Below are 55,735 nucleotides of genomic sequence, written 5' to 3'. Positions count from 1 at the left end.
ACGGACGTTCTTGTCCGCGTAGACGTTGCCGGTGGCGAACCGGACGCTGCCGGTCGATCGGATCTCCATCAGCGTGGTGGTCTTGTCGACCGCCTTGACGGCGAGCGGCATCTCGGACGATCCGGCGGGCAGGGTGATGACGGCAGGGCCGGTGGCCGGGACTGCGCCAAGGTCGGCCGCGGAAAGGGTCAGCGCCGCCCCGGTCTTCCCGTTGACGGAGATGACGCCGCCCGGGTCGCCCTTGGGGCCCCGCAGGTTGCCGATCGCGTTGCCCCAGCCGGACTCGCCACGCTGCCACAGGTCGCCCGTGTCCGTGCGAAGCAGCATGTCGCCAGGTCTGGTGTCGGTACTGGGGGTCGAGGTGGTGTTGAGGTACCAGGCGGCACCGCGCACGTCGCCGGCCGACTTGGCCCATGCGCCCGCCGCCTTGGCCCAGTAGGTGACGCCCGTGGTGGTGACGCCGAGGAAGGTGCGAGTGTCGCTCTGGACGTAGGTGTCGCCGTCCGCTCCGAGGCCGGACGCGGGCACGGCCGTCCCGCTGTACGTCTTGCTTCCGGGGGCTCCGGTGTCGCCCTTGCTGCCCTGCGGGCCGGTCGCTCCGGTCGGACCGACTACGCCCTTGTCCTCTGGGGCGGGCCAGACGGTAAGTCCCATCAGGTCACCTCCACGCCGCTGATGTGCAGCAGGGCCTGTGCGGCGTTGCCCTGCACTTCGATCTTGTCGCCCGCGCCGAGTACCTGGCGGATGTCGAGGGCCAAGAGGCCGCCGGGTGCGATGCCGACGCTGGAGAGGAGCGGGACGCCGCCGAGGCGGACGGTGACGCTGGCGGCCGTCGCGGCCGGGTTGGTGGCGACCAGGTTGGTCACCACAGCGAGGCCGGAGGCCGGGACGGTGTAGACGGCGGTGAGGGCGGTCGGCAGGACCGCCCGGTAGAAGGCTTTCGGCGTGGTCGCCAACTAGAAAACTCCCATGAGGCTCATGACGGGGTCGGCGGCTCCGCGCGCTTCCGCTGTGCGTTCCAGGGCGGAGACGCGGCGGTCGGTGGTCTGTGCCCGCTGGGCGGAGGCGGCCTGCGGATCGAACGCGGTGAGGTCGCCGAGGAGCGCTCCGGCCCTAAAGCCCCCGTCACCCGCCTTCAGCACCATCCCGGTCACCGGGGCGGTCAGCTCTTGGCCGCCCGCGACGACGCTCACGCGGTCGCCGAGGCCCCAGTCGACGCCGAACTCCATGCTGGAGTCCTCGACCGGGACGGCCTGTACGGCGGTCGCGGTGAACCCGGAGTCCGCCAAGAGCTCGTTACCGGCCTGGGCCAGCTCGGCCGGGTCGTTGGTGTTGCGCTGGTCGACGAACCTCTCGATGCGCCGCCCCCAGTCGGCTTCCGCGCCGAGGGAGAGGGCGTTGTCGACGGGGACGAACTGACGGGCTTCCTGCTCGCCCTGGCCCGCGACGATGACGCGGGTAGCCCCGGGGGTGGAGACGGAGACCCGCTGGCCGGCGAGGGTGCCGGCCAGCACGTCGAGGCGGACCTCCCGCGTCCGGTCGGTGATGGCATACGTCTCGAAGACGAGCTGGCCACCGCGCTGCACGATGCGGAACCCGAGCCCGGCCACGGCTGCGATCCCGGTCAGCAGTTCGCCGAGGGTCGGGAAGCGGGCGGCCTTGGCGACGACCGGACCCCGGGCCTGGTTGGGCCCCAGGACCAGAACGGCCCTGCGCCTGGACGGAGGTGCGGCCGGGCCGCAGTTGGCGCCGACGTAGGCGTGCATCAGGGTTTCGGCGGGGCCAGTGCGCTCGTCGTGACCGACGCGCTGCGAGGTGACGTCGGGGTTCGAGGGCTCGGGCCAGGCGAGCATGTCGGAGAGGATCACGGAGTCGGAGACGCCTTCGAAGGCGATGCTTCCTCGGCGGTCCTCCGGGGTGGCCGCGTACTCGGAGGAGACGACCGGCCCGGACATCAGCACGTCCCTGGGGCCGGTGATGATCAGGCCGGAGCCGGGGGTGCGCAGGATGTCGGCGAGGGGGTGCTCCGAGGCCAGTACCAGTTTCCAGGTGCCGACGTTGTTGTGGGTGTCTTCCAGCTCCAGCGCGAGATCCTCGGGACGGATGAGGCCCTGGCGGACCAGGCTCTTGTCCCGGACCTCCACGGTGAGGTCGGTGAGCTTCAGGTCAGATCACCATCCATCGGCGAGGCCGCCACGAGCAGACGATCCGCGAAGCCGCGGTGGTGTCGAGGAAGCGCACGCTGGCGGTCGAGACTCCGGGCGGGACGGTCCAGAAGCGCGGCGCGCTGTCGAGGAGGGAGTAGCGGTTCGCGCCCTTGCCGTCGATGACCGTTCCGGCCCGGGTGTCCACAACGAGCTTCTCCGCTGCGGTCAGCGAGCCTGTCCAGCGCAGGGTCTCGCCGGTCGGGGAGGTGACTGTGAGATCCCGGCCGGGGCCGTAGATCTCCCAGACGGGATAGGCCGGCACGTCGCCGCCGTTGTCGAGCTGGATCGACCCGATCGCCTGGGACGCGGCCAGCGGCATGGACGAGATGGCGGACAGGAACGGCCGGGTTCCCGGATCGCCCACGACGCTCTGTGTCGAGACCGTGGACGCGGTGAAGTACGGGTCGGGGGCTCGGAAGCTGATCACGGTCTGTACGTCGGTGGCGCCGTCGAGGTCGAGTTCGCCGCCGCCGGTCCAGACGACCGGGGTGGACCAGCGCACCCCCTGTTCGTCGACCAGGGCGAGGGTGCAGTCCTCGGAGACGACGCGGGCCAGCCTGGAGATCAGGGAGCCCAGGTGCGCCCGGTTCTGCCCGACGATGTCGAGGGGTATGTCGAGGTCGCGGGGCAGGATGCGGCGTCCGCGGAAACGGGAACCGTCTCCGGCCCCCTCCAGCCACTGTGCGGCAACGGAGGGCAGACCGAAGCCGGTGGCTCCGGCTGTCGCCTGGTAGCCCACCCCTTCGTCTGCCACGCCGTTCAGGTCGAGCACGTCCCGCTCGCTTTCGAGAAGGAGGGCGGTCATTTACCACCCCACCATTCGTGCGCGGTGCGTCGCCGCGAAGAGTTCCTCTTCGGAGCTGAGCGAAGTCCCGCTGGCCGCGTAGTAGTTGAGAACCTTGGTCGTGCCCCCCGTCGGGGCGTTGCCGAGTCCGCCGGAGACGGCGACGGCGAGCGTGCGCGCCGCGCCGGAGTACTCCGAGACGCTGGGCCGCGCGGTGAGCGCGCGGACCGCCTTCGCGGCGCCGTCGCTGGTGAAGGCGCCAGCCGGGACGGCTTGGCCGAGAACCTCGTCGAGGCGGTCGCGCGCGGAGCCGAGCTCCTTGGCGCCCGCGTCCCACTGAGAGGCCAGCGAGCGCAGACCGTCGCGGTCCCGGCTGGCCCGGTCGCCAAGGAGCGATCCCGCGTCGGGGATGCTGGCGGTCAGGCCGGACAAGGAGCGGCGGACGGAGCCGTACTCCGATTCCAGGCCCTTGACGAATCCGCGGATGATCAGCTTGCCTGCGGGGGTCAGGAGGACCCGGTCCTTCTTCGGGGGGCCCTTCCAGTCCTTCAGCTTGTCCGTCAGGCTGCCGAGGGACTCCTTGACACCGCCGAACATGCTGGTGATGCCTCGGATGAGGCCCTTGATCAGTTCCTTGCCCGCGCTGACCAGGGTGGAGCCGAGGTCGGACAGGGCCTCCTTGGCTTTGCCGGGCAGTTCGCGTACGAACTTGATCGACTGCTCGACGCCGTCCTTGATGGCCTCCCACAGGGAGCGGGCTCCGGAGACGGCCTTCTCCTTGATCGAATTCCAGGCGTCGATGAAGAACTGCTTGATGGCGTTCCAGCCGCTCGACCAGGTGCCGCGCAGGCTCCGTAGCCCGTCGTCGATGTAGCTGCGGACGGCGGTCCAGGCTAGTCCGAGGCCGCCCTTGATGGCGTCCCAGATCCCGATGAAGAACGTCTTGATGACGCCCCAGCCCCCGGTCCAGAGGGCCTTGATGAGCGCCATGCCCTTCTTGAGGACACCGAAGATGCCGATGTTGATGACGATCTCGAAGAGACCGACGATCATGTCCCAGATCCCGCCGAAGATCTGCTTGATGCCCTGCCAGGCACGGTCCCAGTCGCCGGTGAAGATGCCAGCGAAGACCTCCCAGACGCCCATGATCACGTCGAGGACACCGGTGATCACGAGCACGATGCCGTCGAGCGCCATCGCCAGCGAGCCGATGATGAAGTCGGCGACGAACTTCAGCGCCGGTACGAGGACCGGCATGATGAAGTTGACGACCTGGATCAGCGCCTGGAGGAAGGGCTGAACGGCCTCACTGACTCGCTTGAAGGCGTCGACCAGCGGTGGCAGGCACGCGCTGACGATGTACTCGACCAGCGGGATCAGCGGCGTGATGACCGCCGAGACGAGCTGGAAAAGCAGCGAGACGACCGGGGTGACGGCCGTGACGATCGCGGAGAAGGCGCTCGCCAGCAGGGGCAGGATCGGGGCCAGGCCCTCGATCAGCGACGCGACCAGCGGGGCGACCGCCGTCATGATCGTCGTGAAGAGCTGGGCGACCGGCGGCAGGATCGCGGCCAGTGCCGAGAAGGCGACGCCGAGCGCCGCCCCGATGACCGGAACGAGCTGGGCGAGGATCGGCGCGAGCTGCTGGAGGACGCCGGTCAGGGCGCCGCCCAGCAGGGCGATGATCGGGATGACCGCCGGAGCCAAGGCGGTAAATGCCTGCGCCAGCGGGACGAGCGCGGCCGAGACGAGCGGGCCGAGCATCGACGCGAACGCGCCGACGACTGTCATCAGGGTGCCCAGCGCGGCGCCGATGGGCGCCATGGCCGGGGCCAGGCTCTGAACGGCGGCCTGGATGCCGTCGAACATGGCCGTGACGCCGTCTGTGACGGCGGGCTGCGCGAGCGCCGAGGCGACCGCCTCAAGGGCGGTGCCGATGATCGTGCCGACCTGCGGCAGAATCGTTTCTGCGAGCTGGCCGAGCTCGATGAAGAACTGCTTGACCGCCGGACCCGAGATCGTGGCGATCTGGTTCATCGCCTCGTGGGCGGCGACGAAGACGCCGGTCAGGCCCTCCTGGAACCCAGGAGAGTCCACCGTGGCGTGGATGCGCTCCAGCGTGCCGGCCAGCGTCCCGAGCGAGGAGCCGCCAGCGGCCTCGGCCGCTCGGGCGACACCCGCGAGGATGCCGCCCGTGTTGTAGAGAACGGAGCCGAGGTCTTGAAGGGCCTGGATGCCCTCGTCGATCTCGGCCTTGAGCCCGGCCTCGCCCTTCCTCTTGAGGAAGGAGTCGAACTGCTCGCTGATCTGGACGAACCAGCCAGCCAGCGCGGGCAGGTAGCTGGTGCCGACCTGGCCCAGCGTCGCGATGATCGACGCGAAGGTATCGGTGCCTGCGGTGGCGACCGCGATGGACCCGGACAGGTCCGCGAACATCTGGCCCAGCGCCGGGGAGAGCGCTGTGCCCAGGTTGGTCGCGAACGACCCGAAGAAGCCGCCGAGCTCGGTCGCGGTCTGTGCGACCCCATCACGAAAGCGGGGGAGGAGGTCGTCGACGACCGCCCGGATCGGCTCGGCCGCCTTCTTCCAGAAGTTCGCCGAGATCGTGTCCTGGAGGCCGCTGAGCGCGGCCTTGACCTCGGGGACGACCTTGTTGAAATCCTTGAAGGCCGCGATGGTGACGCCGAGGCCGACGACCATTCCGCCGAGAAGTCCCGGCAGGAGAAGAGACGTTGCCCCGATCTGCGCGAGAGAGGCGCTCAGCGCGGCCAGGTTGGAAGCCGCGGAAAGGCCCCACCCGGCGAGGCCGGCAATCGCCAGCGCGAGCGACCCGATGACCGGGACGGACTTGTCGAGGTTCTTCAGCGTCCGGCCGAGCCGCTCGAACATGGAGTTCAGCACGCGGGCACCGCTGAGCGCGGCCAGGGCGGTCGCGACGCGGGCCACCGCGCCATTGTCCAGCTCCGGGAGGATCGGGACCGTACGCGGACGCGTCAGCAACTGGAGCCGCGCGGCGAGCGCGGCGCCGGAGCCGTTGGCGATGTCCGGCTCGACCTTGACCTTGAGCGGCGACACGTCGTCGGCCCAGTCCTTGAGCTTCCGCTTCGCCTTGTCGGCCGACTGCTGGTCGAGCTCCAGCTCGATCTTGCCGGTGGCCTTCAGGTCAGAAACCGTGAACTTGACCCGCTGCGTGCTGGCACGCTGCTGGAGTTCGCGGGCGGCGTTGCGGACGGCGGTCGCCATGCCGTCGGTGCTGATGGTCGTGAAGAAGCGGATCTTCCGCGCGTCCATCTGCTTGTTTCGCCGGTTGATCTTGCGGAGCTCTTCGACGAACTCGCGCGAGGCGCCGGACATGTCGATCTTCGTCGACACCTTGAGGTTGTCGAGCTGCTGCTCGATGCGGTCGAGCTGGCGCTCTGCTTCCCGCTTGAAGTCGCGGGTGTCGGGGGACACCTTGACGGCGACGCGGCCGATGATCTGGCCCGCTGACAAGGGCTACCTCCGGGAGAACTGCTGGTAGAGCGCGGCGACCGTCACGGCGGGCCGGGTGCAGGCCTTCTGCGCTGCGGGCTTCGCCGAGGGGCGCGGGAACGGCGGAATCTTCGGGGCCTTGCCCTTGCCCCACTGGCCCGTGGCCCGGGTGTTCGCATTAATGGCGTCGAAGAGGTCGGCGGCCAGGTGGCGGTCCTGGCCCCAGCCGAAGTGCTGCCTGTCGCCGGACGCGAGGGCGACGGTCAGGGAGGTGTCGGGGAGCCTCTGCACCAAGGCGAGGACGAGAACGGGGGAGGGCCCGCGGCCTGCGATCACCTCGGCGAGATCGACGCCGTAGTGAAAACGCAGGTCCGCGTACAGGCCCTCCCCGTAGTCGTCGATCAGCCCTGCGAGGCCTAGGCTTCCCCCGCCTGCGTGCCCCGACCGTAAGCGTCGAAGATCTCGGCGAGCACGGCCAGGTCGCCGTTGATGGCGGTCAGCAGCTTCGTCGCCGCCTTGGGATGCTCGGCGACCAGGCGGATCGCCTCGGAGAGCAGCTCCTCCTGGTCGGCGTCCTCACCACCCATGCGGTCCTGAAGCTGGGTCAGTTCACTGCGCGCGGCCTTTGAGAGTCGCAGCGGGTTGAGCAGGCGAATCGTGTCGTCGTTGAGCTCGATGTCGGTCGAGCCGTAGCGGGCCTCAGCGGCGTCGCGGATCGCGTCGAGGGAGTAAGAAGCCATGGGGGTTGCGGACCTCCGGATTGAGAAGAGCAGGGGGAGGCGGACCAAGTGGTGAAGGGGCCCGGCGCGAGCGGGTCCGCGTGCGCTCGCGCCGGGAGAGGGGGGGCCCGTCAGGTGGCGGTGCCGTTCGCCCAAGCGGAGCCGCTCCAGAACGCCTTCGCGGAGTCGCCGAGCACGACGTGCTGGCCGGTCGTCCACTTCGTGGTGGGCGTGGCGATCACGCTGCCGAGCGCGGCCAGGTTGGCCGGGGCGACGGCCCCCGCAGGGGTGAAGAGGCCGGGGCTGCCCGCGCTCGCGCCAGTCGCGACGGTCCCGCCGAGAGGGGTGACCGCATAGGTCCACACGTTGCTGCCGTGGACCATCGGCTTCACGCCGAGGGGAAGTCCGGCGAGGCTTTCGGTGTCGGAAATCGCCATGTCGTCGGCCCGGTAGATCTCTGCCTTCGGCGCGTAGAAGGCGAAATGGTTTTCGCCGTCAATGAAGATGGCGAGGAATGCCGACTGGGTCGGCTTCGGGTCGGCCGGCACGCCCACAGAGCCGTCAGGCAAAAGCGGGGCGTTGGCGCCGAAGTAGAGCCGCAGTGCAGGGGTGTCAAACTGTTGCAGAGTGAACGTCATTGTTTCGGTACGGGCCGAATACTTCGTCCGCAGGCTCTTGTTCTGGAGCGTACCGATAGTGGTTGCCTCGCCGCCCTCGGAAGTAATTCCGAAGACGTCTTCAAGGCTGGTGTGGCCGACGTTCTGCCACGGAGAAGTTGGGACCAAAAGGTTGTCGGGGGCGGAAGTGCCAACCGGAGCAGTCAGGTAGTTGCCGGATCCGACGACAAGGGTGGAATCATCGTTGAGCGCCAAAAAGAAGCAGTTCCTTTTTCGGGCACAAAGAAGGCCCGAAACCTCCGGGAAGGGAGGGCGGACCTTTCTCTATGCCCAGTGGAGAAAGGCTTCTTCCAGGGGCATAAAAAAAGGCCCGAACCCCAGCAGGGGACGGGCCTTTCGGTGTGCTGTGGGTTTACGGGGAGGGGTAGGGGCGCGTCCGCGGCTTGCGAATCTGAATGTCGAAGATCGACTCGTATCGCCATACGCCCGTGGGTAGATCTGCATATTGCACGGGGCCGGTGGCCGTCGCCCAGTCGGAAGCCCGGCGGCCGGCCGAGTTCAGCTCGACCCGGGTGAGATGCCCGCGCCCGGGGATGACGACGTTGTTCAGCCATGCGTTTCGGAGGACCACCCGAACGGCTTCCGACAGGATTGCGGCGTCTTCGTCTCCATCAGGGTCTTCGGTGAAGGCATTGATGACGATTCGAGCGGAGTCCGTAAAGCGGGTGTCCCCGCTCCAGGCGCCGAACGTGGCGTCACGTCGAACGAGTACGAGGGGAAATCGCTGGTCGCGGTTGACCAATGACTGAACGCGTATGCCCGGCAAGCCCTGACGAAGTACGGCCAGGAGGAGATCCTCGACGGGCGAGAGTTCAGCTAGGGCTTTGATGTGATTGGGTATGCCGGCCACTTAGTCGAGTTTCACCTTTCCCTTCCTCTTCTTGGGAAGGTTCGAGGCAGTCGCGAGAATGTAGAGGCCGTCCATGGCGGGAAGCACGTCCAGATATTTCTTGCCATGCTTGTCCTTGCGGACGATGACCGACTCTTCGCGGCCGTACTCAATGGAGAGGGCGGCCTTCTGGCCTCGCTCGTCGGAAAGGACGACGTAGCGGTTGTTGTCGGCTATCTCGACGTCGATCTCGGCGTGGCCGTCAGCGCGGTGCTGCACGAGAATTTCCTCTGCCCTCACCGCGATTTCGAATGCTCTGCGGTCGAGTTCGGCCTGTACGCCGTCGTGGACGGCGATGAGTTTTCCGATCTTCCGGCCGTTGACGCTGGGATAAATCTGCGCCATCAGGGGCGCTCCCGAATGTCGATCGACCAGTGCCGGGTGCGGCGGTCGCCGTGGTGGTAGGCCGGGGGCGAGACGATGTCCCACTCCTTGCCCGCGTACTCCACCCGGGACCAGAGGTTGACGCCTTCGAGATGAGCGTCGACGACCATCCGAGTCACGTTGATCTGCTGCTGACCTGGGACCTCGGCGCGCGCGGATCGCTGGGGAATGAAGGCGGCTCGGACCTTCACCGGCCCCGTGGGGTCGGCCATGGTCACCGTGTTGCCGCGAGAGTCGGTGATCTCGACGGTCCTCCAGACCCGGGCCTGCTGGCCTCGTCTGCGCTGCATGCTCACCAGGGGCTCACCGCGTCGCCATAGAGGGGAAATGGGTCGCCGCCGTAGTCGACTGGCACGGTGCTCGCTCCACCGGGGCGGGGCGTTGTTCCCCAGGCGATGATCGGCGCACTGGTCAGGCCGGGCCTGCGGCCGGCTAGTTCGGCGAGGAGCCGGGTCTCCTCGCGAGTGAAGTAGACCGAGCCCGCGTCGCGCCCCACGTCCCCCCACGCGAGTGTCTCGTCCCCTGCGCGGCTCTGCGTGTACCCGTGAGGGTTGCGCACGTAGCGGGCTGCGGCCTTGAGGACGAGCGTCTTCACGAGACGGGGAGCGGTAGCCGTCGCCCAGTCGCGACCGTATTCGGCCGCAAGGTCCGAGGCGTCCTCCAGCGCGGAGGCTCCGATGCGGAGTTCGTCCTCGTCCAGTTCCCAATCCAGGCGGCCCTTGAGTTCGTCGAGCGTCGCGTATGCCACGCGTCGACCTCCTTTCAGGCAGGCCAAGCAGGGGCCGACACATGAAGTGCTCAGCCCCTGCCGGGCGTGGGATTAGGCGTTGGCCGGGTCGCTCTCAGGCTTGATGCCCGTCGGAGTCCAGACCCGCGCATCGGTAATGCCGGTGATCTTCGCAAGCTCGGAAGCCGCAGGCGGGTAGTCGCTCTTCCCGTCGAGGGAGAGTCGGATGCCGCGCACGAAGTGCTCCTGGGTGGAGATGATCTCCTTCTCGGCGGCGTCGTCCCATCCGACCAGGACGTCCGTTACGGCGCGGAATCCGTTGTACGTGTTCACGACCGAACGGTCCTGGAGGTACAGCGAGTCGTAGTCGCGAATCCAGCGCAGGGCGATGCCCTCGAAGCTTGTGGTCGCGCCGTACGGGACGCTCTGCGGAACGGATGGGGCGCCGGAGAGGAAGATGAACGCGGAGCTGGCGAAGGCGTACGCCGCGTCCGTAGGGATCGTCTGATCGACGACGATGCGGAACCCGAAGCGTTCGCCAAGGGAGGCGGTCCGGAGCGCGGACTCGGCCTCGGAGTCGCCGACGTTCTGTGCGAGGTTGAGCTTCTCGTCCGTCAGAAGAGCCGACTCGAAGTCGCTACCGACCAGGAGGTAACGGCCTTCCTTCGGCGCGTGGAGCTTGTTGAGTACCCGGCGTGCCTCAATCAGGGCGCCTCGGAGGTTCTGGCCGGCGTTGCCGATGGTGACGTTGTAGTTCTGGTTCGTCAGGGTCTTTACGGCGCGTCGCTGAAGTCCTCGCCCGACGGCTCGTACCTGGGGGCGGAGCAGCTTCGACCACTGGTCGATGTCAAAATCATTCTGCTCGTCGGTGAGCTTAACAGCCGAGTACGAGTTTCCGCCGAAGGTGACAGCGATCTTGCGTTCGCTGTACTCGTCGAACTGGATAGGCTGGCTGCGGTCGTTGCGGAAAGCGTAGTCGTGGAAGGGCAGGACGCCTTCGACCTTGACCGTGACGGTGTCGTTGTCGGCACCCTTGAACTGGTCGATGCCGGTCTTCTGGAAGAGGTTGGGAATGATGAGCTCTTGCTCAAGCATTCCGACCGCCGTGTTCGCGAGCTTCTGAGGCTTTACAACCTGGTGCTGAGCGGTGGGCAAGTTGGGCAACTCCGGGGGCATAAGGAAACCCCCGGCCAGACGGCATCGGGGGTTAGGGGAATCGTTTCAGCAATGCGTCAGATGCGGCGGGAGCGTCGCGCGAGAGCGCGGGGGTCCATCTCTCCGTCGTCTTCGTCGGACGGCGTCAGGCCGCCGCCGAGCTGCTCGGGCTGCTTGGGGGCGAGGAGGACCTGAAGGGTTTTGGCGTCCGCCTCCAGCTCTTCCACGGTGGTACCCCGCAGGCGGCTGGTCAGCTCCTCGGGCAGGTCGTACTTGCGGGCGACCTGTCCCACGGTGAGCGAGTGCTCCAGCTCGGAGTTCTTCGCCGTCACCTCGGCAAGGGCCGCCTCGAACTCCTCGGCGGTCTTGGCGTTGCCGAGCTTGGTCTCGGCGTCCCTGAGCCGGGTGCGGTAGGACGCGGCCTCGCCCCGGACCTTGGTGAGCTCCCGACGGGCCCAGTCGGGAAGGTCGTCCTCTGGGACGCCGGCTGCGCCTTCGGGCGGTGCGCCCTCAGCCGACTGTTCGTCTGTAGGGTCTGGGGTCTGCTCGGACAGGGGGTGCCTCCTGGGCTGCCTTGGGTGTTCGCCGAGCCTCCTGGGCTGCGGCTCGCTGCTTCTGGCGGATAAAGCGCCGCCAGGCGCTCACTGCGGATTTGCCAGTCAAGCCCTTGGTGACCTTGGGCCACAGGGCCTCGTACTGGCGATTCAGGGCGAAGAGGGCGGCAGAGCCGTACTGCTGGCGGCTGAAAATCGGTTCCGCGTAGCAGTGGCAGTGATCATGAAAGAGATCGCCGTCCTTGAACTGGGCCGTCAGCGCGTTCTTGTACGCCACGCCCCGGCTGATGAGCATCGCGCACCAGCCGCAGGGTGTGCCCGTGCGGGAGAGCCGGACGTAGCCGAGTGCGCGGCCATCACGGCGCATGTGATTCCAGGTCGTCGAGCGGCCACCGTTCATTGCGATCCGAGAAGCCGCGGCAGCCTGCTGGGCACCGGCCTGACGATGGGCCTCTGCCCGCTGCCGGTCTGCGACCCGTGCTGGCTGCTGGTCATCGACGGCGGAAGTGCGGCGCCGGAGGTTCTCCGTGCCCAGGGCCTCCAAGACGGTCTGAAGTTCCTTCTCCGCTTCCCTCTCGACCTGTTCCTCGTCTTCACGTAGCCGGTCGAGCTCCTCCACGAGGACCCGCTCCCACTCGTCGTCTTCCTCGGCAGGCGGCTCGCCCGCGTCAGGGGCAGACGTGACTTCCCCGGGCTCGCCGGTCGCGGTCTCGTCCGCCCCTGCGTTGGGGGGCTCGTAGGTGTCGGCCAGGCCCGCGAACTCACGGCGGAGATCGCCAAGCGTGACGTGTGCCGGCTCGGGGTGGTAGGGGTCAGCCACGGTCGTGCCCGTCTGAAGAGCGCGGGCCAGACGGTAGTACGCGCGGGCCAGATCGCGGGCCTGACGCCTGCGACCCATCACGAGCGTGATCGCCCGACGTAGCCAGCCGCCAACAGTCGCGGCCCGCTGCGCGGCCGGCACCTCGGCCCACAGAGCCAGGGCGTCGGCCGTGGTGGCGGCGCCGATCTGAGACAAGGCCACACTGTAGGCGAGGGAAACCTCTTCGGCCTCCGCCTGCTTCGATCGCGGCATCAGGCGGCTTCCGCGTAGGTTTCGCTCCGCGAATCCGAAGTGGCCCGGGTCAGGGCCGACGCGAGCTGGCCGACCGAATCCTCGTCTTCGGCCAGCTCCTCCCAGTCTTCGAACTCTGTCTGCGTGACACCAGGCACACGCCGCCAGAGTCCCTTTGCGGGGATGCCGAGCTGCTCGCGCAGTTTGCCGAGGGCGTCCGCCGCTTGTGCCAGGGAGCGTGATTCCATGTCGCGCCAGATGACCTCGCCCTGATAATCATCGGCACCGCCGTGACCTGCGAGTTCGGCTGCGAGCCGAAAGACGCGCTCCCAGCTTTCTCCGAATGCGGTTCGGAATTCGGCGATCTTCCTACTCAGGGAAGTTTCTGCTGCCAGGAGCGCTTCGGCGCTCAAGTTGGCTATCTGGCCCAGCAGATGATGAGGTGGTGTCTGGCTGACGGCGGCGAGGTGCCTTATGGACATATCCACGCTGTCGATGAATCCCCCGAGTGGGGTTTCGTCTAGGCTGCCAAATCTGACGTCAGGGTCCTCGGCAAAGAGGAAGCGCCTCGCATTGTGATTGATCGGAAGCGGGATCGGGTTTCCCTGTCCGTCGAGGACGGGATCTCCAGTCTCCGGATCACGCTGAATGGGAGGCGCCATCCCCGTGGCCGTGCGGACCTTAACGCTGGCATACGTCTGAGCGACGAGAAGATCGAAGATCGTTTGATTGATTCGATCCTGGAGGCAAATCATCGGCTCGATGACGCCGAGCGTCCGGCCCTCAAGGTCGACGAGGGCTGCGAAGCGGGTGACGGGGCACTCGCCAGCACCGTGCCGGCGGACGCGTGACATGGTGATGCCCTTGGCGTCCTCCAGGCTCTTGAAGCTGACCGCGAACTCTTCGCGCGCATCCCACATCCGAGCCCGGCCGGGAGCCTCGGGGGACGGCCAGGAGGTGACCGTCAGGGCCGCGTGCGGAGTGTCGTCGTTCGCCGGGTCCTCGAACAGGGCGGCCGTCTTCAGGGCGGAGAGCCCCTTCGTCCGGACCCGGCCCGCGGAATCCCTCTCCGTCACTGTGAAGCTGTGCCCGTACGTCAACGCGCCCCGGTAGACGGCTGCCTGCCGGGCGTCGAGCCGGGACCGCTGCCAGTGTGCCCACTCGTCCGAAGTGGTCTCGGCCTGGGCGGGGAGGCCGCCTGCGACCATCCCGGGCCGAAAGCCATCGACATACAAAGCCTGAGCGGGAGTTCCGACCAGCAGGGGCAGCCAGTTGGAGATGGACCGCTTCGCGAGCAGCCGGTACTCGTCATCCGCCATGGCCGGCATGTAGGGGTCGGCGTGGCGGCCGTGGAGGTAGTCGTCGATCCGCCGCAGGCGGTCGCCGTCGCGGTTGAGGATGGCGAGGAGCTGGCGCGCGAGCGCAACGGAGGAAGCCGGGACGGCCACGCGATCACCACCTAGTTACACTCTTGCGAATTGGTTAAAGGAAGAAGCCTCGGCCGGTCCTCTTGCGGATCTTCTTGCCTCGGGCGCGCAGGTCGACCAGGGCCTCGTGCGCGAGCATGAGGGCGGCGTAGGCGTCGACCTTCTTCGGGGACTCGCGTCCCTCCTTACCGAAGCTGATGCCGTAGTTGTTCGTTCGGCGCCGCGCGTTAAGTGCGTGACGGCGGAGTTTGCGGTCGCCGTCGTGGACGAGCTTGCGGTCGAAGATAGAGCGCATGAGGCGTTCGTGCGCCATGGTCGACGATTTGAGGGATGCTCGCATGTCCCAGCCGATCGCGTCCTTGCCGGGGGCCTTGACGGCCAGTCCCTCGCCATAGGCGTCGGACCACTCGCTGATGTAGCTCTCCCAGAGCGCTACGTCGGCGTAGAAGCCCTTCACGTCGAAGGCGCGGAAGGCGTCGTGAACGGCGCTGTCCACCTGGGCGCGCGGGACGGTCCAGTCGTCGCCGCGAGGCCCGTCGGGCTTCTCCCAGAGGCCGAGAACACAGGCGTACATGTCGCTGACGCGCAGTGCCACGAGGCAAGTTGAGTCGTCGCGGAGACCTCCATCGAACCCGATCACTATCTCGTCGCCAGGCTGAAGCACCTTCGAGTCGTCGCGTAGGACGTCCCACTCGGCCGGGCCGAACAGCGCGTCCTCGCTGGCGACGATCTGGTTGAGCCACATCCGCCGCGAGCGGCTGGGCGCGATCGTCGTGTCGAGGATCGACTGGAGAATGGTCTCGACCCGCAGCCAGGTGGCGTCACCGCGGATCTTCGGAAGGACGATACGGATCGCCTCGGGCGTCAGCGGTGTCGCCGGGTGCGCCTCGACCGAGTCGTACATGACGCCGATGTCGGCGGCTCTGCCCTCAAGGATTTTCTCGAATGCTTCGCGCATCTTCTCGGCCACGGAGTCTTCGCCCGGCATGAAGGCGTTGGTGATCGCGAGGTATCGGCTGTCCTTTTTGGTGGCGTTGCCGTCGATCGTTTCGTACATTCGGTCGCCCGAGTTGCCCTGCACCCAGTGGTGGGTTTCGTTCAGGACGGTGAAGGTGACCCGGCCGCCTTCGAGGGCGCGAAAGCTGCTGGTCACGGCTTCGAGGCGTTGCCGGCCGCCGTTGGCGCGGATCAGTTCCGCGCCAGCTTTGATGCCGTACGTCGAGATCAGCTTGTTCGAGATCAACGACGGCATCAGGGTCATGGTGTTGCGCGTCTGGTCGCGGCTGACGGCCGCAATCTGGACCCAGGCTTGGGGGTGCGGAATGCCGACCGGCTGGCCGTTGTCCCAGTGCGAGAAGCGCGAGGGGCCGACGAACTCAACGAGGGAGACCACCGCGAGCAGCGGGTCCTTGTCGGTAAGCCCCAACCCTTGAGGCGCTGGAGGACTCCCTTGCGGTAGGTGAAGCGGCCGTTCTCGTCGACCGCGTACCACCACAAGATGAAGCGAAGCTGCTCGCGCGTGAAGCGCCAGGGGCCGCCGTTCTCGGCGTTGAGGAACTCTGCGCACCAGCCCGAGATTTGCCATCCGAGCGTGTGCTCGGGCAGCTTCCAGGCGCCGTCAGGTTCCCTCTGCCAGGTGGGGCCGAGGAAGCTCGGTTCGAGAGCGTCGATCTCTTCTGCTGTGAGGGTTGGGATTGGTCTCACCTCCCCTCGGTGTTCGGTTTGCCCGGCGTGGGGCAGACCTCACTCGGCGAGTCCGAGATCCTGCCTGTAGTCGGCGATGGCGAGGACGGCCGCGGATTGCACCACGGGTTCCGGTTCGTGCAGTTCGATGCGTACTCGGCGCCGGTCTCCCTCGGCGACGAGCAGGCGCTCGAAGGCCGAGTAGATGGTCTGGAGCATCTGGCCGCTGCGCTTGCCGGCGTGCTTGTAGTACGAGAGGTCTTCGCAGAGGGAGTAGGCCAACGCCCAGTCGCTCGCTTGGTAGAAGTCGGCCTGCCCAGACTCCTTCAGGGAGTCCCAGAGTCGCTTGGCGATCGGGTGCCAGGTGCGGTCACCGTTCGGGATCTTGGTCGGTCGGGCCAGTCCGCGTGTAACGGGCTGTGCCTCACTGCCCTTGCGCTCGCGGGGGCGAGCAAGGTCTGCCTCGCGGTTGGGTACGGGACCAGGGATCTTGCTCACCTCCGGAAAGTCGTGGGCCCCTGAGGGGAGGGTCCTCAGGGGCCGGCGCGGCTCGACAGGTTCATGGCCTGGAGCTCTGCGCGGTCACAGCAGGCCGGGATGGCTCTCGGTCCTGCGGAATTTGCCGTCATGGCGCCTGCGGTTGGCCGCCTTGGCGACGGCTCCTTCGCGAGAGGACTTGACCCGGTGATGCCACCCGCAGAGTGATCTGAGGTTGGTCTCGCGATGGTCATCACCGGGCCGAAGGTGGTCTACGTCGGTGGCCGGTTCGGCGCAGCGCACGCCGTAGTGATCTCTGGCTGTGCAGCGATGACCGTCCCTGGCCAGGATGCGGCTCCGGATCTGCGGCCAGTTCGGCGGCAGGCGAAGTCTTCGATCAGACGTAGTCCAGGACATGAGCCTCCTGCGTCAGGTCTGAAGCAGCGGCGAACAGGAGCTGCCGCAGGTAGCCCCCGGCAGCGGGCAGCGGCGAAGGAGACTTCGAGGGGTGGGCGCCGGAGGCGCCCTCGGAGGGAAGCCCCAGGAGGCTTGCCCCTCTACTCATATATACGGAGGCAGCCGCCTGTTCTGGAACCGACCAGGACGTGACTGCCGACACACTCTTGCACTGCGAACGGCGTCCGTCGATGGATCAAGTCTTGCATTGGAGTCACACTCTGTCATACGGTGCGGAGCACAGAACGCAAACGACCCCGGTCAGTGCTGTAACACCGGCCGGGGTCTTCACCTAGAGAAGAGACCTCTAGATGCGAGTGCATCGTAACCGGCACGTCAGCGCCTTCGTGGTTGTACCGAACGCCGCCGCACGCCACCGCGGCTTGTCCCTCACCGCTCGGGGCCTGCTCGTCACGCTCCTGTCCCTGCCGGACGGAACACGGGCCACCATCGACACCATCACCAATCAGGTAGAGGAAGGCCGGCGGGCTGTCGCGAAGGCGTTCACCGCCCTGGAAACCGCCGGATACCTGCGGCGCGAGCGCGGCCAAGACCCCGAGACGGGACTCTGGGGCACCCAGTCTCATGTCTCCGATCTTCCGATCGACCGCATCCCGACGGCCGGTGAACCGGTCACTCGGATCGCCGGTGACTCCCCCAAGGGGATAAAGAACCGGGGAAAGAACCTCCTCCCCGACTCGGCGCCGCAGCAGACCGACGAGCAGCAGGCCGAGGAGGAGGAAGAAGTCTCCGACACGACCAACAACCCCACCCCGGCTGACGCCGAGGCTGGCCAGGCCGCCGCTGCGCTCGCCCACCTCGGCAGGATCGAACCCCGGCTCAAGCTGAGCACCACGGAAGTTCTCCGCCTGGCCCCGCTTGCCGCCGCCTGGCTCACCGAGGGCCACAACGCCGCGAAGATCACCGCCGCGCTGATGGCCCGCCTTCCTGAGCACGTCGACTCCGCCGCCGCGCTGATCTCCTACCGCCTTAAGAACCAGATGCCCGAGCGGCCGGCACCGAAGCCCAAGCCCGTTCCGGATAACCGCGACCGCTGCGAGGTCTGCCGGGCGCCCTTCCCGATCGGCCGCCACGGCGACGTATGCGCCACCTGCAAGGCAGAGCTCGAACGGGCCGCCGCGCTCCTGGCAGGAACCGTTCCTGCCAAGCCCGAGCCGACCCTCGACGACCTGACCACCGCCCGACAGGGCCGCGAGCGCTGCCGCGCCGCCGTGGCCGCGTGAGGAGCGAATCGATGGCCAGCATGCAGATGCCCTGGTACGCCAAGGCGGTCTTCGTCGCTGGCAGGCCGCTCGTCCTGGTGGCAGCTCTCGTCATGTCCGTACCTGGCGAAATCCGCATGGCGGAGATCGCGGGTTGGCACGGCTGGGTCACCTGGCTCATGCCGGTGTGCGTCTCCGCGTACGCCGCTTGCGCGGCCGTCATCGCCACCCAGCGCCACCTTGCCAAGGCGCCCGGTCGGGTCACTGCCACCATCGGCGCCGGGGTTGCGCTGGCGTTGGCACTGGCAGCTCAGGTGGTGGCCCACCTGATCGACTGCGAGTACATGACGACCTCCGCCCTGCTGGTGGCAGTCGTCTCCTCGGTGCCGCCACTGGTCGTGGCACACATGCTCCACATGGCGGCGATGCCGGCCGAGGAGCTGTCAGCACGTGACCGTGCGCGAGAGGCCGAACAGACCGCTGCCTACCTGGCGGCCGAATTGGCAGAGGCCCTCGACCTGGCAGGCCGCCAGCTCGTGTCGAAGGGCCACGGCATTGCCAATGAGTACGAGGAGCTGGCCGAAGTCGTTGGCGAGTTGGCTGCCGAGGCCGCCGAGATGGTCGACGAGATTGCAGAGGAGTTGGCAGAGGCAGCCGCGGAGCCGAAGTCCGAGCGGCAGCGGAGCCCGAGGAAGGCAGTTCCGCTCGCCGTCGTGAAGAACACGATCGCTGCGATGAAAGCCAGCGGCGAGAAGGTCACCGGGCCCACATTGGCCGAGAGACTCGGCTGCTCCGAACGCTCGGGATACCGGTATCTCGGCGAGGCTCAGGCCGCGTAAAGCGGCATTCTTCCGCACGGTTCGTGGCCCGTCTGCCCATGTGGCAGGCGGGCCCTTTGCCTCTGGGCGACCTTGGAACCGTGGCGGAATTCGAGCTGCTAAGACATGGCGGTCCGCGTGCGCGTACACCGGGGGTCACCCCCCACCCCCCGCCCGGACCCGGTCATTTGGCGACGCACGCCGTGCGCTACCCTCCGCGCGTCGCGTACGCACTCACCCCCCGCACCCCCCAAGGCAGACAGGCGCCCGGCTTAAGGGCACGGCAGGCAGGGCCCGGGGGAGTGCAGGAACGGGCCCTGATTGGGCCTCACAGGGCCACTCAGGGACTGCCGATGCGGTGCGGGAACAAGCTCTGACCTGGGGCTTTAAGCCTGGATTTGCAAGAGTGTCGCCAGGGCCGTAATGTTCTCCATGTCGCCACCAAGGAACGCCAGTCGCAAGGCAGGCCAACGAGGTGGGGGCAAGCACTCGGAGCGAATGCAAGAGTTGCGAATCAGGGCCCCGATCCACTAGGTTGGGACCCAACGCCAGACCGGGAAGTCGAGAACGGGCCGCATGAGCGGCGCCGCCGAGAGAACGGAATGGTGGATCGCAACCGAGCGAATGTAAGAGTTGCGAAACTAGGCCGAGGCCCGCTAGGGTTGGAGCCAACGCCAGACCGGCTCGCCGGAACGGCTCACACACTCCCCGCCTGCTGGCTTACATGCCGCTGTGCGGACAGCAGGACCACCGTCCCGACATCGCCGAGAGGCAGGCGTCGGGGGTGAAGGAAGGGCGACCCCGGCCCGGATGAAAGCGTGACCGTAGGTAGGGCATCCTGCCGCTTGATGGAAGCGTGATCGGACGGCATCGAGAACCCCTTCGGGTACAGCCACCCCAGGTGAAAGGAACGCTGCCCGTATCGACCTCTCAGGTCGGTTGGGCGCCGGTCTTCTCGGCTCAACTCGCTGTGCTGCCCCGTGGGATGCCCTGCGGTGCGGTGTTCAGGAGGTCGAATGATCGGTCGGCAGGAATGTAGTTGGGGCGCTAGGGCTCACCGTCCATCGGACGGCCGGAAACGGACCGCGAACCTCGAAAGTGAGGCAAGCGGACTGCGTGCTTCGAAAGTGAAGCGCGCGGAACGTGGATGGCAGAACGGTGGACGGTGAACGAGGTGCGAGTGAGCCTCACCCAAATCACTCGAAATGAACATCCGGCCTGCAAGGCCGAGCCTCCCGGTCGCCTTGGGCGTAGGTGCGAAGCCACCGGGGGGCGCTGACGCCGCCCTGATTGTAAGAGTGTAACTAACTTGGGGTGGCTGAGATCGCAGCGCAATCCGCACTGCGGTACGGAGCCGGGCACTTGCCCGGCCGACGTCGGGAGACAACGTGGCTGTGAACCTTCTCAAGGACTACCCGTTCGGCGACCTCTCCTTCTTCGAGATCGCCTGCAACCTGAGCGAGCGCAATTTCACCATCGCCTACGAGCTGGACGGCACCCGTCGCAAGCTGCGCGAAGCGTCGGACGCGTTCGAGCTCCTTCGCGAGGTGATCAACGACCTGACCACGGATCACGGCCTGGAGGTTGCGGAACTCGCCGGATTGCGAGACCACTACAAGGCCGAGGCTGGGCGGTGGGAGGGCCTCTACCAGGAGGCGGACCGCGAGGCTGGCCAGTTCCGCGGGAGCGTGCGTGATCAGCTTCTTGCCTCGTATCAGGCTGACGAGATCTCCAGGGAAGCAGCCAATGAGATCCTCGAAGCGCTGAAGCTTGCGCCGATCGTCGATGAGTACCGCGCTGAAGTCACCATCACCATCACGTACGAAGGGCTCCGGAGTCGGGATGGCCACGACGTGATCGAGGCCGCCGTTCGCGCTGCGGTGGACGCGGATGCGCCGAACCTGCCCGGGTTCGTCTGGGCCTACTCCGACATTCGGGTCGAGGATGTGGAGCTCGAAGAGTCCGACGTGGTCTGAGGTCTCAATGTAAGAGTGTAACTAGACGGCTGCTCCTCCCGCGCTTGAGAAAGGGAGGAGCGCCCGTCCTGACCGGATCACGAGGACCATGTACCGCAGTCTCGATACCCCGACCGATGACGCGCTGGCCGAGTACGCGGCCCGGCTCGATGACGCGCACAGCTCCTGGCCTTCCTGGCGTACGGGGACGTACTCCGATGAGGACACTCCAACCCACGTGGAGATGTTCACCTGGCACGACGACCGATTCGGGTGGATCGGCGACAAGAGCAACTTCGAGGTGGCCCGCGATGCCATCCGCAGCGCTGCTGACGAGGGACGCGCGGACACCGTGGTCTCCGACGACCAGGTGTACGACTGCGGGCGCGGTACGAGCGCCTGGGACTATGCCCAGCTCTTCGTCCAGGTCTACGAGGGTGGCTGCCCCGAGGACTGCCCTGGCACCCACACCGAAGAATGCCGGCCGCGGTGTGAACCCGACGTGGACTTCTGCCACGGAGATGCGTGCGAGGGCGACTGCCGCAGCACCCGTGCGTACACCCCTGCCTTCCGGGCGGCCGTCGCCTTGGCGGAGTTCGTCAAGAACGATCACCCGTTCCTCGACGAGGACGACTACTACGACCAGCGCCGCCAGGTTTTCGAGGGCAACCTCAACGAGGCCTTGGACGACGTGAAGATGCACTACCCGTACGACACCGAAGCCGACCACCAGAGCATCGTCGAGCACGCCTCCGACCCCCTGTGGGACCTGGAGTACCAGGACTCGGACGGCTGGGCCGACTGGGACGGCGTGCGAGACGCCTACGACTACGGCCGCGGTGAGCACTTCCTCGCGCTGGGTCGCGACTTCATGCGCAACGAGATCACCGGTCAGCTCGCCCTCATGCCGGCCTGACCCTCCCCTGAACCGCCACCCCTCCCCGTGCCTCCCCCCCCCGGGGAGGGGTGGCTCTCCACCCGAATACGAGGACACATGCGCACCACCACCCGCCCATACGAGGTCCGTGTCTGGAACGAGGTCGCCGACCTCCTCGGACTCTGGGAGATCCAGCGAACTGGCAAGGACCGGTACGTCGTTACCCACGACCACCGCGAGGAGACCTCCTTCGACGACCGAGACGCCGCCCTGAGGTTTGCCCGCTTCGGCGCCGAGGCTCTCGTCGAGACCTCCCGCCGCGACTGCCCGTGCGAAGACGATCCCGACTGCGGGTTCTGGGAGCCCCATGGCATCTCCGTCCAGGAGGTCAAGCCCGAGCTCTCCCTCATCACCCCGCCCCTGCTCTGCCTGTAGACGACCCCACCACCACCGGAGTGACACACATGCGTGCCTTCAAGCGACTGACCTCGATCTTCACGAACCGCACGGTCATGCTGGCCGAGCCCTCCCGGCTCCGTCGCCTCTTGAATCCCTGGGGTGCCATGCGTACCCACCGTGACACCACGGTCGTCGCGCTGACCATCGCGGCCGACATCGTCGGCACCCTGGAAGGCGAGCTCTACGCGCTGCGGACCGCAGCGGATGACCTGGTGGACCTCCTTGACGACGGCATGCTGGCGTCCGGTATTGCCGAACATCTGAACTGCGGGGAGGTCGAGCGCCTTGCGAACTTCCTCACGGCCCACGACCAGGCCAGTGCCGCCGAAATGTGGCTGGAGTGCCACGCCGAGGGCGACGACGACGAAGACGACCTCCACTACAAGGGCGAGAAGTCTCAGCTCGCCCTGACGGCCTGAGGGCGGCGCGATGTCCGAGTGTGACTTCTGCTGTCTGCCCGGCGCCTGCTGGCTCTACGTCCCCCAGGAGCGAGCCCTCGTCGCACTGATGAGTGACGAGGGAGTGGTGACCCCGCTTTCGAACGGTGGGCGTTGGCGGGCCTGCCACACCTGCGCCGACCTCGTCGACACCAATGACATGGCCGGGCTCGTGGCCCGCTGCCTGTTCTCCTTTCGCGACATCGGGATGCCGATACCGGATGGCGGCCCGGACCTGGAGCACCTGGCCATGGTCGTCATGACCAACTTCGCGACCGTGCTGGTCGGCAGACCCACCAAGGAACCCATCCCCGGGAGCACGACATGACCTGGGCGTATGACGTCTACATCTGCGACTGCGGATACGAACAGCCCGAGGACCATGACGGCTCGTGCGGGGCCTGGCGGCACGGCGGCACCTGGCACGGCTACGGCTACCGCCACGCGTTCCAGGCCGCCGCCCGTGAGGGTCACGCCTACGTCGAGAGCACCAGCCCGCACAACGGCCGCAAGACCGTTGTCTTCCAGCACATCCAGGGCGGAGGACTCTGCGAGGTGTGCGGCCCGGCCACCACCCGCAGAGGCCCGTACACCCGCTCCCCGAGTAACCGGCAGTACCTCTGCGACCCGTGCGTCCAATCCTTCCAGAGCGCCTTGGACGACCTGCACAAGTCCATCGGCGCCTACCGCTCCCGGGAGCTGTGGCCCGTCCTCGAAGACACCTACCGCTAAGCGATCACCAGGCGAAACCTCCGAAAGGGAGGTCGCGGGGCAGTGGTTTGCCCCGCCTGACGATGCCAGCTCGCATCGCACCGATAGACGAGGACGACATGACTGCCCCAGCCCTGTCCATGACCGTCCAGCCGCGCGTCTGGATCTGCTGCCTAGCCTGCTACAACTCCGGCCATTTGACCGGCGATTGGTACGACGCCGACACAGGCGACCTCGTCACCCCCGAAGACCTTCACGGCGGTCCCACCGACCACGAGGAGCTGTGGGTGACGGATCACGACGAGTTCCACGGTGCCCTTGAGGGGGAGTGCTCCCCGGCCTACGCAGCCGAGGTCGCCGAGGCCCTCCAGGGCCTCACCCACGACGAGCTCGGGCCGTTCTCGGCCTGGGTCGCCGAGTGGGGCGACGACGTTGACAACACCCACTGGGTCGACCGCTTCCGCGACGAGTACCGCGGCTTCCACAAGTCCGAGGGGCACTACGCCCAGGAGTGGGCCGAGGACACCTCTCAGGACGAGGACAAGGAGCGCATGACTCGCTGGCCCTGGAACTCGATCGACTGGGACCGCGCATCCGAAGAGCTCTTCTCCAGCGGCCTGCACGCCGAGCCCGTGTACGGCGGCGTCTACGTCTTCAGCCCGCGATGAACACCGAACCCTGTGTCGAGTGCCGAGCTGTGCCCGAGCTCCTCGACGAAGACCTCACCTGCACCCCTTGCCGTATCCGTATCCGAATCCGACTGGAGATCACGAAATGACGACCGTAACCGAGCCCGAGATGGTCGAGCTGACCATTCGCTTTGAGGTCATCGAGACCACGACCACCGACGTGGAGGCCCAAGTCGAGGTGCCCGCCGACATCGCCTACGACGACGAGGCCCTCCAGGACTGGCTTGACCAGAACGAGGGCGCCTGGATCGAGAAGCTCGATACGGACGACGCCCACGACATCACCCGCGACGTGACCGACGTATACGGCACGGACCTGTGAAGAAGCTCGTGAAGTTCACCCTGGCACGCACCACCCACGGTGATGTCGAGCTGGAGATAGATGTCCCGGACGAGTTCCTCGACGACGACGGCGAAATTTATGACGACGCCGGCCTGTGCGACTGGATCAACGACAACGAACCGGTGGATGAACTCGACCCCACCTATGAGGAGATCCAGACCTCGGCGGTCCTGAGGCTCGTCAATGGCTGCTGAGACCGCAATCAGCAGAAGCGACCGAGTCAAGTACCTGATCGGCGAGCTGAACGAGGCCGTCGAGACGATGCGCCAAGGGCCCGAGCCGGGCCGCTCCTGGTCCTGGGAGGACGAGCACGTAGCCGGGCTGAACCTTGCCGATGCCGCCGAAGCGCTGATCCTCGCGCTCCCCGCCGACATCTGGCCAGCCTCCTGGTTCAAGGAGGACCCGAAGGCCGCACGGCCACCCCTGAGCGCCTACGAGGAGCAGCTCGTTTCCGAGCTCGTCGACTACCTCGACCGCTGACCCATCACAGACGGCGCCCGTCCCTCCGCTGGAATCACGAGGGGTGGGCGCCTTTCGAACGGATAGCTATGAGCGTCATGTCCTGCCGTGAGTGCGACTTCGGCCCCTACGGGGCCCAGCCCTCCGGCCTCTTCCTCTGCGACCACTGCGGTCACCTCCTCGACCTCGACACGGCCTACTTCGACCCCGCCGAAGTGGTCGCCGTGGACACGGACGGCAGCCTGCTCCACTTCCTTAGCCCGCACGCCTGCCTGACGTGGATGGACGACATCTCGGACCTCCCCACCGGCGACTGGGCCCTCGCAATGGAGGCGCTCGGACAGTTCAAGCGCGCGGCGAAGGAACTCGAAGCCGCCCTCCGCGCCGGCCTGCCCTTTTCCATTCCCGCCTGACCGATGGAGGACTCCATGACCCACCACACCACGTACACGTTCCCCGAGGGGGATCTCCACGTCACAGTCCTCCCGGCCAAGACGGGGGAGGAGAACTGGGGAGGCGAGCGGGTGCGCCCCGTGTACTCCCGCCTGGCCGTCAGCTCCTCGGCTGACGAGGACGAGCCCGGCTTCCTGAAGATCCGGGGCCGGTACTACCGCGTCGGGTCCAGGCGTATTCGATCCCTGGACCAGCAGGTCAGCAGGCTGGGCCGCTGGCGCTGGGACTCTCCCCTGCTGCGCCGCTGGGAGTACACCAACGCCGAGGGCAAGGAGCTCGGCAGCGGTACGGCCGCAGACCGGCGCCTTGACCTGATGGTCGAGGAGGCTGCTGACCGATTCGAGGCGCAGTACCCGTACTGGCGCCGGAACAGCGAGCGCCTGGAGCTCGAAGACAACCTCCGCAGCACCGAGGCGCACCGCGGACAGGTCTGCGACGAGCTGCGCAAGACCGACGCGAAGATCATCGACCTTCAGGCCCGGATAGCCGCCTACGCCGAGGTGGCGTCGTGATCACCCTCGATTCGCCCGTCATCGTCGTGGACGTGGACTGATGTCTTTGACCCGCCTCGACACCGCCGGGGCGCTCGGTGTCCCCGATTACCTGGACTTTTCCGGCAAGACGCCGGAAGAACTCGCGGAGATCGCCGCGCCTTGGCCCGTCCACTGGCTCTTCCCCCCGAAGCCCGGGGACCCCGACCGAGTCGTCAATCTCTTCGCCGGACCGGGAGGCTGGGACGTCGGCGCACGAGACGTCCTGCGACACGAGCTCGACACCGTGGGCGTCGAGATGCACAAGGGCGCTTCAGCAACGGCCAGCGCAGCAGGGTTCCGACGGATCATCACAGACGTCCGCTCCCTCGACCCGAAGCACTTGGCGCTCCGCTGGGTACGCGGGCTGATCGTCTCCGCGCCCTGCCAGTGCTGGTCACCGGCCGGCAAGCGCGCCGGACTCGACCCCCGCAATCAGGATCTGCTGCTCGACGTCTTCACGATGGCGTTCGAGGCCACCTTCGGGCACTGGCACGACAGCGCAGACTGCGAGGCCTGCGAGGTCGAGGACACCTGCCTCATCTGTAACGACCCCGACTGGGACGGCTACGCGGGGTTCACCGGGCCCTTGCTCAGCCTGGACGAGGTCCGGGCCCCGATCGCCGACATGACGGACGAGCGAATCGGGCTCGTCGCCGAGGTGCTGATCTGGGCACTGACCCTCACCTCCCAGTGGGACAACCTCCGCTGGCTGGCCATGGAGCAGAGCTCGGCCCTACCCGAGCTCATCCTCGACGGACTGCGCGAAGAACTGTGGTCGGCGGACTGGTGCAGCGCGGAGTACCGCGTCCTGGACGCCGTCGACTACGGCCTCGCCTCCCGCAGGAAGCGCGTCTTCCTCATGGCGGCCCGCCACTCCTACGTCGACATGGACGCCCTCACACCCAAGGCGCCCATGCCGGCCACCACCGCCGCCCAGGCCCTCGGCTGGCCCGAAGGCATCCGCGTCAACACTCGGGGTGTCCGCAAGACGGCGGGCGGGAACTGCTGGAGCGCGAACAAGCCCGCGACCGGCATCACCAGCAAAATCCGCGGCTGGTACTGGGAGCACGACAAGGACAGGACGTTCAGCCTCGACGAGGCCGCGCTCTTGGTGGGCTTCCGTCCCGGCTACCCGTGGACCGGCTCCCGATCGAGCTGTACGCAGCAGATCGGCGACGTCGTAGCCCCACCAATGAGCGCCGTCGTTATCGGAAGCCTCCTCTCTCGGCACTGGGAGGACCACCTTCGCCGGTACCTCGCCGACATCTACGCCCCAACCTCGGCTGATCCCATCCACGTGCTCGCTGCCTGACCGAACGAAGAGACCATGCGCGCAAACCTCCTGCTCATGCACTACGCCCGCAGCCCCCTCGACTGCCCCGTCTGCGAGGCCGACCGGCTCACCTCCATGGCCGACGCCCGCGCCGGCATCTGCGTCGCCTCCGGCGTCGCGATCGAGGACATCGACCCTGCTTCCGGATATGACCACTCCCGACGCGGATACGACCGGGTCCGGGCCTCCTGGATCGACTTGATCCGCCAGCACGGCGCCAGCGAGTTCTACGAGATACGCGACGTCGTCGAGGTCCGCGCCCTGTGGGCCGAGAAGCGCCCCGAGTTCCTCGACGGAGACGACTGGCTGACCGAAGCCTTCGAGGCCCACCGGCAGTTCATCACCGCCCTCGGCCGTCCGTGCCGCCGTACGTCCTGCGACATCCACTTCCCCGCCCCGACCCTCTGACCCGTACGGAGAACCATGACCGAGACCATCGCCACCACCGATGACGGCCGCTTCCGCGTTCGCCTGGTCCCCGACGAGGACGCCCGAAACCCGCGCGAGGACTTCGACCACCTGGCCCACGTGATCACCATCGACACCCACCTCGGCCAGTACGCCCCCATCGACAAGGACGGCGGCCCTCTTGCCGAAGCGTGGGAGCGCGTGAGCTGGAACCGCTGGAAGGGCATCGAGACCTTCACCCGCTGGGCCCGGATCTTCCACAACACGATCGTGATCGAGTCCCGGCCGGCACGAGGACCCGTGTCCCTCTGGTACCTGATGCGCGAGGACGCCGAAGACCTCGGCATGCTGCCCGAGGCGTACCTCGACGCCGAGCGCGCCGAGTACCAGGCGTGGGCCGAGGGCGATGTGTACGGCTACATCGTCGAAGAAGCGGTCGACTGGCTGCGCGCCGACGACCGGGGCACGACCATGTCCACCTGGGAAGAGATAGACGCCTGCTGGGGCCACTACGGATTCGACTGGGCCGTCACCGCGGCCAAGCAGGCCCTCGCCCTGCACATCGGCCGGCAGCAGGTCTCCGCGTGAAGGCGGGAGTGGACTACGTCTGGTGCGGACCCTGCGGACGCGGCCTCCTGTGCGCCGTCCCGAGCGGGGAGTTCGCCTGCTCCCGCTGCGGATCAGACATCGACGCCGACCTCGACCTGTGGCTGGACCCTGGCCATGTGTGGGCCGTCGACTCGGCCGGCCGCCTATACGGTCGCGTCGCGCAGGAACCCCAGTGAAGCACCTCGTACGGCTTCGCCCCGAGGGCCGTCTCCAATGCACCCGATGCCGGGCGGCCTTCCTGACCCAAGCTGGCATGGACCGCTCCCGAGCCGACTGTCCCGGCGAGCACGTCGCCCATGGGCTCCTCGGCAGGCGCGAGCACATCGTGTACCCGACCTGGTCGCGGGACTCCTCCTGTTCCGGGTGGGGATGCCCAGAGCCCGACCCCTCCCACACGTGGCACGGACCCGATCCGTACTGCGACGAGCCCGGCTGCTCACTCTGCCTCCACCTCTGTGACTGCGACGTGTGCTGTGGCCACGTTCGCGCGCCGGCTCTCTACCGCCTTATCGACAGCAGGGAAGTCTGAAAATGAAGATGAAGATCAAACTGGAGGCTGGGCGGCGGGTTCGCGCTACTGGCCGCGACACCCGAGGTCACGCCGTCACCCGTGAGGGCTACCTCGTCGCTGACCCCCAGGTGAAGACTGCGGCCTGGGACGGTCCGCGACGTCAGGTGTTCCGGCTTCATGTAGATGAGAATCCCGGTGCCGAGCCCAGCCGACAGAACTGGGTCTCCGTTCTGGCAGAGTCAGATGTGCACCTCCTCGACGAACCGCCGCGTCCTGTGAGCTTGATCGGGCTGGCCGGTGCTGCCGGTTCCGGCAAGGACACCGCAGCCAAGGCCCTCGTAGCGATCGGTTGGGAGCGCCGCGCCTTCGCCGACAAGGTCAAGGACTTCCTGTACGCGGTCAACCCGTGGACCGTGGACGACGAGATCAACGGGAGCTTCCCGCTCGCCGACGAGGTGGACCGATACGGCTGGAGCTACGCCAAGTCGGCCCATCCTGAAGTGCGGGCGTACCTCCAACGGTGCGGCACCGAGGGCGGCAGGACCGTTCTCGGCGAGAACGTCTGGGTCGATGCCCTCTTCCGTGACGCGGCGGGATGGGGCCCGACGGTCATCACTGATGTCCGATTCCCCAATGAGGCCGCAGAGATCGTCCGGCGAGGCGGCCTGGTGGTCAACATCGTGCGGCCCGGCCAGAAGCTGATCACGGCCTCGGACCACACCAGCGAGAACGCCCTTGCAGGCTGGCGCTTCGACGAGGTTCTCGTCAACGACCGCTCGGCCTACGCCCTCGGCCACAAGCTCCAGCACCTTGCCGAGACAATGTAAGAGTTGAACTGTGATGGTCATTGTAATAGTGTTCTCTCCAGAAGGAGGGGACGAAGTGACCATTAACCCCATCAGTAACCCCGCCGTCCTGGACGAGCTGCCGGTCGGCACCGAGATCCGCGACGCCGATGGTGACGCGGGCTTCAAAGACCCGTGCGGAGGCTGGCTAGTCATCGGCTACGCCTGGGCTCTGGATTCCGACTGGTTCAGCTTTCCCGTTGAGGTTGTCGACCCCACCCCGGCCACCGCTGAGCTCGTCGCGGATCTCACCGGGCCGGTGACCATGCCGGCCATCAAGGCGGAAGTGCGCGGGATCGTAGCCGACATCCGATCCGGCGCGAGGGCGGGCGCCCTACCGGAAGTTCTTCGCCGCCTGGAGGGGCTGCTCGCACCGGCAGGGCGCCCGTGAGGATCACCCCCCGCAAGGAAGAGGTGGCGGCGGTCGTGGCGCTCTTGGAGAACGACACCTTCGAGAGCGCCACCCACATGGCGAAGGCTGTGATCAAGGAGGTCGGCGAGATCCTCCAGATGCGCGACTGGGTGGCTCTCGTCCACACGTGGAGCGACGGCCACCGCGGCCTGAACTTCGCGCCCTTCGGCAACGAGGCCGAGGCCAAAAGCTTCGCCTCGAAGATGGCCTTCGGCGGCATTGGGCGCCTCGTCCCGCTTCACAGTCCCGGAACCATGCTCGCCAACCACGACGGCAAGAAATGGAAGGGCTACTGCCAGCACGACGAGTGCGGCCACGCCCCCTTCACCCACTCCGCCGCCTCCGCTGCCCGGGGTGCCTGCCAGATACCCACCTGCCCCTGTGACGAGTTCCGTAAGTAGAAACGGGAGAACGAGATGACCATTCGAACCATCGACTTCAGGGCTTGCCCCTGCGGTTCAAAGCGGGCCTACCCCGATCCGCGAGCCGCCGAGCGGGCCCTCGGGAAGGCGCAGGCCAAGCGGCGCGGCATCGCAGAGCGTCGAGGAACAGGCCGCGGGGTCACCTTCGAGAATCGCTACTACGAATGCGAGCACGGCATGTACCACCTGACATCCCTCTCCCGCGCGGACTACTTCGGGGTCGCCGCTTGAAGCCTACGGAGAAGGCGCTGAAGAACGGTTGGGGCTGGGTCCTCGGCGTCAGCGGACAGGAGTACCGCGTGTACTCGCGCCCCGTCCAGCAGCCCCCGGCGGTCGACCCGGCGGAGGCGCTCGGACGGGTCGCGAAGCTGCTCGGTGTGGAGGATCCCGCACAGATACCGGCTGCCATCCAGAAGCTTCGGGGCAACCGGGATCGGATGGTCGCGTGAATGCTAACGCGACACCGCTTATGTCTATCGACGAGGTCGCAACCTACTTGGCAAAGCCAAAGAGCTGGCTGTATAGCAACTGGCGCCGCCAAGAGATTCCCTTCAAAAAGGTCGGCACCGCTCTCCGCTGCCGGCTGGAAGACCTCAACGAATGGCTCGACCGGCAAACGCCCTAAGGCAACCCCGCGTCGAGGAACACTGCAAACCGGGCGTGCCCGGAAATGAAGATGGGAGGGTTATGAGTGGCTAAGAAGGCCAACGGCCTGGGCGGTTCGCCGGTAGAGATACCGCGACGTGGCAGGTCGAATACCTGGGGTGTGAGAACGCCCCTCCATTACGACCCGATTCAGGCAAAGAAGGTGCGGTTCTGGATCGGACGTGAATATGCGACTAAAACCGAGGCCAGTAAGGCTCTCAATAAGTGGCTGACGGCTCACGAGGCGGGGTCCGTCGCTCCGCGCTCGGATATGCAGTTCAGTGCATGGATGGATAAGTGGTTCATCGCGCACCGGGTTGAGGACACTACTCGCGCAGCGTACGAAACCAAGATCCGGCTGCACATAAAGCCGCACCTGGGGGCGAAGAAGCTTAAGGACATCACCGACGACGATCTTGACGCGCTATACCGAATGCTGGAGACGGCCCCGTGCCCATCGAACAGGGGCAAGCCGCTGGGCGCCAAGTCGGTCCGCCACGTGCACAACATCCTGTCGGCGGCGTTCGCGGCTGCGGTCATCAAGAAGTTGATCCCGGTCAACCCGGCGGCCACCGCCAGCCCGCCCACCGTCCGGCAGGTCAAGGCCCAGCAGCGCAAGTACGTGGTGCTCGACGACGCCAGCACGGGTCGGTTCCTTGAGGACATTTGGACACCGTGCGGACAGCGCGGATGCGGGCCTCTGCACTTCTGCACCCGCGATGCACCGCTGTGGACGACGTACACCGCCACGGGTGTCCGTCGCAGTGAGGCTCTTGGGATGAAGTGGAACCTCGTTCACTGGGACGACTGCGCCATCGAGCTGGAGTGGGTCGTCGTCGAGGTCGGCAACAAGAGTGTCTTGAGGCGCCTCACCAAGGACGGAGATGACGCCGCGATCATCTATGTCGACCAGGCGCTCATGAACGTCCTCAAGGTGGCGCGGGAGCGTCAGGAGATGTGGAAGGAGAAGCTCGGCCCCTCCTGGGAGGACAACGGCCTGATCTTCGCGCGGGACGGATACATGCTCTACAAAGGTGGGATCACCCCAGGCCAGGCGCAGGACGCCGGCCAGGTCAGTGCACGGTGGCGCACCACCCGAGAGCGGCTGGGCCTCCCGGACCGGTTTCGCATCCACGACTGGCGGCACAGCAAGGTCACGAACGACTTGGACGCGGGGGAGAACCCGGTGGAGGTCTCTGCGAACGTGAGGCATCACTCGCCCGGCTACACGATGGCCCAGTACGGAAAGCGCCGGGTGGAGGGGGCGCGCAAGCTGGCCTCGGGGACGGCGCAGCGCATCGGTCTGGGGCGGATCGGATGAACTGGCGGACGCGTTGGTCATGCGGTTGGTCATGGCGCCCGGTTGAGCCCCATGAACCCGCAGGTCAGAGCCTAAGAAGTAAGGATGACGACCGAGGCCGCCACCCCCCACAGGAGAGGCCCCGGTCGCCGTCCGACACGGACTCGTGCGACAAGCCCGTATCCCTGTCAGCGCCCCGGATGCGTTTTGTGTCACACCCCGCTCCGCACAGGGTTGGTTGCCGGCTGTACAACTCGTGGACGAGAGGTACGTGAAAGCCGTAACGTGCGGATTTGCGCCACACGTACAGGACAGTGAACGGGTTGGGGACTTTGCTGGGGGACGACGCGGAGCTGACCGCCGCGGTGCTCGCGGCACAGGACGGCGACGAGAACGCGTTCCGTGCTGTGTACCGCGCCGCGCACCCACGCCTGCTCGGATACGTACGCACGCTCGTCGGCGACGGCGACGCGGAAGACGTCACCTCCGAGGCCTGGCTGCAGATCGCCCGCGACCTCGACTCCTTCACCGGCGACGCCGACCGCTTCCGCGGCTGGGCCGCCCGCATCGCCCGCAACCGGGCCCTCGACCACATCCGCATGCGCGGACGGCGGCCCGCCATCGGGGGCGACGAGAGCGAACTGACCGGACGCGCCGCGGACTGCGACACGGCGGGCGCCGCCATGGAGTCGCTCTCCACCGGCCTCACCATGGCGCTCATAGCCCAGCTCCCGCAGGACCAGGCCGAGGCCGTCGTCCTGCGGGTGGTCGTGGGCCTGGACGCCAAGAGCGCCGCCGAGACCCTCGGCAAGCGCCCGGGCGCGGTGCGCACCGCCGCGCACCGGGGCCTGAAGAAGCTCGCCGAACTGCTGGGCGCCGAGGCCGGCGCCGATCCCGGCGCCCTCGTGCTGTCCGATCCGGAAGCGGGCACGGGCCTGCGGGTCGGTCATAATGCCGAGGGCCAGGCCAGGGGCGGTGGGGGCGTACGAGATCTCGACGCCGTACCGGCGCAGCGCGGCCGCGGCGGGGGCCTCGTAGAACAAACCGGTGTGACGCATTCACGTTGGCGGACGCAGAAGGACATGTGATGGCCGACGAGCGCGACAGGTGGCTGGACAGAGCCGCGGCGGACCGACTGCTGCGCGGGGAACCACCGCTGGGCCCCGAGGCCGACCCGCGCGACCGGGCCGCCGCGGCCCGACTGCGCACGGCGCTCGACGCGCTGACCCCACCGCTCGCCCCCGGGCTGGAGCTGCCCGGCGAGGCCGCGGCCCTGGCCGCGTTCCGCGCGGCCCACGGCGTCGCCCGGCCCGGGACGAGCCCGACGGCCCGCGCCGACGCCGATCCGACCGGCGCACGCGACGTCCTGGTGGACCTGGTCCCCGCACCGCCCGTACGCGTCCGCGTACCCGCGCCGCGGCGACGCGGCGCGCCCGTGCGGCTGGGGTTGGCGGCCGCCCTGGCCAGCGTCGCCGTCGGCGGGCTGGCGGCCACCGTGGGCACCGGGCTGCTGGACCGGCCCTCGCACGAGGCGGCGGGCCCGTTGCCGAGCGTCTCGGTCGGCGCGGACTCGGACCCCACGGCGTCCGGCGACCTCGTGGGTCCGACGCACACCGCCCCGCAGCCGCGTCCCACCACCCCGATGCGGGACGGCGGCGGGGCCGGCACCGGCGCCCCGGGCGTCTCGGCGACCCCGGACGGCGGGTCCCGCATGACCCCCGAGACCGTGGGGGGACCGACCGCGGGCCCCATCGCCACGAGCTCCGGCCCCGTCGGCACGGACGACGCCGCGGACGAGCGGCCCGACGAGAAGGGCTTCGGCACCTCCACTCCCGCCGGCGGCGGCAAGGACCGCGAGCGCGAGGGCAGGGTGCGGGCGGCCAGGGACCTGTGCGAGGAGTACCGCATGGGGCACATCGTCGGCGAGCGGCGCGACCACCTGATCCGTCTCGCCAAGAACCGGGCCAACATCGCGCGCTTCTGCGAGGCCCTGCTGGACGGCCCCGACGGCACCAAGAGCGGTCCCGGAAGCAACGACGGGGCCACCGTTCCGCAGTCGCCCACCCTGAACCCGGGCGGCGCGCTCGGCTTCCGCACGAAGAGCTGAACCACCGCTGTAACACTTTTCGAATCGCCGGCGCAGTACATATCGAGCCGACTGGTCATCGGCCGCGCATGAGCCGGGGTTCCCCCCGTACCTCTGGGCTCTGCGCAACCGGCGCGGGCGGGGCACGTTCCCCCGGCCCTGCCCGCGCCCTTTACTTCAAGACCCCGCCGCGCTCGCGGATCACCAGTAGACGACGACCTTGTCGCCCACCTTCACCTGGTCGAACAGCGCCGCCAGCTTCCCCTTGTCGCGGACGTTCACGCAGCCGTGCGAGGCGCCCGAGTACCCGCGGGCCGCGAAGTCCGACGAGTAGTGCACCGCCTGGCCCTGACTGAAGAACATCGAGTACGGCATCGGCGTGTGGTAGATCGTCGACGTCCAGTCCTTGGCCTTCCACTCGACCTTGAACTCGCCCTCGCGGGTCGGGGTGTTCTCCGACCCGAAGCGCACGTCGAACGACGAGACGATCTTGCCGTCGATCATCCAGGCGAGGGTCCGGCTCTCCTTGCTGATGCACATCACCCGGCCCTGCATGCACCGCGGGTCCGGCGTGTCGACCTCGATGGTGGTCGGCGGACGCAGCTCGGCGGCGGTCGGCTTGCGGCTGGCCCCCTGGACGCTCTTCCAGGTCGCGTCGTCCACCGAACCGGTCGCCGGCAGGCCGTGGCCCGACTGGAAGGTCTTCACCGCGGCGGTCGTCTTCGAACCGTAGAAGCCGGTGGGCGCCACCGACATCAGCTTGAGCTGCTTGAGTCGTGCCTGGAGTTCGCGGATCTGCTCGCTCTCGTCCCCGTTGGCCATGATCGGCCGGACGGCGGGCGACTGCGAGGCGGAGGCCGACGGGGAAGCCGACGCCGAGGACGAGGGCGACGCCGACGGCGAGGGGCTGCCGGGCTTGTCGTCCGAGCCGGAGGACGAGGCGGAAGGGGACGGCGCCGCCGTGGACGCCGACGGAGCCGAGGAGGCGGAACCCGGGGTTTCCGACTTCTGCGGTCCACAGGCGGTCGCGGCGAGCGCGACGGCGGTGGCCAACCCGAGCGTGCGGATCAAGACTCTCTGACGTGGCATTGCGGTCCCCCGATTTCAGCGTTGTGTAACTAGGTGATGCCTCACGGCCATGGAGAGTTGCGGGCGCCCGCGGGATGTTGCGGCATTGTGACCAGCGGCCATCGCGGCGCCGGCGCCCCGGGCATCGGCTGGGGGAGGTTGTATCAGTCCGGGGCCGGTCGCTTCCACGAAGGACCGCGTCGCGTGGCGCCTACCGACCCCGCCGGATGTCGACATCGACGGCGATCCGCGCCGCGGCCGCCCGAGCCGTCCCGCCGCGGCTCGCGGGCTCCCCGGGGGAGGGAACACGTGATCGAGGGGCGGGCTCCGAGGGGCGCCGTCCGGAACGCCGTTCCCAGGGAGTACACGGCGCCCGTGGCGCGTGGGACGGGGGCGGCGAAATGACTGTCGGACGTTCGGACCGGCATGGGACACTCGCGGAATGCTGGGTGTCACCGATCTGCCGACGTATCTCGCGGGCCTTGTCCTGATCGTCCTCCTCCCCGGACCGAACTCGCTGTACGTGCTGTCCGTCGCGGCGCGCAAGGGAGTGCGGGAGGGGTACAAGGCCGCCTCCGGCGTGTTCACCGGGGACACCGTCCTGATGGTCCTCACCGCCGCCGGCGCGGGCGCGCTCCTCCAGGCCAGCCCGGTGGTGTTCACGGTGGTGAAACTGCTCGGGGCCGGCTACCTGGCGTGGCTCGCCGTGGGCATGATGCGGGCCGCGTGGGGGATGTGGCGCGACCGGGCGCTGCGCCAGGAGGAGGCGCTGGCCGAACCCGCCGCGGCGGACGAGCGGCCCTACCGGCGGGCGCTGGTGGTCAGCCTGTTCAACCCCAAGGCCATCCTGTTCCTGCTGTCGTTCTTCGTGCAGTTCGTGGACCCGGGCTACGCCTACCCCGCCCTGTCCTTCCTGCTCCTCGGCACGCTGTCGCAGCTCGCCAGCTTCCTGTACCTGTCCACCTTGATCTTCACCGGCACCCGACTGTCGGCGGCCTTCCGCCGCCGCAAGCGGCTCTCCGCGGGCGCGACCTCCGCCGCGGGCGTCCTCTTCCTCGGCTTCGCCGCCAAACTCGCCACGGGCTGAGCGACCGCGGCGCGGAGCCGGATCGGTTGACGCGCCGGGCGTCAGCGCAGGCGGCGCAGCACCGGGAACCGGCGCAGCAGCCGACGGCCCGCCCGGCGCACGAGCGGGTTGCGCGGAAGGAACGACAGCCGCGCCGGAACCCCGCCCGGCAACGCCAGCGCCGTCAGCCGCCGGCGCCTGAAGTACCGCGCGGTGTCCGCCGTCGGGTGCGCGGCCAGGTAGCGCTCCGCGTCCGCCCGCCGCTCCGCCAGCACGCGCGGCTGCATCGCGAAGCCCACCGCCGCCACCAGGGCGGGCAGGTCATCGACCCGGGGCGGCGTGTCCGCCGCCGCGAGGTCCGGCAGCAGGGCGTCCACCAGGACCAACGGGATCCGGTTGCTGTTCTCGTACGGGGTCAACCGCTCCAACATGGCTGCCGTCCCGGTCCGGGCGACCGGAATCCCGTACAGCGTCGACGCCGTCAACAGGCCCGTCGAGAAGCAGCCCACCACCAGCGCCGGCCGCAGCCGCTCGTACAGGGTCTCCGCCAACACCGGCTCCGTGATCACCGTCAGCCGCGCCCCCAACCGCCGCGCCTCCTCCTCGGCCCGCCGCGAGTACGCCGCCGGCGCGCTCGGGTGCGGCTTGAAGACCAGCTCCCGATGGCCCCGGGCGTACGCGCCCCGCACCATCTCCACGTGCAGGTCCTCCTCCTCCGCCGCGGACATCAGCTCCAACGCCGCGAGGTACTGGCCCAACAGGACCGCCGGGGAGCCGCCCACGTCCGCCGGCGGCTCCCCGTACGAGGTCAGCTCCGCCAGCACCTTCAGGAAGTCCGCCGCGGGCACCGACTCCGCCGGCACGCCGAACTCCGTCAGCAGCAACGGCTCCAACCCCGGAACCAGGTCCAGGTGCAGGACCCGCCGCACCCGCATCCCGATCCGCGGGTCGAGCCGGACGCGGGTCGGTCCGTAACTCATCAGCCCGTCGGCGTACACGTCGACGGCCGCGCCCGGGAACACCTGGCACAAGCCCTGCGCCGGCGGCACCTGGAGGGACTCCACGACCAGTTCGACCCGGTCCTCCCCGAGCCCCCACGAGGCCCTCAACTGCCGCTCCCACAACGGAACGTCCTCGGCGCGCGGGGTCCAGGTGCCCGGGTGCTGCGGTGTGATGAAGGCGTTCCAATCGCGCACCTCGTCGAAGCGTCGGCGCAGCGCGTCGAACCCCGGCATCGCGGTGAGCCCGGGGGTGACCTCGGGGGTGACGGAGTGGTTGCTCGTCAGCAGGATCCGCCGGCCGGCGGGCGGGAAGACACCCGCGTCGACGCCGGCCGCGAGCGTCGCCGCACCGTACGAGGTGGACGCGAGGAAGATCTGGGTGACGTTCACGCGGCGGCTCCCGCCGGGCCGCGGCGGCGCAGCCGGCGCAGCAGCGTGGAGCGCTCGGTGTCCATCGAGTCCAGGGCCTGCTCCAACACCGCGCGGGGCATCCGCGCGAGGGCTGCCGCGCTCACCGCGCGGAGTTTTCTGGCCACGGCCGGTTCGAACCTTTCGATGGATCCGATGTGGTGCGCGATGATGGCGCAATATGTGCGAACGGCTTTAGGGAGCAGCAGATCGGATTCCCGGTCGGCCGCCGCCTCCGAAAGAACTTGATCAAATGCGCGAATGAAATCGAGCTGACGCTCGTCGCCGATCTGGGTCAGCGAGGTGGAAATGCCCCGCCGGTAGAAAACCCCCGGCAATCCGACCGGCGCGAAGGACCTCGCCTCCCGGTGCAGCCGCCAGATCCACGGCCGGTCCTCCGCCGTCCGCAACCCGTCCGTGAAGTGCAGCAGACCCCGGTCCAACAGCCGCCGGTGGTACATCCCCGCCCAGGCGAACGGATAGTCCACCGCCGTGGCCCGCCCGGCCGGCAGGATCCCGGCACGCGGATCGGCCACGACCCCCTCGGGCCCGTACGGGACGCGCTGCACACTGCGCGCCCGCCCCGTGACCTGGACATGGTCCGTACGGACGAAATCGCAGTTCAGGGCCTCGATGGCGGCCACCGTGCGGGCCAGGTGACCGGGCGCCAGCCAATCGTCCCCGTCGAGGAAGGCGAGGTACTCGCCGCGCGCCGCGTCCAACCCGGTGTTGCGGGCGGTGGCCAGGCCGCCGTTCTCGTCCCGTCCGAGGAACACCGCGCCGGGCAACTCGGCGGCGGCCCGCTCCAACAGTTCGGGCGTCCCGTCCGTCGACCGGTCGTCGACCAGCAGGAACTCGAAGTCCTCCCGAGCATTGAGGGCGAGGCTTTTCAGGGCATCCGGGGCGTATGTCTGCACGTTGAAGAACGGCACGACGACAGAGAGCTTGACCACCAGCGAGACATTAGGGCGCCGTCCGTCATTCACCGTGACCCGGGCGCGTATTCCGTGTGAACGACGCGGGGCGGGCGCGTTAACCCGTCCGCTTTCGCGTTTCGTCGACGGGTTGTTAACCAGCTGTTGTGCGCTCGTTGGGCCGATCACCGGAAATGCGGAATAACTTCGGCCGGGTGCCAGCCAGTAGCAGTCGTGGCGATCGACGCATCGCCGTACTCGCAGATTCCGACACGCGGTGGAAATGGGGTGCCCTCACCGCGCGCCGCCTCGCACCCGACCGCCTCCCCACCGGATACCTGTTGCGCGGCCGGGCCACCCCCACCGCGCGCCAACTCGGCGAGGTGGGCGTGGAGGCGGGCACGGGAACGGACGCCGGGCCGACCGAGGTGACCTGCGCCGAGTTCCTCGCGGAGATCGCCCCCGGACGCGACCGCCACGACGTGGTCGTCCTCGCCCTCGTCGGCGGCGCCGTCCAGGCCGTCCTGCACGGGGCCCGCGCCCTGTGGCCCGACCCGGCCGCGCGCCCCGTGTTCGTCACCGGCTACGTCGGAGTCGTCTACGAGAAGCTCGCCGACGGTCTGCTGCTGCGGCACGGCGCCGACCTCGTCCTCGCCAACTCCCGTCACGACGCGGGCCGTTTCCGCGCCGTGTACGAGGGCGTGGGCGCCGATCCGGACGCGGTCACCGAGACCGCGCTGCCCTTCCTGGGAGGCGCCCCCCACGTGCCCGACGCGGGCCGCGCCCGGACGGTCGTCTTCGCCGTCCAACCCTCCGTGCCGGAGAGCCGCGCGGACCGCGCGTACCTCCTCGCACGGGCCGCCGGACACGCCCGGCGCCACCCCGACCGGCAGGTGTCGGTCAAACTCCGCAGCCGGCCCGGGGAGCACACCACGCACCTGGAGGAGCACCCCTACCAGCGGCTCGCCGACCGCCTGCCGGGCGGCCTGCCCGCCAACTGCCGCCTGGTGTACGGAAACATGGGCGACGTACTGGACGACGCCGACCTGCTGGTCACGGTGTCCTCCACCGCGGCCCTGGAATCCCTGCACCGGGGCATCCCGACCGCCGTCCTGACCGACCTCGGCATCCGCGAGGCGCTCGGCAACCACCACTTCCTGGGCTCCGGCTGTCTGGCCTCCTGGGACCAACTGGACGAGGGGCTGCTGCCGAGGGCGAACCCGGCCTGGCTGGCCGACCAGGGCGTCGCCCCGATCGCCGGCCCGGGCGCCCCCGCACGGGACGCCTCCACGGCCGCGCCCGGAGCCGCCGACCCGTTCCGCGCCGCCCGCGCACGACTCGCCGACCTCCTGGGACGGGACCGACTCCCGCCCGTCGCCCCGTACTACACCCCGGTCACCGCCCCCGGATACCTCCCCGGCATCCTCGCCCGCCACCACCTCGCCCCCGACGGGACCCCGCTGCCAGGCGCCGTCCGACGGGACGCGGGGCTGTCCCCGGCCCGCCGCTGGCTCCGCGGGCACCTGCGCGAGGCCGCGCGGGGCGCCTACCGGCACGGCGTACAACGGGTGGCCCCCGTGATCCGACGCCTGGGAGAGCTGTGAGCGCCCGCCGGGCGCCCCGGCCCCGCGCCGCAGACCCCGGGGCCCGGGTGCTCGCGGTGATCCCCGCCCGCGGCGGCTCCAAGGGCGTCCCCGGCAAGAACCTCGCCCAGGTCGGCGGGACCCCCCTCGTGGCGCGGGCCGTACGCGCCTGCCTGGCCGCGCCGACCGTCACCGACGTGGTCGTCTCCACCGACTCGGAGGCCATCGCACGGGCGGCCCGGTCCGCCGGGGCCCACGCCGTGCGCCGCCCCGCCGCGCTCTCCGGGGACACCGCGAGCAGCGAGGCCGCCCTGTTGCACGCGCTGGACTCGTTCGAGGAACTCCACTCCGTCACCGTCGACGTGGTCCTCCTGGTCCAGTGCACGAGCCCCTTCCTCACCCCCTCCGACGTCGAGTCCGTGGCCGCCGCCGTCGCCTCGGGCGCCGCCGACTCCGCCCTGACCGTGGCCCCCTTCCACGGCTTCCTCTGGCGGGCCGACGCCGACGGCACCGGCCTCGGGGTCAACCACGAGACGACCCACCGGCCCCGCCGCCAGGACCGCCCCCAGGACCTCCTGGAGACCGGCGCCGCCTACGCGATGGCCGCCGCCGGGTTCCGTGCCGCCCGGCACCGCTTCTTCGGCCGCACCCTGCCCGTCGCCACCGACCCGGCGCGGGTGCTGGAGATCGACGACCCGCACGACCTGGCCCGGGCCCGTCTCGTCGCCCCGCTGTTCGAACCCGGAGCCGATGCCCGCCCCGGAGCCGAACCCGAACCCCACCCCGAACCACAGCCCCTCGTACGCCCCGACCCGAGCCCCGTACCCGTACGCACCGTTCGAAGGACGTCACCTGACATGAGCGCCACCGCCAACTCCCGCCTCCGCAGCTTCGGTTCGCGCACCGCCGGCCCCGGTCACCCCGTCTACGTCGTCGGCGAGATCGGCATCAACCACAACGGCGACCTCGGCAACGCCTTCGCGCTCATCGACGCCGCCGCCGAAGCCGGCTGCGACGCCGTCAAGTTCCAGAAGCGCACCCCGGAGATCTGCACCCCGCGCGACCAGTGGGACATCGAACGCGACACCCCCTGGGGTCGGATGACCTACATCGACTACCGCCACCGCGTCGAGTTCGACGAGGCCGACTACCTGGCCATAGACGAGCACTGCGCCCAGCGCGGCATCGACTGGTTCGCCTCACCGTGGGACACCGAGGCCGTCGCCTTCCTGGAGAAGTTCGACGTCCCCGCCCACAAGGTGGCCTCCGCCTCCCTCACCGACGACGAACTGCTGCGCGCGCTGCGCGCCACCGGACGCACCGTCGTCCTGTCCACCGGCATGTCCACCCCCAAGCAGATCCGGCACGCCGTCGAGGTGCTCGGCAGCGACAACATCCTTCTCTGCCACGCCACTTCGACCTACCCGGCCAAGGCCGAGGAGCTCAACCTGAAGGTGATCAACACCCTTCGGGAGGAGTACCCCAACGTGCCCATCGGCTACTCCGGCCACGAGACCGGCCTCCAGACCACCTTGGCCGCCGTCGCCCTCGGCGCCACCTTCGTCGAGCGCCACATCACCCTCGACCGGGCGATGTGGGGCTCCGACCAGGCCGCCTCCGTCGAGCCGGGCGGCCTGACCCGCCTGGTCCGCGACATCCGCACCATCGAGACCGCCCTCGGCGACGGCGTCAAGCGCGTCTACGAGTCCGAGCTGGCCCCCATGAAGAAGCTCCGCCGCTTCCAGGGCGACCTCACGGCGGTCTGACCGCTCCGCTCCGCCCCCGGCGCGGCCCGCGGTCCCGGCGCGCGCGGTACCCCCGCACCTGACGAGGAGAACGTGGTGATCCCTTCCGCATCCACCCTGGCCTTCGTGGAGAGCCCGGTCCAGCTGCTGAACGTGCTGGAGTGGGCCCACGCGCGCCGCGCCGACGACGGAACCGCCCGCGCCGACGACGGGACCGCCCGCCCGGCCGGCGGCCGGCTGCTGGACGGCGTCCCGAGCCAGCCGGGGCGATCCGCCGGCCGCGCCGGCGGGCCCAGCACCCTGCCCGGCTCCGGTGCGTCGGGCCCGCAGGCGCCGACGATCGTGGTCCTCCCGCCCACCGACCCGATGTCCCGGGGGCAGCTCCGCCGGGTCGCCGGGCTCGCCCGCGACGAGGGGTACACCGTCCATTGGCAGGAGGCGCGCGGGGGCGCCGGCGCCCCGTTCAAGGCGCTGGCCGCGCTCGCCGCCGACGTCCGCAGGGCCGAGCGGATCGTGGTCGGCGACCCCTTCTCCCGCTTCGTCCAGCTCCTGCTGGCCCCGGCGCGGGCCGCCGAACTGGTGGTCGTCGACGACGGCACCGCCACCATGGAGTTCGTCGCGCAGCTCGGGCGCGGGGAGCGGCTGCGCCGCTGGCACCGCACGGGGTCCGGCGCCGGGGCCCGGGTGCGCGAGCTGGCGTACGCCCCGGTGTCGGGGACCGCGCGTCGCAGGCTGACCCCGGGCGGCGACCGTCGCCGGGTGGAGGTGTTCACCTCGATGCCGGTCACCCCGCTGCCCGGGATGGAGGTACGGCTCAACGACTTCGCCTGGACCCGGGCCCGTTTCGGCCCGCCCCGCCTGACCAGGGGAACGGACCTGGTCGGCACCTCGCTCGTGGAGACGGGCGTGGTGGATCCGGCCCGCTACCGGGCCGCAGTCCTGGCCCTGACCAGGGAACACGGCGCGACCCGCTACTTCGCGCACCGCCGCGAGTCCCCGGAGAAGCTGCGCGAGCTGAGCGAGGCGACCGGGCTGGAGATCGTGCGCCCGGACCTGCCGCTGGAGCTGATCGCCCGGCGGGGGCCGGTGGGCCGCACCATCGTCAGCTTTCCGTCCACGGTCGTCCACACGCTGCCGTACGCCCTGATCGGCACCGGCGTCACCGTGGCCGTGTGCGAGGTCGATCCCGACTGGCTCACCGCCGGCGCCTCGCCGCGGGCCCGCGGCTTCCTCGCCGGGGTCACCGACACCGCCCGTGATGTGCGCAGACTCCCCGCTCAGACCGCTCCGGCGGCCGGATGAGCGCGCGAGTTTACCCGCGCACGCATACGGTCATGCGTCCAGAGGTCGGGTTTCTTTCCCCTAACGGCATGAACTTTTTGTGATCTCCAGCCAGTTGGCCCGTCGGTGGGCCTACCCTTAAACGGGTGAACCAGTTGATGTCCCGCGAGTCCCAGACCGCCCTGCCCGGCAAGCCCGACCAGCCCGAGCTGCCCGGCAAGCTTCCGGACCACCTGCGTGCCGAACTGATCGCCTTCCGCCGGGACTTGCACATGCATCCCGAGTTGGGACACCAGGAGGTCCGCACCACGGCGGCGATCAAGGCCCGGCTGGAACAGGCCGGCCTGCGACCACGGGTGCTGAAGTCCGGCACCGGCCTCATCTGTGACGTGGGGACGCGGGACGGCGGCCGGCCGATGCTGGCCCTGCGCGCGGACATCGACGCCCTGCCCATCCCGGACGCCAAGGTGCACGTCGAGTACCGGTCCACCATCCCGGACCGCGCGCACGCCTGCGGACACGACGTCCACACCTCGGTCGTGCTCGGCGCCGGCCTGGTGCTCGCCGAACTCGACCGGCAGGGCCTGCTCCCGAACCCCGTGCGCCTGCTCTTCCAGCCCGCCGAGGAGGTCCTGCCCGGCGGGGCCAGCGACGCCATCGAATCCGGGGTGCTCGACGGCGTCGGCAAGATCATCGCGGTGCACTGCGACCCCCGGGTGGACTCGGGGCGGATCGGACTGCGGGCCGGCCCGATCACCTCGGCCTGTGACCGCCTGGAGGTCACCCTGGCCGGCCCCGGCGGCCACACCGCCCGCCCGCACCTGACCACCGACCTGGTGACGGCCGCCGCGCGGGTCGCCGTGGACGTCCCGGCCGTGCTGGCCCGCCGGCTGGACGCCCGGTCGGGCATGTCGGTCACCTGGGGCCGGATCGAGTCCGGGCACGCCTGCAACGTCATCCCGATGCACGCGGAACTGTCGGGGACGGTTCGCTGCCTGGACATCAACGCCTGGCACGAGGCCCCCGACCAGATCCACGCCGCCATCGACGAGATCGCGACCCTGCACGGGGCCAAGTCGGAGATCACCTACGTCCGGGGCGTCCCGCCGGTGGTCAACGACCCGGTGGTCACCGAACTGCTCCGCGAGTCCATGGCGGCCCGGCTCGGCGCGGAGTCGATCGAGGACACCGAGCAGAGCCTGGGCGGGGAGGACTTCTCCTGGTACCTGGAGGACGTCCCCGGCGCCATGGCCCGCCTGGGCGTCCGCAAGCCCGGGGACACGACCAAGAAGGACCTGCACCGGGGCGACTTCGACGTCGACGAGTCCGCGATCGGGGTCGGCGTGGAGTTCTTCACCGCCGCGGCCCTGCTCGACGGGCGAGTCGAGGCCCGATTCGACGCCCACCGGGGGCGATCGGCCGGATAACACCGCCCGCTCGACGCCGACCTCACGGCGTCCCTACATCATCCGGTGGCCGGTCGGTATACGTGTCCAGCCCTTGGTACGCAAGGGCTGGACACAAGAGGAGTCACCGATCGGTCACTGTCCGGTTCGCGACGATCCGATAACGACTCATGAACGGGCCTTTAACTGACATCTACGCGCGTTACGATCGCCGCGAAACCAGCGCCGGTCGTGGCGCTTCGGTCAGGTTTTGAAGGAGCCTCCCCTTGCGCCGGATCACCAGGATCGCCACCGTGGGCCTCGCGTCCGCCGCGCTGGCCCTCTCGGCCACCGCCTGTGGCGGTAAGAAGTCGTCTGACAGCCCCTCGTCCTCCTCCTCGGAGACGAAGGCCGCCGCCGGCGCCGCCATCGCGTACGACATCGGTGGCCGCGGCGACCAGTCGTTCAACGACGCCGCCTTCGCGGGTCTCGAGAAGGCCAAGTCGGAGCTGAAGATCACCACCGCCGAGGCGGAGCCCACGGACGGCGAGGGCGAGGCCGACAAGGTCCAGCGCCTCACCGAGCTGGCCCGCAAGGGCAACAACCCGGTCATCGGCGTCGGTTTCGCCTATGCCCCGGCCATCAAGAAGGTCGCGCCGAAGTTCCCGAACACCACGTTCGGCATCATCGACGACACCTCGGTGACCGGCAAGAACATCGCCAACCTGGTCTTCAACGAGGAGCAGGGTTCCTACCTGGCCGGCGTCGCCGCCGCCAAGGTCTCGAAGACCGGCACGGTCGGCTTCATCGGCGGTGTCGAGGTTCCGCTGATCAAGAAGTTCGAGGCGGGCTTCACCCAGGGCGTCAAGGACACCAACCCGAACGCCAAGGTGCTGTCGGCCTACCTGACGCAGCCCCCGGACTTCGGTGGCTTCTCCAAGCCCGACCTGGGCAAGGCCGCCGCCAACGGCCAGATCGACGCGGGCGGCGCCGACGTGGTCTACGCCGCCGCCGGTCTCGCGGGCTCCGGTGCCATCGAGGCCGCCTCGGCCAAGGGCAAGTGGGCCATCGGCGTCGACTCCGACCAGTACAACCAGGCCGGTCTGTCGAAGTACAAGGACCGCATCCTGACCTCGGTCACCAAGGACGTCTCCGACTCGGTCTACAACCTGATCAAGTCGGTCAAGGACGGCAAGCCGGAGAACGGCGAGATCCGTTACGGCCTGGACAAGGACGGCGTCGGCCTGGCCGACTCCAACCCCGAGTACAAGAAGATGGCTGAAGTCATCGCCGCGGTGGAGAAGGCCAAGGCCGACATCATCGCCAAGAAGATCACCGTCAAGACCGCCCCGTAAGGGCCGTCCGACATGCGGTAATGGTCTCCGGGGTCCGGGAAGCGGTCTCTATCGCTCCCGGGCCCCGAGCCGTGTTCGGTGTTCCTTGTGGTCAGTTGGCCGCAAGTTTTCACTTTCGACAGTGCTACGCGCGTAGAGGCATCGTGGACGCGATACCTTCTCTCCCCGCCCTGTCCTCCTGCCTCCAGCTCCTTCCGCGCCAAGGAGAGTGCGTCATCAACGCGTCCAGCCCCCCTCTCGCCGTAGAACTGCACGGCATCACCAAGCGTTTCCCCGGCGTCGTCGCCAACAAGGACATCGCGATCACCGTCCGCAAGGGCACGGTCCACGCCCTCGTCGGTGAGAACGGCGCCGGCAAGTCGACCCTGATGAAGATCCTCTACGGCATGCAGAAGCCGGACGAGGGCACCATCGCCATCGACGGGGAGCAGGTCACCTTCTCCAGCCCCGGCGACGCCATCGCCCGCGGCATCGGCATGGTGCACCAGCACTTCATGCTGGCCGACAACCTCACCGTCCTGGAGAACGTGGTTCTCGGCGGCGAGAAGCTCTACGGCATCGGCGCCAAGGCCCGCAAGAAGATCAAGGAGATCTCGGACGCGTACGGCCTCGGCGTGCGCCCCGACGCCCTGGTCGAGGACCTCGGAGTCGCCGACCGCCAGCGCGTGGAGATCCTCAAGGTCCTCTACCGCGGCGCGAAGATCCTCATCCTCGACGAGCCGACCGCCGTGCTCGTGCCGCAGGAGGTGGACGCGCTCTTCGACAACCTGCGCGAGCTCAAGGCCGAAGGCCTGACCGTCATCTTCATCTCGCACAAGCTGGGCGAGGTCCTGAAGGTCGCGGACGACATCACCGTCATCCGTCGCGGCACCACGGTCGGCACCGCCGACCCGCGCAACACCACCACCAAGCAGCTCGCCGAGCTGATGGTCGGCTCCGAACTCCCTTCCCCGGAGACCCGCGAGTCGACCGTGACGGACGTCCCGATGCTGAAGGTGGCGGGTCTGACCGTCGCCGAGGGTGGTCTTCCCCCCGTCAACACCGAGGACACCGCGCGCACGCCGGGCCTGCCCGACGCCTTCGTCCACGAGTTGACCGGCGTCGGCCGCCTGCTCCTGGACGACATCGCCTTCACGATCCACAAGGGCGAGGTCCTCGGCATCGCGGGCGTCGAGGGCAACGGCCAGACCGAGTTGATCGAAGCCCTGATGGGCATGACCACCCCGGACGCCGGCGTCATCACCCTCGACGGCACCGAGATCACCAAGGCGTCGGTCCGCAAGCGCCGCGAGGGCGGCATCGGGTACATCCCCGAGGACCGCCACCGGCACGGCCTGCTGCTGGAGTCCCCGCTGTGGGAGAACCGCATCCTGGGTCACGTCACCGAGTCGCCGAACTCCAAGCGCGGCATCCTCGACCCGAAGGCCGCCCGCAAGGACACCGAGCGGATCGTGCGCGAGTACGACGTCCGCACGCCCGGCATCGAGGTGACCGCGGCCTCGCTCTCCGGCGGCAACCAGCAGAAGCTGATCGTCGGCCGCGAGATGAGCCACAACCCGAAGTTCCTCATCGCCGCCCACCCCACCCGCGGTGTGGACGTCGGCGCGCAGGCGCAGATCTGGGACGCCATCCGCGAGGCCCGCCGCGAGGGACTGGCCGTACTCCTGATCTCCGCGGACCTGGACGAGCTGATCGGCCTGTCCGACACCCTGCGCGTGATCTACCGCGGCCGCCTGGTCGCGGACGCGGACCCCGCGACCGTCACCCCCGAGGAACTCGGCACCGCCATGACGGGCGCCGCCTCCGGGCACCTGGAAGCCACCGACAACCACTCCGCCGGTACCGACGCTGGTGCCGATGCCCCGGAGGACGAGGCCCGATGAAGAAATTCGACAAGGACCGGCTGCTCCTCGGCTTCGCCGGCCCCGCGCTCGCGCTGGTCAGCGCCTTCCTGCTGACCATGGTCGTGCTGGCCGCGACGGGCGTGGACCCGATCGAGCCCATGCGACTCATGGTCGAGAACGCCTCCTATGAGGACGTGCAGGTCCTCATCGTGAACCAGGCCGGTACGTACTACCTGGCGGCCTTGGCCGTGGCCATCGGCTTCCGGATGAACCTCTTCAACATCGGCGTCGACGGCCAGTACCGCCTCGCCGCGATGATCTCGGCCGTGGTCGGCACCGCCGTCACCCTGCCGGGTCCGCTGCACATCCTGCTGATCGTGGTCGTCGCCATGCTGACCGGTGCCTTCTGGGCCGGCATCGCGGGTGTCCTGAAGGCCAAGCGCGGGGTCAGCGAGGTCGTCTCCACGATCATGCTGAACGCCATCGCGACCAGCCTGATCGCCTGGCTGATCCTGCCGAAGAACCTCGGCATCCAGCCGGAGGGCTCCAACGACCTGACCACGGGCGACATCGCCGAGTCCGGCTGGTTCCCGGCGCTGTCCATCGGTGACGGCCTGGAGATCTACGGCTTCACCTTCGTGGCCTTCGCCCTCGGCATCGTCTACTGGTTCGTGCTCAACCGCACCCGCTTCGGCTTCGACCTGCGCGCCACCGGCGCCAGCGAGTCCGCCGCCCAGGCGTCCGGCGTGGACGCCAAGAAGATGATCATCACCTCGATGCTGATCTCGGGCGCCGTCGCCGGCCTGTCCGGCATGCCGCAGCTGCTGGGCGAGACCCACACGTACAACCTCTCCTTCCCGGTCGGTGTCGGCTTCACGGGCATCACCATCGCGCTGCTCGGCCGCAACAGCCCGGTCGGCATCCTCCTCGCCGCGTTCCTGATGGCCTTCATCGACAAGGCCTCGGCCTCGCTCGACACGGCCGGGTACGCGAAGGAGATCGGCACGATCATGAAGGGCCTCATCGTGATCGCGGTCGTCGTCTCGTACGAGCTCGTCCGCCGTTACGGCATCCGCCGCCAGCAGCAGAAGGTCGGCGAGGAACTGGCCGCGGGCCACGCCATCAAGACCGACAAGGAGGTCGCGGCGTGAGCACCAGCACCGTTTCCGCGACGGCCGCCGCCCCGAAGAAGTCCGGCGGCCGCCAGAAGCTCAGCCTGCCCTGGATCATGCTGATCATCGCGGGTGGCCTCGCGCTGATCTCGCTGGTCCGCGTCATCAGCGGTGCCAACGACCTGACCTCGGTCGGTCAGGTGTCGGGCGCCCTGTCCCTCGCCGTGCCGATCGGCCTCGCCGGTCTCGGCGGTCTGTGGGCCGAACGCGCGGGCGTCGTCAACATCGGCCTCGAAGGCATGATGATCCTCGGCACCTGGTTCGGTGCCTGGGCCGGTTACCAGTGGGGCCCCTGGACCGGCGTGATGGCCGGCATCATCGGTGGCGCCATCGGCGGCCTGCTGCACGCGATCATCACGATCACCTTCAACGTCAACCACATCGTCTCCGGTGTGGCCGTGAACATCCTCGCCCTGGGCTTCACCCAGTACCTGTCGAACTTCACGTTCGCGGACGCGCCGGGCGGCTCCTCCAAGCAGTCCCCGTCGATCGAACCGATCTACAAGATCACCGTGCCGGGGTTGTCCGACTGGATGTCCGACCTCCAGGGCAAGCACTGGTTCTTCATCTCGGACCTGGCCGGCGTCATCGGCGGTCTGGTCACCGAGCTTTCGCTGCTGACCGTCGTCGCGCTGCTGCTGATCCCGGGCACCTGGTGGGTGCTGTGGCGCACCACCTTCGGCCTGCGGCTGCGGTCCTGCGGCGAGAACCCGGTGGCCGCCGAGTCCCTCGGCGTCAACGTGTACAAGTACAAGTACATCGCCGTGATCGTCTCGGGCAGCCTGGCCGGCCTCGGCGGCGCGTTCCTGTCGATCGTCGCCAGCTCGATCTACCAGGAGGGGCAGACCGGCGGCCGCGGTTACATCGGTCTCGCCGCGATGATCTTCGGTAACTGGATGCCCGGCGGGATGGCGCTCGGCGCGGGCCTGTTCGGCTTCATCGACAGCCTCAAGCTGCGCGGTGGCGCCGAGAACGTCCACGCGCTGCTGCTGCTCGTCGCGATCGTGCTCCTGCTCGCCGCGCTCTGGCAGGGCTACAAGAAGAAGTACGTCCCGGCGGCCGTCTCCGCGGTCTTCGCCGTGCTGATCTTCCTCTGGTACGCCGTGACCGACTCGGTCCCGAGCCAGTTCGTGGACGCCGCCCCGTACGTCACCACCCTGCTGGTGCTCGCGCTCTCCGCGCAGCGCCTGAGGATGCCCAAGGCCGACGGCATGCCGTACCGCAAGGGTCAGGGCAAGTGACGACGGCCGACGCCCCCGACTGGGACGGCCTGCGCAAGGCGGCCCGGGACGCGATGTCCCGGGCGTACGCCCCCTACTCGGGCTTCCCGGTCGGGGTGGCGGCGCTGGTCGACGACGGCCGCACCATCGTCGGCTGCAACGTGGAGAACGCCAGCTACGGCCTCGGCCTGTGCGCCGAGTGCGGGCTGGTGTCCTCCCTCCAGGCCACGGGCGGCGGCCGGCTGACGCACTTCACGTGCGTGGACGGCAAGGGCGACATCCTGGTCCCGTGCGGCCGCTGTCGCCAGCTGCTGTTCGAGTTCGGCGGCCCCGAACTCCAGGTGGAGACGCCGGAGGGCATCCTGCCGCTCTCCGCGATGCTCCCGCAGGCCTTCGGGCCCGACCACCTCAGATAGCCGCATCCCTGTGACGGCCCTTCCGCCCGCGGGCGGAAGGGCCGTTCCCCTTCACCCCTCCATGCCACCCCGCATGTCTCTATGCGCGTAGAGTTTTCGAACGTACGCACCGCCGGAAGGAAGTCACCCTCATGGACGTCATCTCCGTCATCCGCACCAAGCGCGACCGCGGCGAACTCAGCCCCGAGCAGATCGACTGGGTCATCGACGCGTACACGCGCGGCGTGGTCGCCGACGAGCAGATGTCCTCGCTGGCGATGGCCATCCTGCTCAACGGCATGAACCGCGGCGAGATCGCCCGCTGGACCGCCGCGATGATCGCCTCCGGCGAGCGGATGAACTTCGATTCCCTCTCCCGCCCCACCGCCGACAAGCACTCCACCGGCGGCGTCGGCGACAAGATCACCCTCCCGCTCGCCCCGCTCGTCGCCGCCTGCGGCGCGGCCGTCCCGCAGCTCTCCGGCCGCGGCCTCGGCCACACCGGCGGCACCCTGGACAAGCTGGAGTCCATCCCCGGCTGGCGCGCCCTGCTCTCCAACGAGGAGATGCTGCACGTCCTCGACACCACCGGCGCCGTCATCTGCGCGGCGGGCGACGGCTTGGCCCCGGCCGACAAGAAGCTGTACGCGCTGCGCGACGTCACCGGCACCGTCGAGGCCATCCCGCTCATCGCCTCCTCGATCATGTCGAAGAAGATCGCCGAGGGCACCGGCTCCCTGGTCCTGGACGTCAAGGTCGGCAGCGGCGCCTTCATGAAGAACATCGAGGACGCGCGCGAGCTCGCCTCGACGATGGTCGCCCTCGGCACCGACAGCGGCGTCAAGACCATCGCCCTGCTCACCGACATGTCCACCCCGCTCGGTCTGACCGCCGGCAACGCGCTGGAGATCCGCGAGTCCGTCGAGGTCCTCGCCGGCGGCGGCCCCTCCGACGTGGTCGAGCTGACCCTGGCCCTGGCCCGCGAGATGCTGGACGCGGCGGGCATCAAGGACGCCGACCCGGAGAAGGCCCTGGCCGACGGCTCCGCGATGGACGTCTGGCGCCGGATGATCTCCGCCCAGGGCGGCGACCCGGACGCGGCCCTGCCGGTGGCCCGCGAGCAGCACGTGGTCACCGCCCCCGAGTCCGGCGTGCTGACCCGCCTGGACGCCTACGGCGTGGGCGTCGGCGCCTGGCGCCTGGGCGCCGGCCGCGCGCGCAAGGAGGACCCGGTGCAGGCCGGCGCGGGCATCGAAATGCACGCCAAGCCGGGTGACACCGTGGTGGCGGGCCAGCCGCTGATGACCCTGCACACCGACACCCCGGAGAAGTTCGACTACGCGCTGTCCGCGCTGGACGGCACCTTCGACATCGCCGCGGCGGGAACCCCGTTCACCGCCACGCCGATCGTCCTGGACCGCATCGCCTGACCAGCGGCCGCCTTCGGGTGAACGGGACCGGTGGACCCCCACCGGTCCCGTTCGTCGTACCGGGACAGGGACCGGGGCCGGGGTCTGGGTCGGAGCCGGCGTCACGCGGGGTCGGGGCCACCGCCGGGGCACGCCGGGATCGAGACCGGGATCGGGATCGGGATGTGGATCGGGATCCGGGACCGATGAGTTCGGGTCCCCCCGGAGGTCCACCCTGGTGTGGACACGACGGAATCCGAATCCCTGACCGTCCCCGGGCCCGCTCCGCTGCCCCGGGATGTCGCCGCGCTCTGCGAACGCATCGGCCGGCTCGCCCGGGACGGCCCCCGCGAGGTGGCGTGCGACGTCAGCGCGCTGACCCGGCCCGGCCTCGGCGTCGTGGACGCGGTGGCCCGACTGGCCCTCGCGGCCCGCCGGGCCGGCGTCCGGCTCCGGCTCACCGGCGCCGGACCCTCCCTGCGCGTGCTACTGGCCCTCGTCGGTCTCGTCGAGTTGCTGGGGGAGCCCGAAGAGCGGGAACCACCGGGCGGTGTCCAGGAAGGCGTTGAGCCCGACGATCTTCCCGTCTGAGATCTCCAGCACCTGGAGCGCCCACGGCTCGTGCCCCGGACGTCCGTCCTCGCGCGGCCGGTACTGGCCGAAGGCCGGCATGCCGTTCGCCGTGGTCGCGATCAGCCGGGAGCCCTTGCAGCCGATGCCCTGGTTCAGGTGCCAGGCCGCGATGTCCTCGTGGCCGCGGAGCCAGAGGTCGAACGGCGGCATCGACAGCACGGCGTCCTCGTGCAGGAGGGTGGTGAGGCGGGTGATGTCATACGCCTCGAAGGCGCTCAGGTACTGCTCCAGCAGTCTCGCCTGGTCCGCGTCCAACGGGTCCGCCGGGTCGCTCTCCCGGATCCCCTGACCGGCGAGCGTCGCCCGCGCCCGCTGGAGCGCGCTGTTCACCGAGGCCACCGTGGTCTCCAGGAGGGTGGCGACCTCGTCGGCCTTCCAGGCCAGTACCTCGCGCAGGATCAGCACGGCCCGCTGCTTCGCCGGCAGGTGCTGGAGCGCCGCCACGAACGCCAGCCGGACCGACTCCTTGGCCAGCGCCATCTCCGCCGGGTCGGCGGTCTGCGGCAGCACCCGCCCGTCGGGGACCGGCTCCAACCACGTCACCTCGGGCCGCTCGTTCAGCACGGCGGAGGCCTGGTGCTGTGGGGCACTGAGGTCCATCGGGCGGGCCCGCTTGTTCCCCGCGTTCAGCAGGTCCAGGCAGACGTTGGTCGCGATCCGGTACAGCCAGGAGCGCAGCGAGGAGCGGCCCTCGAACTTCTCGTGGGCCCGCCAGGCACGGATGTACGTGTCCTGCACCGCGTCCTCGGCGTCGAAGGAGGAGCCGAGCATGCGGTAGCAGTAGCCGGTCAGTTCGACCCGGTAGCGGTCCATGGCCGCATCCAGCTCCGGGCTGGTCGCAAGGTCACTCATGGCGTCGATCCCCCTGGTCGGTCCGATACCCCGGAAGCTACCGGAGGGGTCTGACAATCGCCTGCGCAGCGCCCTGACCAGCCCGGACACGCCGACGGGGACGCGCCCTCGGGCACGTCCCCGCCACCGCTCCCTCAACGGGTACGCGTCACCGCGCCACCGCCGCGGCCATCGGCCGACGCTCGGAGCGGGCCGCGTGCGACCCGTACAGGGTGATCGACACGACGCCCAGCACCGCCAGCAGCGCGATCCCGACCGTCGCCGCCCAACCCGAGGCGTGGTAGGCGAGCGCGCCCAGGGTGCCGCCCGCGCTGGAGCCCAGGTAGTACGCGGACTGGTAGAGCGCCGAGGCCTGCGCCCGGCCCGTCTTCGCCGTCCGGCTCACCGCCGCCGAGGCCACCGCGTGCCCCGCGAAGAAGCCCGCGGTGATCAGCACCAGCCCGGCCAGGATCGCGGCGAGCGAGTCCGCCAGCGACAGCAGCAGCCCCAGCGCCGTCGTGGTCACGGCCAGGTACAGCGCGCCGCGCCGCCCGGCCCGCGCCACCAGCCGACCGGCGGCCGCGGAGGAGACCGTGCCGACCAGGTACACCAGGAAGACCGAGCCGACGACGCCCTGTCCGAGCGAGAACTCGTCGACCAGGCGGAACCCGACGACCGTGTACACCGCCCCGAAGACGGTCATGAACAGCGCGCCGATCCCGTACAGCCGCAGCAGCAGCGGATCCCGCAGGTGACCGGCGACCGTGCGGCCCATGGCGCGCGGGTTCAGCGAGGCCGGCCGGAAGAACCGGGCCCGGGGCAGCAGCACCAGGAACGCCACCGCGCAGGCCAGCGACATCAGCCCGACGGTCAGCAGACCGGCCCGCCAGCCCCACGCCTGCGCCGCCCATCCGGTGACGATGCGCCCGCTCATGCCGCCGATGGAGTTGCCCGCGACGAACAGGCCGATCGCCCCGACCAGCGCCTTCGGCCGGACCTCCTCGGCCAGGTACGCCATCGCGGAGGCCGGGATGCCGGCGATCGCCGCGCCCTGCACCGCGCGGAGCACGATCAGCCACTCCAGGTTCGGTGCGAAGGGGACGAGGAGCCCGAGAGCGACGGCGATCACCATCGACCAGGTCATCATCCGGGTCCGCCCGAACCGCTCGGACAGCGCGCTGAGCGGCAGGACGAACAGCGCGAGCGCGCCGGTGGCCGCGGACACCGTCCAACTGGCCTGCCCCGCCGTCACGCCGAAACCGGCGGAGACCGCGGGCAGCAGCGCCTGGGTGGAGTAGAGGAGGGCGAAGGTGGCGAGCCCGGCGGCGAAGAGCGCGAGGCTCATCCGGCGGTAGCCGGGGCGGCCGGGGGAGTGGGGCTCCGGTGCGGGAAACGACAAGGGGGAGGCACCCGGGATGACGGGTGCCCCGGTATGAGCGGGAGGCATGCCAAAACCGTAGGCCCGCGTTTTTGATGCGTCCAATGCATGGATTCGCCATAATCGATCCACTGCTGCATCACCACAGGTCACAGGGGCGCATGTCAATGAACCGTTACGAAGAAGACATGGCGGTGACACGTCTGCTGGCCCCTCGCCTCACCTGGTTCGTCGCCGTGGCCCGGCACGAGCACGTCACGCGCGCCGCCCACGAACTGGGCGTGCCGCAGTCCACCCTGTCCCGGGCCGTGGTCCGCCTCGAACAGGACCTGGGCGTCACGCTGTTCGCCCGCAAGGGCCGTACCGTCGCCCTCACCACCGCCGGACGCACCTTCCTCGCCTCGGCCGAAGGCGCCCTCGCGGAGATCGCCCGCGCGGCCGAGTCCGTACAACAGGACGCCGACCCCACCGCCGGCAAGGTCGCCTTCGGCTTCCTGCACACCCTGGGGTCCGAGACCGTCCCCGGCCTGATCCGCGCCTTCCGCGCCGACCACCCGCGCATCCGCTTCTCCCTCGTCCAGAACTACGGCGAGGCCATGCTGGAGCGGCTGCGCGCCGGCGAACTCGACCTCTGCCTCACCTCACCGCTGCCCGACGCCCCCGACCTGGTGGCCCGCCGCCTCGACGAGCAACGGCTGCGCCTGGTCGTGCCGGACGACCACCGCCTCGCCGACCCTGATGGTTAATTCGGTCAGGCTGTCAGGGCGAGTTCGAGGCGGGCGAGGTGGGTGGTTCTGGTCCGGTCGATGGGGTGGCCGTTCCACCAGGCGTGGAGTCGGATCAGGTTGAGGGCGACCG

General features: G+C 69.0%; 63 protein-coding genes, 1 other RNA gene and 2 pseudogenes (1 of these 66 cut by a window edge). 42 read left to right on the top strand and 24 right to left on the bottom strand.

The window, feature by feature from the left end; all coding sequences use genetic code 11:
• The 19 genes from OTB19_RS04875 to OTB19_RS04780 all read right to left on the bottom strand — a co-directional run.
• Positions 1 to 654 carry the start of a hypothetical protein gene (locus tag OTB19_RS04875; RefSeq protein ID WP_267796713.1) on the bottom strand. 747 nt of this gene lie to the left of the window's left edge, so only the first 654 of its 1,401 coding nucleotides appear in the window; it begins with the start codon at positions 652 to 654; its stop codon lies beyond the left edge, outside the window.
• Positions 654 to 956 (bottom strand): hypothetical protein, encoded by a 303-nt coding sequence (locus OTB19_RS04870; protein WP_267796711.1) that lies wholly within the window; start codon positions 954 to 956, stop codon positions 654 to 656. Before OTB19_RS04870 ends, OTB19_RS04875 begins: the two co-directional genes overlap by 1 nt.
• Positions 957 to 2,144 (bottom strand): siphovirus ReqiPepy6 Gp37-like family protein, encoded by a 1,188-nt coding sequence (locus OTB19_RS04865; protein WP_267796710.1) that lies wholly within the window; start codon positions 2,142 to 2,144, stop codon positions 957 to 959.
• Positions 2,145 to 2,166: 22 nt separating this feature from the next.
• The gene (locus tag OTB19_RS04860; protein WP_267796708.1) at positions 2,167 to 3,012 is read right to left on the bottom strand and encodes a phage distal tail protein; all 846 of its coding nucleotides are present in this window, start codon (positions 3,010 to 3,012) and stop codon (positions 2,167 to 2,169) included.
• Positions 3,013 to 6,483, bottom strand: coding sequence for a phage tail protein (locus OTB19_RS04855; RefSeq protein ID WP_267796707.1), 3,471 nt, complete (start codon positions 6,481 to 6,483; stop codon positions 3,013 to 3,015).
• Between the two features lie 3 nt (positions 6,484 to 6,486).
• Positions 6,487 to 6,753 (bottom strand): hypothetical protein, encoded by a 267-nt coding sequence (locus tag OTB19_RS04850; RefSeq protein WP_267796824.1) that lies wholly within the window; start codon positions 6,751 to 6,753, stop codon positions 6,487 to 6,489.
• Between the two features lie 125 nt (positions 6,754 to 6,878).
• Complete coding sequence (locus OTB19_RS04845) at positions 6,879 to 7,202, bottom strand: phage tail assembly protein (protein ID WP_267796706.1); 324 nt, start codon at positions 7,200 to 7,202, stop codon at positions 6,879 to 6,881.
• Between the two features lie 110 nt (positions 7,203 to 7,312).
• A complete protein-coding gene (locus tag OTB19_RS04840) occupies positions 7,313 to 8,053 on the bottom strand; it encodes a hypothetical protein (RefSeq protein ID WP_267796705.1) in 741 nt (246 codons plus the stop codon).
• Between the two features lie 157 nt (positions 8,054 to 8,210).
• Positions 8,211 to 8,708 carry a hypothetical protein gene (locus tag OTB19_RS04835; protein ID WP_267796704.1) on the bottom strand — a complete coding sequence of 166 codons (498 nt, stop codon included), beginning with the start codon at positions 8,706 to 8,708 and terminating at the stop codon, positions 8,211 to 8,213.
• Positions 8,709 to 9,092, bottom strand: a complete 384-nt coding sequence (locus OTB19_RS04830) for a DUF5403 family protein (RefSeq protein ID WP_267796703.1) — start codon at positions 9,090 to 9,092, stop codon at positions 8,709 to 8,711. It lies immediately after the preceding gene.
• Positions 9,092 to 9,421, bottom strand: coding sequence for a head-tail adaptor protein (locus OTB19_RS04825; protein WP_267796702.1), 330 nt, complete (start codon positions 9,419 to 9,421; stop codon positions 9,092 to 9,094). Before OTB19_RS04825 ends, OTB19_RS04830 begins: the two co-directional genes overlap by 1 nt.
• 2 nt (positions 9,422 to 9,423) lie before the next feature.
• Positions 9,424 to 9,879, bottom strand: a complete 456-nt coding sequence (locus OTB19_RS04820; RefSeq protein ID WP_267796700.1) for a hypothetical protein — start codon at positions 9,877 to 9,879, stop codon at positions 9,424 to 9,426.
• 72 nt (positions 9,880 to 9,951) lie between these two features.
• Entirely contained in the window at positions 9,952 to 11,013 is a 1,062-nt protein-coding gene (locus tag OTB19_RS04815) for a hypothetical protein (protein WP_267796699.1), read from the bottom strand.
• 77 nt (positions 11,014 to 11,090) lie between these two features.
• Positions 11,091 to 11,345 (bottom strand): hypothetical protein, encoded by a 255-nt coding sequence (locus tag OTB19_RS04810; protein WP_267796698.1) that lies wholly within the window; start codon positions 11,343 to 11,345, stop codon positions 11,091 to 11,093.
• Between the two features lie 178 nt (positions 11,346 to 11,523).
• Positions 11,524 to 12,639: a hypothetical protein gene (locus OTB19_RS04805; protein WP_267796697.1), complete on the bottom strand. Its 1,116-nt coding sequence runs from the start codon at positions 12,637 to 12,639 to the stop codon at positions 11,524 to 11,526.
• Positions 12,639 to 14,066: a phage portal protein gene (locus OTB19_RS04800; protein WP_267796696.1), complete on the bottom strand. Its 1,428-nt coding sequence runs from the start codon at positions 14,064 to 14,066 to the stop codon at positions 12,639 to 12,641. Before OTB19_RS04800 ends, OTB19_RS04805 begins: the two co-directional genes overlap by 1 nt.
• 34 nt (positions 14,067 to 14,100) lie before the next feature.
• A complete protein-coding gene (locus OTB19_RS04795) occupies positions 14,101 to 15,471 on the bottom strand; it encodes a terminase (RefSeq protein WP_267796695.1) in 1,371 nt (456 codons plus the stop codon).
• A 317-nt stretch (positions 15,472 to 15,788) separates the two neighbouring features.
• Positions 15,789 to 16,226, bottom strand: a complete 438-nt coding sequence (locus tag OTB19_RS04790) for a hypothetical protein (RefSeq protein ID WP_267796694.1) — start codon at positions 16,224 to 16,226, stop codon at positions 15,789 to 15,791.
• Between the two features lie 376 nt (positions 16,227 to 16,602).
• Positions 16,603 to 16,770, bottom strand: coding sequence for a hypothetical protein (locus OTB19_RS04780; protein ID WP_267796691.1), 168 nt, complete (start codon positions 16,768 to 16,770; stop codon positions 16,603 to 16,605).
• 202 nt (positions 16,771 to 16,972) lie between these two features.
• On the opposite strand from OTB19_RS04780, the gene OTB19_RS04775 reads away from it, so the two are divergent.
• From OTB19_RS04775 to OTB19_RS04645, 27 genes are all read left to right on the top strand, one after another.
• The gene (locus tag OTB19_RS04775; RefSeq protein ID WP_267796689.1) at positions 16,973 to 17,905 is read left to right on the top strand and encodes a helix-turn-helix domain-containing protein; all 933 of its coding nucleotides are present in this window, start codon (positions 16,973 to 16,975) and stop codon (positions 17,903 to 17,905) included.
• 11 nt (positions 17,906 to 17,916) lie between these two features.
• Complete coding sequence (locus tag OTB19_RS04770; protein ID WP_267796687.1) at positions 17,917 to 18,723, top strand: hypothetical protein; 807 nt, start codon at positions 17,917 to 17,919, stop codon at positions 18,721 to 18,723.
• A 1,367-nt stretch (positions 18,724 to 20,090) separates the two neighbouring features.
• Positions 20,091 to 20,678: a hypothetical protein gene (locus OTB19_RS04765; RefSeq protein ID WP_267796685.1), complete on the top strand. Its 588-nt coding sequence runs from the start codon at positions 20,091 to 20,093 to the stop codon at positions 20,676 to 20,678.
• Between the two features lie 88 nt (positions 20,679 to 20,766).
• Entirely contained in the window at positions 20,767 to 21,573 is an 807-nt protein-coding gene (locus OTB19_RS04760) for a hypothetical protein (RefSeq protein ID WP_267796684.1), read from the top strand.
• A gap of 78 nt (positions 21,574 to 21,651) precedes the next feature.
• Positions 21,652 to 21,969: a hypothetical protein gene (locus OTB19_RS04755; RefSeq protein ID WP_267796683.1), complete on the top strand. Its 318-nt coding sequence runs from the start codon at positions 21,652 to 21,654 to the stop codon at positions 21,967 to 21,969.
• A 29-nt stretch (positions 21,970 to 21,998) separates the two neighbouring features.
• Positions 21,999 to 22,412: a hypothetical protein gene (locus OTB19_RS04750; RefSeq protein WP_267796682.1), complete on the top strand. Its 414-nt coding sequence runs from the start codon at positions 21,999 to 22,001 to the stop codon at positions 22,410 to 22,412.
• 10 nt (positions 22,413 to 22,422) lie between these two features.
• Entirely contained in the window at positions 22,423 to 22,758 is a 336-nt protein-coding gene (locus tag OTB19_RS04745; protein ID WP_267796681.1) for a hypothetical protein, read from the top strand.
• Positions 22,755 to 23,162 (top strand): hypothetical protein, encoded by a 408-nt coding sequence (locus OTB19_RS04740; RefSeq protein ID WP_267796679.1) that lies wholly within the window; start codon positions 22,755 to 22,757, stop codon positions 23,160 to 23,162. The genes OTB19_RS04745 and OTB19_RS04740 overlap by 4 nt, the downstream gene beginning before the upstream one ends.
• A 9-nt stretch (positions 23,163 to 23,171) precedes the next feature.
• Positions 23,172 to 23,237: hammerhead ribozyme type II (locus OTB19_RS04735), an RNA gene on the top strand.
• Positions 23,238 to 23,260: 23 nt separating this feature from the next.
• A complete protein-coding gene (locus OTB19_RS04730; protein WP_267796677.1) occupies positions 23,261 to 23,809 on the top strand; it encodes an antirestriction protein ArdA in 549 nt (182 codons plus the stop codon).
• A gap of 106 nt (positions 23,810 to 23,915) precedes the next feature.
• Complete coding sequence (locus OTB19_RS04725) at positions 23,916 to 24,152, top strand: hypothetical protein (RefSeq protein WP_267796675.1); 237 nt, start codon at positions 23,916 to 23,918, stop codon at positions 24,150 to 24,152.
• Complete coding sequence (locus OTB19_RS04720; protein ID WP_267796674.1) at positions 24,149 to 24,367, top strand: hypothetical protein; 219 nt, start codon at positions 24,149 to 24,151, stop codon at positions 24,365 to 24,367. The genes OTB19_RS04725 and OTB19_RS04720 overlap by 4 nt, the downstream gene beginning before the upstream one ends.
• Positions 24,357 to 24,653, top strand: a complete 297-nt coding sequence (locus OTB19_RS04715) for a hypothetical protein (RefSeq protein ID WP_267796673.1) — start codon at positions 24,357 to 24,359, stop codon at positions 24,651 to 24,653. Before OTB19_RS04720 ends, OTB19_RS04715 begins: the two co-directional genes overlap by 11 nt.
• A gap of 68 nt (positions 24,654 to 24,721) precedes the next feature.
• A complete protein-coding gene (locus OTB19_RS04710) occupies positions 24,722 to 25,045 on the top strand; it encodes a hypothetical protein (protein WP_267796672.1) in 324 nt (107 codons plus the stop codon).
• 15 nt (positions 25,046 to 25,060) lie between these two features.
• Positions 25,061 to 25,597, top strand: a complete 537-nt coding sequence (locus OTB19_RS04705; protein ID WP_267796671.1) for a hypothetical protein — start codon at positions 25,061 to 25,063, stop codon at positions 25,595 to 25,597.
• A gap of 40 nt (positions 25,598 to 25,637) precedes the next feature.
• Positions 25,638 to 26,930 carry a DNA cytosine methyltransferase gene (locus OTB19_RS04700; RefSeq protein WP_267796670.1) on the top strand — a complete coding sequence of 431 codons (1,293 nt, stop codon included), beginning with the start codon at positions 25,638 to 25,640 and terminating at the stop codon, positions 26,928 to 26,930.
• A gap of 15 nt (positions 26,931 to 26,945) precedes the next feature.
• The gene (locus OTB19_RS04695; RefSeq protein WP_267796669.1) at positions 26,946 to 27,359 is read left to right on the top strand and encodes a hypothetical protein; all 414 of its coding nucleotides are present in this window, start codon (positions 26,946 to 26,948) and stop codon (positions 27,357 to 27,359) included.
• 15 nt (positions 27,360 to 27,374) lie between these two features.
• Entirely contained in the window at positions 27,375 to 27,947 is a 573-nt protein-coding gene (locus OTB19_RS04690) for a hypothetical protein (RefSeq protein WP_267796668.1), read from the top strand.
• Between the two features lie 552 nt (positions 27,948 to 28,499).
• Positions 28,500 to 29,306 carry a hypothetical protein gene (locus OTB19_RS04685; protein ID WP_267796667.1) on the top strand — a complete coding sequence of 269 codons (807 nt, stop codon included), beginning with the start codon at positions 28,500 to 28,502 and terminating at the stop codon, positions 29,304 to 29,306.
• A gap of 55 nt (positions 29,307 to 29,361) precedes the next feature.
• Positions 29,362 to 29,715, top strand: coding sequence for a hypothetical protein (locus tag OTB19_RS04680; protein ID WP_267796666.1), 354 nt, complete (start codon positions 29,362 to 29,364; stop codon positions 29,713 to 29,715).
• Entirely contained in the window at positions 29,712 to 30,137 is a 426-nt protein-coding gene (locus OTB19_RS04675; RefSeq protein ID WP_267796665.1) for a hypothetical protein, read from the top strand. Before OTB19_RS04680 ends, OTB19_RS04675 begins: the two co-directional genes overlap by 4 nt.
• 15 nt (positions 30,138 to 30,152) lie before the next feature.
• Positions 30,153 to 30,389: a hypothetical protein gene (locus OTB19_RS04670; protein WP_267796664.1), complete on the top strand. Its 237-nt coding sequence runs from the start codon at positions 30,153 to 30,155 to the stop codon at positions 30,387 to 30,389.
• Positions 30,386 to 30,607 (top strand): hypothetical protein, encoded by a 222-nt coding sequence (locus OTB19_RS04665; RefSeq protein ID WP_267796663.1) that lies wholly within the window; start codon positions 30,386 to 30,388, stop codon positions 30,605 to 30,607. The genes OTB19_RS04670 and OTB19_RS04665 overlap by 4 nt, the downstream gene beginning before the upstream one ends.
• 20 nt (positions 30,608 to 30,627) lie before the next feature.
• Positions 30,628 to 30,783 (top strand): helix-turn-helix domain-containing protein, encoded by a 156-nt coding sequence (locus OTB19_RS04660; protein ID WP_267796662.1) that lies wholly within the window; start codon positions 30,628 to 30,630, stop codon positions 30,781 to 30,783.
• 66 nt (positions 30,784 to 30,849) lie between these two features.
• The gene (locus OTB19_RS04655) at positions 30,850 to 32,124 is read left to right on the top strand and encodes a tyrosine-type recombinase/integrase (protein ID WP_267796661.1); all 1,275 of its coding nucleotides are present in this window, start codon (positions 30,850 to 30,852) and stop codon (positions 32,122 to 32,124) included.
• A gap of 311 nt (positions 32,125 to 32,435) precedes the next feature.
• A complete protein-coding gene (locus OTB19_RS04650; protein ID WP_267796823.1) occupies positions 32,436 to 33,191 on the top strand; it encodes an RNA polymerase sigma factor in 756 nt (251 codons plus the stop codon).
• Complete coding sequence (locus OTB19_RS04645; protein WP_267796660.1) at positions 33,191 to 34,210, top strand: hypothetical protein; 1,020 nt, start codon at positions 33,191 to 33,193, stop codon at positions 34,208 to 34,210. The genes OTB19_RS04650 and OTB19_RS04645 overlap by 1 nt, the downstream gene beginning before the upstream one ends.
• Before the next feature lie 180 nt (positions 34,211 to 34,390).
• Here the strand turns inward: OTB19_RS04645 and OTB19_RS04640 are convergent, their stop codons facing one another.
• Positions 34,391 to 35,011, bottom strand: coding sequence for a L,D-transpeptidase family protein (locus OTB19_RS04640; RefSeq protein ID WP_324289583.1), 621 nt, complete (start codon positions 35,009 to 35,011; stop codon positions 34,391 to 34,393).
• On the opposite strand from OTB19_RS04640, the gene OTB19_RS43550 reads away from it, so the two are divergent.
• Positions 35,010 to 35,270, top strand: coding sequence for a hypothetical protein (locus OTB19_RS43550; RefSeq protein ID WP_420716795.1), 261 nt, complete (start codon positions 35,010 to 35,012; stop codon positions 35,268 to 35,270). The two genes, OTB19_RS04640 and OTB19_RS43550, sit on opposite strands and share 2 nt — an antisense overlap.
• A 429-nt stretch (positions 35,271 to 35,699) precedes the next feature.
• Positions 35,700 to 36,344, top strand: a complete 645-nt coding sequence (leuE, locus tag OTB19_RS04635) for a leucine efflux protein LeuE (RefSeq protein ID WP_267796658.1) — start codon at positions 35,700 to 35,702, stop codon at positions 36,342 to 36,344.
• A gap of 41 nt (positions 36,345 to 36,385) precedes the next feature.
• Here leuE and OTB19_RS04630 read toward each other — a convergent pair whose 3' ends face one another.
• Both OTB19_RS04630 and OTB19_RS04625 read right to left on the bottom strand, forming a co-directional pair.
• Complete coding sequence (locus OTB19_RS04630; protein ID WP_267796657.1) at positions 36,386 to 37,714, bottom strand: polysialyltransferase family glycosyltransferase; 1,329 nt, start codon at positions 37,712 to 37,714, stop codon at positions 36,386 to 36,388.
• A complete protein-coding gene (locus OTB19_RS04625; RefSeq protein WP_267796656.1) occupies positions 37,711 to 38,685 on the bottom strand; it encodes a glycosyltransferase family 2 protein in 975 nt (324 codons plus the stop codon). Before OTB19_RS04625 ends, OTB19_RS04630 begins: the two co-directional genes overlap by 4 nt.
• 176 nt (positions 38,686 to 38,861) lie before the next feature.
• On the opposite strand from OTB19_RS04625, the gene OTB19_RS04620 reads away from it, so the two are divergent.
• From OTB19_RS04620 to OTB19_RS04565, 12 genes and pseudogenes are all read left to right on the top strand, one after another.
• Entirely contained in the window at positions 38,862 to 40,250 is a 1,389-nt protein-coding gene (locus OTB19_RS04620; RefSeq protein WP_267796655.1) for a DUF6716 putative glycosyltransferase, read from the top strand.
• A pseudogene (locus OTB19_RS04615) lies at positions 40,247 to 40,684 on the top strand (cytidylyltransferase domain-containing protein); the annotation flags it as partial. The gene OTB19_RS04620 and the pseudogene OTB19_RS04615, both read left to right, overlap by 4 nt.
• A gap of 402 nt (positions 40,685 to 41,086) precedes the next feature.
• Positions 41,087 to 41,995, top strand: a complete 909-nt coding sequence (locus tag OTB19_RS04610; RefSeq protein ID WP_267796822.1) for an N-acetylneuraminate synthase family protein — start codon at positions 41,087 to 41,089, stop codon at positions 41,993 to 41,995.
• A 75-nt stretch (positions 41,996 to 42,070) separates the two neighbouring features.
• Positions 42,071 to 43,276, top strand: a complete 1,206-nt coding sequence (locus OTB19_RS04605; RefSeq protein WP_267796654.1) for a hypothetical protein — start codon at positions 42,071 to 42,073, stop codon at positions 43,274 to 43,276.
• Between the two features lie 137 nt (positions 43,277 to 43,413).
• Positions 43,414 to 44,682, top strand: coding sequence for an amidohydrolase (locus OTB19_RS04600; RefSeq protein WP_267796821.1), 1,269 nt, complete (start codon positions 43,414 to 43,416; stop codon positions 44,680 to 44,682).
• A 245-nt stretch (positions 44,683 to 44,927) separates the two neighbouring features.
• The gene (locus OTB19_RS04595) at positions 44,928 to 45,995 is read left to right on the top strand and encodes a BMP family lipoprotein (protein ID WP_267796653.1); all 1,068 of its coding nucleotides are present in this window, start codon (positions 44,928 to 44,930) and stop codon (positions 45,993 to 45,995) included.
• A gap of 143 nt (positions 45,996 to 46,138) precedes the next feature.
• A complete protein-coding gene (locus OTB19_RS04590) occupies positions 46,139 to 47,878 on the top strand; it encodes an ABC transporter ATP-binding protein (protein WP_420716794.1) in 1,740 nt (579 codons plus the stop codon).
• Positions 47,875 to 48,990: an ABC transporter permease gene (locus OTB19_RS04585; RefSeq protein WP_267796652.1), complete on the top strand. Its 1,116-nt coding sequence runs from the start codon at positions 47,875 to 47,877 to the stop codon at positions 48,988 to 48,990. Before OTB19_RS04590 ends, OTB19_RS04585 begins: the two co-directional genes overlap by 4 nt.
• Positions 48,987 to 50,252 carry an ABC transporter permease gene (locus tag OTB19_RS04580; protein WP_267796651.1) on the top strand — a complete coding sequence of 422 codons (1,266 nt, stop codon included), beginning with the start codon at positions 48,987 to 48,989 and terminating at the stop codon, positions 50,250 to 50,252. The genes OTB19_RS04585 and OTB19_RS04580 overlap by 4 nt, the downstream gene beginning before the upstream one ends.
• The gene (locus OTB19_RS04575; protein ID WP_078999525.1) at positions 50,249 to 50,647 is read left to right on the top strand and encodes a cytidine deaminase; all 399 of its coding nucleotides are present in this window, start codon (positions 50,249 to 50,251) and stop codon (positions 50,645 to 50,647) included. The genes OTB19_RS04580 and OTB19_RS04575 overlap by 4 nt, the downstream gene beginning before the upstream one ends.
• 131 nt (positions 50,648 to 50,778) lie before the next feature.
• Positions 50,779 to 52,056, top strand: a complete 1,278-nt coding sequence (locus tag OTB19_RS04570; protein ID WP_267796650.1) for a thymidine phosphorylase — start codon at positions 50,779 to 50,781, stop codon at positions 52,054 to 52,056.
• Positions 52,057 to 52,275: 219 nt separating this feature from the next.
• The gene (locus tag OTB19_RS04565) at positions 52,276 to 52,626 is read left to right on the top strand and encodes an STAS domain-containing protein (protein WP_267796648.1); all 351 of its coding nucleotides are present in this window, start codon (positions 52,276 to 52,278) and stop codon (positions 52,624 to 52,626) included.
• Here OTB19_RS04565 and OTB19_RS04560 read toward each other — a convergent pair.
• Together OTB19_RS04560 and OTB19_RS04555 are read right to left on the bottom strand one after the other, a co-directional pair.
• The gene (locus tag OTB19_RS04560; RefSeq protein WP_267796647.1) at positions 52,522 to 53,520 is read right to left on the bottom strand and encodes a sigma-70 family RNA polymerase sigma factor; all 999 of its coding nucleotides are present in this window, start codon (positions 53,518 to 53,520) and stop codon (positions 52,522 to 52,524) included. The genes OTB19_RS04565 and OTB19_RS04560 overlap by 105 nt on opposite strands.
• Before the next feature lie 148 nt (positions 53,521 to 53,668).
• The gene (locus OTB19_RS04555) at positions 53,669 to 54,946 is read right to left on the bottom strand and encodes an MFS transporter (RefSeq protein WP_267796645.1); all 1,278 of its coding nucleotides are present in this window, start codon (positions 54,944 to 54,946) and stop codon (positions 53,669 to 53,671) included.
• Between the two features lie 98 nt (positions 54,947 to 55,044).
• Between OTB19_RS04555 and OTB19_RS04550 the strand changes: the two are divergent.
• Positions 55,045 to 55,608, top strand: a pseudogene (locus OTB19_RS04550) (LysR family transcriptional regulator); the annotation flags it as partial.
• Positions 55,609 to 55,735: the final 127 nt, after the last annotated feature.

The sequence above is a fragment of the Streptomyces sp. H27-H5 genome (assembly GCF_026627505.1).
Lineage (GTDB): Bacteria > Actinomycetota > Actinomycetes > Streptomycetales > Streptomycetaceae > Streptomyces.
Note: the sequence above shows the minus strand (reverse complement) of the source record. Positions and strands in the feature narration are given on the sequence as shown.

What these genes read in the sequence shown, in the direction of transcription:
- OTB19_RS04860 (WP_267796708.1), bottom strand. Translation starts at nt 3,012, where the DNA reads ATGACCGCCCTCCTTCTCGAAAGCGAGCGGGACGTGCTCGACCTGAAC.
- OTB19_RS04845 (WP_267796706.1), bottom strand. Translation starts at nt 7,202, where the DNA reads ATGGCTTCTTACTCCCTCGACGCGATCCGCGACGCCGCTGAGGCCCGC.
- OTB19_RS04830 (WP_267796703.1), bottom strand. Translation starts at nt 9,092, where the DNA reads ATGGCGCAGATTTATCCCAGCGTCAACGGCCGGAAGATCGGAAAACTC.
- OTB19_RS04825 (WP_267796702.1), bottom strand. Translation starts at nt 9,421, where the DNA reads ATGCAGCGCAGACGAGGCCAGCAGGCCCGGGTCTGGAGGACCGTCGAG.
- OTB19_RS04805 (WP_267796697.1), bottom strand. Translation starts at nt 12,639, where the DNA reads ATGCCGCGATCGAAGCAGGCGGAGGCCGAAGAGGTTTCCCTCGCCTAC.
- OTB19_RS04780 (WP_267796691.1), bottom strand. Translation starts at nt 16,770, where the DNA reads ATGAGTAGAGGGGCAAGCCTCCTGGGGCTTCCCTCCGAGGGCGCCTCC.
- OTB19_RS04775 (WP_267796689.1), top strand. Translation starts at nt 16,973, where the DNA reads ATGCGAGTGCATCGTAACCGGCACGTCAGCGCCTTCGTGGTTGTACCG.
- OTB19_RS04770 (WP_267796687.1), top strand. Translation starts at nt 17,917, where the DNA reads ATGGCCAGCATGCAGATGCCCTGGTACGCCAAGGCGGTCTTCGTCGCT.
- OTB19_RS04760 (WP_267796684.1), top strand. Translation starts at nt 20,767, where the DNA reads ATGTACCGCAGTCTCGATACCCCGACCGATGACGCGCTGGCCGAGTAC.
- OTB19_RS04755 (WP_267796683.1), top strand. Translation starts at nt 21,652, where the DNA reads ATGCGCACCACCACCCGCCCATACGAGGTCCGTGTCTGGAACGAGGTC.
- OTB19_RS04750 (WP_267796682.1), top strand. Translation starts at nt 21,999, where the DNA reads ATGCGTGCCTTCAAGCGACTGACCTCGATCTTCACGAACCGCACGGTC.
- OTB19_RS04745 (WP_267796681.1), top strand. Translation starts at nt 22,423, where the DNA reads ATGTCCGAGTGTGACTTCTGCTGTCTGCCCGGCGCCTGCTGGCTCTAC.
- OTB19_RS04740 (WP_267796679.1), top strand. Translation starts at nt 22,755, where the DNA reads ATGACCTGGGCGTATGACGTCTACATCTGCGACTGCGGATACGAACAG.
- OTB19_RS04730 (WP_267796677.1), top strand. Translation starts at nt 23,261, where the DNA reads ATGACTGCCCCAGCCCTGTCCATGACCGTCCAGCCGCGCGTCTGGATC.
- OTB19_RS04725 (WP_267796675.1), top strand. Translation starts at nt 23,916, where the DNA reads ATGACGACCGTAACCGAGCCCGAGATGGTCGAGCTGACCATTCGCTTT.
- OTB19_RS04715 (WP_267796673.1), top strand. Translation starts at nt 24,357, where the DNA reads ATGGCTGCTGAGACCGCAATCAGCAGAAGCGACCGAGTCAAGTACCTG.
- OTB19_RS04710 (WP_267796672.1), top strand. Translation starts at nt 24,722, where the DNA reads ATGAGCGTCATGTCCTGCCGTGAGTGCGACTTCGGCCCCTACGGGGCC.
- OTB19_RS04705 (WP_267796671.1), top strand. Translation starts at nt 25,061, where the DNA reads ATGACCCACCACACCACGTACACGTTCCCCGAGGGGGATCTCCACGTC.
- OTB19_RS04700 (WP_267796670.1), top strand. Translation starts at nt 25,638, where the DNA reads ATGTCTTTGACCCGCCTCGACACCGCCGGGGCGCTCGGTGTCCCCGAT.
- OTB19_RS04695 (WP_267796669.1), top strand. Translation starts at nt 26,946, where the DNA reads ATGCGCGCAAACCTCCTGCTCATGCACTACGCCCGCAGCCCCCTCGAC.
- OTB19_RS04690 (WP_267796668.1), top strand. Translation starts at nt 27,375, where the DNA reads ATGACCGAGACCATCGCCACCACCGATGACGGCCGCTTCCGCGTTCGC.
- OTB19_RS04685 (WP_267796667.1), top strand. Translation starts at nt 28,500, where the DNA reads ATGAAGATGAAGATCAAACTGGAGGCTGGGCGGCGGGTTCGCGCTACT.
- OTB19_RS04670 (WP_267796664.1), top strand. Translation starts at nt 30,153, where the DNA reads ATGACCATTCGAACCATCGACTTCAGGGCTTGCCCCTGCGGTTCAAAG.
- OTB19_RS04660 (WP_267796662.1), top strand. Translation starts at nt 30,628, where the DNA reads ATGTCTATCGACGAGGTCGCAACCTACTTGGCAAAGCCAAAGAGCTGG.
- OTB19_RS04645 (WP_267796660.1), top strand. Translation starts at nt 33,191, where the DNA reads ATGGCCGACGAGCGCGACAGGTGGCTGGACAGAGCCGCGGCGGACCGA.
- OTB19_RS43550 (WP_420716795.1), top strand. Translation starts at nt 35,010, where the DNA reads ATGATCGGCCGGACGGCGGGCGACTGCGAGGCGGAGGCCGACGGGGAA.
- OTB19_RS04640 (WP_324289583.1), bottom strand. Translation starts at nt 35,011, where the DNA reads ATGGCCAACGGGGACGAGAGCGAGCAGATCCGCGAACTCCAGGCACGA.
- leuE (WP_267796658.1), top strand. Translation starts at nt 35,700, where the DNA reads ATGCTGGGTGTCACCGATCTGCCGACGTATCTCGCGGGCCTTGTCCTG.
- OTB19_RS04610 (WP_267796822.1), top strand. Translation starts at nt 41,087, where the DNA reads ATGAGCGCCACCGCCAACTCCCGCCTCCGCAGCTTCGGTTCGCGCACC.
- OTB19_RS04600 (WP_267796821.1), top strand. Translation starts at nt 43,414, where the DNA reads ATGTCCCGCGAGTCCCAGACCGCCCTGCCCGGCAAGCCCGACCAGCCC.
- OTB19_RS04585 (WP_267796652.1), top strand. Translation starts at nt 47,875, where the DNA reads ATGAAGAAATTCGACAAGGACCGGCTGCTCCTCGGCTTCGCCGGCCCC.
- OTB19_RS04570 (WP_267796650.1), top strand. Translation starts at nt 50,779, where the DNA reads ATGGACGTCATCTCCGTCATCCGCACCAAGCGCGACCGCGGCGAACTC.
- OTB19_RS04560 (WP_267796647.1), bottom strand. Translation starts at nt 53,520, where the DNA reads ATGAGTGACCTTGCGACCAGCCCGGAGCTGGATGCGGCCATGGACCGC.
- OTB19_RS04555 (WP_267796645.1), bottom strand. Translation starts at nt 54,946, where the DNA reads ATGCCTCCCGCTCATACCGGGGCACCCGTCATCCCGGGTGCCTCCCCC.